This window comes from Streptomyces sp. A18, assembly GCF_059026065.1.
Genome location: NZ_JBWLKL010000012.1, coordinates 169,938 through 216,819, shown reverse-complemented (window position 1 = coordinate 216,819; position 46,882 = coordinate 169,938). Strand labels below are relative to the sequence as shown.

Below are 46,882 nucleotides of genomic sequence, written 5' to 3'. Positions count from 1 at the left end.
CACGTGAAGGTAGACAGCCCACCACCTCCCCGTCTCCAGAACAACGAGGAGACCTCCCGTAGTTCAGTCAACACGCCTGAGCCGGCGCTATGGATGCAGTTCGACTGGGGGCTGGGGGCCGAAAGTGCCTGGTCCGGGCGGTGGTGAGCCCCGCGAGACGCTGCTGTTCTGTGCGTGGCTGGCGTGGTCGAGGTTCCGGGTGGTGATCCCGACCTGGGACCGCACCCTGCCGACTGTGGTGTCCTGTCTGGACTCCACGTTGCGGGCGATCGGCGGGGTTCCGACCTATGTGCTGACCGACAACGAGAAGACCATGACCATCGACCGGGTCGCGGGCGTCGCGGTCCGCCACCCTCAAGTCGTCGCCGCGGGCAGGCATTACGGTCTGCAAGTCCATACGTGTGTCCCTTTCGACCCGGAGTCGAAGGGTGGGTCTGAAGCGACGGTCCGCATGGCGAAGGCCGATCTGGTGCCCACGGATGCGAACCTGCGCAGTGCGTACGACGGTTTCGCCGAACTCCGGGGCGCCTGCGCGGTCTTCTGCCAGCAGGTCAACAACCGGGTCCACCGCGAGACGGGCAAGATCCCCTCCTCCATGCTCGACATCGAAAGGGCGCGGCTGCATCCGCTGCCCACGGCTCCCCACACCCTCGCGCTAGGCGAATCGAGGCAGGTCCTGCGCGACCAGACGGTCCGTTTCGGCTCCGTGCGCTACTCGACCCCACCCGGCCTGGTCGGCCAGGAAGCCTGGGTCCGCGTGGACGGCGACGAGCTCGTCATCGTCGTCGACCTCTCCCACCTGGTCACCCGGCCCGAGTGGATGCAGGGCCCGGCGGGCCTGACCGAGGTCGCCCGCCATCAACTGTCCCTGCCCGGACGGCCGGTCATCGATCTGGCCCACTATCCCGACCACCCGCAGGACATGGACGGCGGCCCCCGCCAGCCCAGGCCGAAGCCGGCCAACGACGCGGAGAAAGCTTTCCTCGATCTCGGTCCCGGCGCGAAGTCCTGGCTGATCGAGGCCGCCGCGGCCGGCACCACCAGAATGCGGGTGAAGATGGCCGCCGCCGTCGAACTCGCCGCCCTGGTCGGGGCTGGCGAGGTCGACATCGCGCTCGGCCTCGCGGCGACCGCGGGCCGGTTCGCCGAGGACGACCTGATGTCGATCGTCCAGCACCGCCGCCATGGCGCCCGTCCCGCCGACCTGGTCGTCGCCGACGAGGCCCACTCCGTCAAGCCAGGCACCTCGGCCTGGGCCGACTTCGGCCGCAAGGCCACCTGATCTCCCGGTCCCGGGCCGCGAAGCGGCCCGGGACCGGACTCTCTGAACCGCAACCGGAAAGGAAGTTGATGATGACCGCACCCGTGATCGACCCCGCCGAAGTCGTTCCCGCCCCCGCGGCGACCCCGGTTCCCCCGCCGCCTGCGGCCCCGCCGATCCCGCCTGAGCTGGAGGCCGTGCTCAAGCGGATGCGGTTCCCGTACTTGCGCAAGGCCGCCCCCGACGTCCTCGCCACCGCACGCTCCCAGCGATGGGACCCCGCGGAAGTCGTACGGATCCTGCTGGAAGTAGAGATCAAGGGCCGCGACGACGCGACCCGCCGCAACCACCGCAAGCAGGCCCAACTCCCCTCCGGGAAAACCTTCGAGTCCTGGAGGGAGGGGGACTCCTCGATCCCCGCACCGACCCAGCAGGCCCTGATGACGCTGGAATGGATCTCCCGCGCGGAGAATCTTGCGGTCGCCGGCCCCAGCGGTACCGGGAAAAGCCACCTAGCGGAAGCCCTCGCGAACAAGGCGATCGACGAGGGAATGAAGGTCTCCTGGTTCACCCTGGAATCGCTCACCGCCCACCTCGGGCGGGCGACCGTCGACAACACCGTCTCCAAGGCCGTCGCGAAGATCACCCGCTCCGACCTCATCGTCGTCGACGACATCGGCTGCCCTCCGGACAGGCCGCCGCCGAAGCCTTCTACCGCGTGATCGACGCCGCCTATGAACGCCGGTCCATGATCGTGACCAGCAACCTTCATCCATCAGGCTTCGATTCGATCATGCCCAAGACCTTGGCCACCGCCGCCGTCGACCGGCTCCTGCACCACGCGCACATCGTCCTGACCGAAGGGTCCTCACTGCGCCTGACCCAGGCCACCAGCGGCGAAGGGGTCGTCCCGCTGAACCCCGGCTAATCCCGGCCACAGACCACCGGCCATCCGCCCACGCGGAGGAACGATTCCTCTGGCGTCACGTCGCCGGGCATCGGATGCCCGCATCTGGACGCACCACATGCAGTCGTCCGAGTCGTGAACGGGTGTGTCCAGCCAGTACGCGCCCACCAAAGCGGCGGTCGGGACAGGGAGCAGGCCGTGCTCGTCAGGAAGGTTATCCACGCCAACTCAACGGCCTACAACGGCCATCGGTAACGGCGTCAACTCAACACGCACCCCCACCCGAAGGATGAAAAGTCATACCGGACAAGGAGATCAACTGACCGCTCACTCGGACGGCCCGTCCGTGGACAGGCCCCCGGCCCCCTGTCCAGCGTGGTCGGCCCGACCTGCTCCCCGCGCACGAGGGGATGGACCTGGCGACATCCGCCCCAAGATCCTCGGCGTGCTTTGCTCCCTGCCCATGCGGGGATGGACCCTCGTCGCGAGAGCGTACTTGCGCAGGTACACCCTGCTCCCCGCAGCCGCGGGGATGGACCCGTCATGGTCTGCGCCACCGCGCCCCGGATGGTCTGCTCCCCGCACCCGGATGGACCCGAGGCGATGAACGAGACGCTGCGCGTGGGCCACTGCTCCCTGCGCCCGCGGGGATGGACCCGCGAAAGAGCTGGACGGAAGTATCTGGCCGCTCTGCTCCCCGCGCCCGCGGGGGTGGACCCAACTCGGCTGCCGCATTCCGGCGAGCATCGCCTTGCTCCCCGCACCCGCGAGGATGAACCCCAGGAGGACATGGACGACGAGGATTCCAGAACTGCTCCCCGCGCATACGGGGATGGGGCCACGTTCGGCATGAACATGCCGATTCTCGTCACTCGCTCCCCGCGCCCGCAGGAGGTGGTCTGTAACGTCCTCAACGTTCACAATGTTCGGAGCACTGTTCCCTGCGTGTGCAGGGATGATCCCGTCATTTCTGTCGGGAGTAACTGCTCCTCGCGTACGCGGGGCTTGCTTGTTGGGCCGGTCCGTGACCGGCCCAACAGCTCTTTTCAGGCCAGTTCTAGTTTTCGGTCCCCTACAGATATAACGTTCACTAATCTGCTTAGTAAGCGCGAGGCTATGCCGAGGAGCACTAGGTGGGACGCAAACGTCGCCAGACGGATCAACCAGACCTCGTTCTGCGTATCCGTGGCCTGCATCTGACGATCCAGCACTTACCGCGCAGAGGGCGCCGTGCCCTGATCGGCGGCATGGTATTCGCAGTGGTTGTGGCCGTGGCGGTGAGCTCGTTGGGCAGTTGGCTACCGACCCGCTGAAGGATACTCGTTCGAAGCGGCCTGGACGGACACCAGGAGCTGCTTCTCCCCGCGCCCGCGGGGATGGGCCCAAGTCAAATTTCGACGTGACCGGCACCGCCAACTGCTCCCCGCGCGCATGGGGATGGACCTCACGGGTCGAAGGCTGTCAGCTGGAAGCCGTACTGCTCCCCATTCATGCGGGGATGGACCCCTCTTCAGTGCTTCGTCAATCCGCTCCTTGGTCTGTTCCCCGTGCACACGGGGATGAGTCCACCATTCAGTCCGTGGTCCCGGCTGGGGCTGTCTGCTCGCTGCGCTCGCGGGGACGTTCCCACGGTCCCGTCGAGGTTGAAGAGGATGCCGGGCTGCTCCCCGCACCCGCGGGAATGTTCCCGCCGGACTCGGGGCGAAGCGGCTCCACGAGTGGTTGCTCCCGCGTACGCGGGGATGGACCCGACACCGGCAAACCGTTCCGAGATCGAGTACTGCTCCCCGCGCACGCGAGGATGTTCCCGTGCGCCGCCGTCAGGAGCTCGCGGACGCTGACTGCTCTCCGCACCCGCGGGGATGTTCCCGTGGCACAGGAGAGCAGACGTTCGGGCATGGCCTGTTCCTCCGCACCTGCGGGGATGTTCCCATCACGTACCACGTCGCCGACATGACCGGGGCCTGCTCCCCGCGCCACGCCACGGGGATGTTCCCGACGGCGGCATGATGCGCGAGTCACGGGCCATCTGCTCCCCGCACCCGCGAGGATGGCCCCCTCGCGGCGCTGTCCATCGTCCCCGTCCCCGCCTGCTCCCCGTACCTGCGGGGATGGCCCCTCGATCCGCAAGTCTCTGGACGAGGCACTCAACTGCTCCCTGCATCCACAGGGATGAACCCGAGCGCACACGGGGATGGAGAAGCCGTCATCGCCTGGGCCGCGCAAAAAGGTGCACAGTGATTAGACGGTCGTGGCGTGTGGCAGGCGGTTCATCGGGGGCGGTTTCATCGATCATCTGCGCTGCACGACGTTCGAGCGCAGTGACGTTGGCCGAGTTGTCGATGGTGGCGACACCGTTGATGGTGACCTTCAGCGGTTCGCCGAGGAGTGCGGCGTGCCGTTCGTGGAGTACTTCGAGTGCGACGGCCTTGGCGGATCGTAGGCGCTCGTAGCGGGCGGCTAGGTCGCTGGGGTCGGTATCGGGGCCGAGCTGAGCTTGGAGCCAGCGCAGTAGATTGCTGTTCACGCAAGTCCTCGAATGGGGCGGCGGGGAGGCGAGGTTTCGACTGCTCCCCGCCGCGCGGGTCGGCCCTAGGCGGGCTTCGCCCTCCGGGCGTACACACTGGCCGTTCCTTGCGCAGGCGGCTGACCGCCCTTCCAGCAACGCGAATTCGTGATCTGCTCGGCGACCGCCGGATCGGTGACCTCCTCACCGGCGAAGAGCACCATGGGCGTGCGCTCTGTCGGGTGGAGAACATGGACGGCAGCTGCGAGGACGCCGAGCGACTTCACCGTGGAGCTCACAGGACGGTCGCAGTGATGTGGCAATCCGGCGAGTACAGGACAGGCATCGCGGCCGCGGCTCCCTTGGTCCAGATCTGAACCGGGTCGTCCTGGACGTCACGGGTGATGACGATGCCCGGGGCGTCTTCGCGCTCGATCTGCGGGTTCGTGCCGCGGGACAGAGCGAGGGACTCGGTGGTGGTGCCGTACTGGGTCTGGCCCCACTTGGCTCGATCCGGCGGCAGCATGATCCATCGGTCATCCGGGAGTACCCGCTTCGACACGTCGTCCTGCCACACCTGCGCCTTGTAGAACGTGACAGGCGGCAGAGCGTACGTGCCCCGCACCGAGTTGATCTGCTGCGGGTTCAGTGTCGCGGTCGGAGTTTGACCACCGGCCGGAGTGCCGTAGTACGCCGCCCGGTAGGACTGATTGCTGGCCAGATGCGACCATGCCTTGCGGGAAGTGACGACCATCTCCGGTGCTGGGGCGCCGATGGAGTCGAGATAGTCGATCCACCGCAGCTCGTCTGCGATCGGATCGGCATCCGGCGCGGACCACGGCTTCGCCGCGATCGGCATGTTGGCCTGCGGCACGCCGTAGTCGACCTCGACGGTCAGGCCGTTCTCGCCGGCCAGGCTGAACTTGCCGTCCAGCAGCACATCACCAGCGGCGAGTTCGAGACGGGAGCGGATGGCTTCGACGTGGCGTTCCACGTCGTCGTATAGCAGCTCCACCAGGTGGTCCTCGTCCGCGCCGCGGGAAGCGTCGAGAAGTAGCTGCTCCATCTCTCCGACCAGGAGCTTCTGGCCCAGCGCCGGCAGAGTGCCCTCGGTCTGGGTGGACTCGGCCTGCCGCTTCGCGAACGGCACCGATGCGTCGTAGGCACGGTAGGAGGCGGTGTTGACGCGCCGCTTGGACTGCCGGACACGCCACTTCACATCCTTCACCTGAGTCTCGGCGAAGACATTCCGGGTGAGGAAGAAGTCGGACGGGTTGGGGATGGACCGGGCGTAGACCGTCAGGTCCGCGACCGAGACGCCTTTGAGGAGGTCTGCGACGCTCATGCGCTCACCGCCCCGATGAAGCGGATCTGTGCGGCCGCCGGGCTATAGGCGATCTTCGTGGTATCGATGCCGCCGGGGATCTTCGCGGGCTTCACCGTGCCGTGCCAGAACAGCGCCGCGGGGACCTTGGTCGTGCCAGGCGTGAACGGGGCCTCGGCGTACACCAGGCCGGCCAGCGTCTCGCGGCCGTCCTTAGCTGCCGGGTCGTACGGGCCGTACAGGTCCGAGGCGCTGAGGCGGCCGACTGGAACACCGGAGCGCACGTAGCCGTGCGGCTGGGCAGCGGTCGGCTCGACGTAGTGAACGTTCTTGGTGAGCTTGGTCAGGTCGAGGGTGATGGTCTCCGTGGAATCAGTGCCGTGCCGGGAGGCGAGCCAGTCCCGGTCACGGGTCATCGTCACGGAGGTGGTGTACGGCTGGATCAACGCCGCTTCTCCTGGGGATGCTGGGTACGGTCACGCACTCACCCGGTGGTGGCACGGTCCACGCAGACAAGAAAGCGGGGCGTGGTCCCCAATGCGGCCCAGGCTGTGGGCAGTCAGTGCCTACTCGGGGGTGGGAAGGATGCCTCGTCGGCGGGCCATCTCCAGCCCAGCCGAACCGGGCTTGTTGTCCACGCCTCCCGGCCTCGACGGGGGAACGGAGGCCGGGGCGCCGCCAGGTGCGGCAGGGAACTGCTGGGACGCTGCGCGGACGGTGGCGAACAGCTCGGGACGACGTGCCTTCAGCTCCAGAACGGCGTTGGCCAGCGCCTCGCCGTCGGCGTCGTCTGGGACGCGCAGGAGGGCCGCAGCATCGTCCAAGTCATGACCCGTCGCTCCCACACCGGAAAGCACGGCCCGCCGGGCAGCATCACGCTCGCGGGCGAGGGCCGAAGCCTCACGAGCTGCCGCTGCCTTCTCGCGCTCGGCGAGAGCCTGCTCACGGCGCTCTGCCTGGGACAGCTGTTCCTGCTCAGCCTGTCGTACCCCGGCGATGTGCTCCTCCAACGCCCCGGCATTCGCGAAGCCGAGCTTCTCAACGAGGGAACGGAGCGCGGCCCGGCCGCCCTGGTCCTTCTCCCGGGCCATCAGCGTGTTCAGCTGCTTCTGGCTAATGCTGACCATGACTTCGTCGTTCGACGGATCATCCGGAGAGGCCCCGAGCACAGGGTAGATCGGACGGCCATCACGGCGGTGGCCGAGCAGGGTACGCGGGGTGGGCAGACTGCGGGTCATCAAGTGGTGCTACTCCCACGACGGCCCCGCGCCACAGCCGAGTCTACGGAAGCCAAGATCAGACCAGCCGGACCGGACACCTGCCGTGCAGACGGGCTGTGCCTATGGACGTCCTAGGCCCTGCCGGTGGGGCACCGGCTGGTGCGCGCCGTCTCGTCTCTGGCAGGGGGGTACTTCAGGTCGTCCTTTGCCAGCTCCGATCCTCACGTGAGCCACGGTGCGTCCATCAGCCATGCATGAACCTGCAGGTAGGCTGCGCTCTGAGCAAGACCACAGCGGTGGCACAGCGGGCGCTCGGTTGCGAGCATCGGCGTTGTCCCACGGCCGGCCGAGGAGCGGGTGACGACCTGGTCGATCTCCTCTGCCAGGTCCCGCTCTGTGACGGCAAGGCCGGATGCCTGGTGGTCGCGGATGGTCCGCGGCAAGGCCCCCACACGGGTCGTCGTCCAATACGACGACAGCTTCATCGGGGCGCCTCTCAGCATTCACGATGGCGCGGGTAACCCGGAGGGCTTCAGACAAGAAATCCCGTGCATCTTGGGAATTTCTGCACTCTCGAAGACCATCAGCATCCGACGCCGCGCCGAGGGACTGCAGAACAGCGAGACCCGCTCCTCCTCTCAGCAGGAATGACCTACTCCGCGACGCCGATGGCCCGCAGGCACCTACGGGCCGCGTCCGCGACGTCACCTCCCCTACAATCCCAATCGGGCCGGATCTCCTAGCCCCTCGGCACGGGCATGTGGACAATGAAGAAGACCCCGCCATCGATCTGGCCGCCTGGATGCTTGGCCCGTTGACCATGCCAGAGAGCACGTTGTCGACCACACGCGGATCATGGATCTCCCGACGTCACCATGCCTCATCACCGGTCTTCGCCTTGTCCCGGATTCACGTTCGGCGTACTGCCGAAGGTCAGCCCGGAGAAGCTCCCGCCTTGGACAACCGGTCCGTTCTGTATGCCGCCACTAATGGAGTTGTGCACTTTGACGGTCGGGGTGGTGCGAGGCGCGTGTTCGTCGAGGATCCGGCGTAGCTCCAGCGCGGCACCGGGATCGTTATACAGCAGTGTGCGCAATCGCTCGCGCCAGTGTTCTTCAACGTCCGCGGTGGCGCCCTCGTCGGCTCCATCGTGGGCGGCGATCAACTCGGCTCGGGAGCGATCAAGTTGTGCCTCCATCTCCTGCGCCTCGGCACCGCGGGAGAAGAACCGGGAGAGCCGGCCTCGCGCCTGTGACCAGACATCCGAGACCATGAGCGTCACCATCGTTGTGGCGCCCGAGGCTGCCAAAGCCGCCAACTCAGGTTCCATCGATCCCCCTTGTTCCTCCACCACCCGGCGAATCCAGGCAGAGCACGAACGTAACCGTAGGGAGCGGATCGCAAGTACGCCAGTGAGTCTACTCGGCGCCCCGACGGACTCCGCGCGCCGGGAGACTCCCGCGCAAGAGCACTGGCAAGCCAACCAGCAAAAAACTGCGGGGTCCAACATACTTCAGCGATATGGATGAACAGACCTACATCAGCAATGGGTTGAGTGACAGCGCGGCTGAAGGACCTGTGCTTCAAGCCGGAACGGTCACCGGGGCCGTATCCCTCCACTCTGCGAAGCAGGTGATTCACCAAGGTCGTTCCCTGGCCATCGCAACGAACCTGTTCCGGTTCTCGGTTTCTCTCCTGGGCTGCACCGCCGTGTACGGCGCGGCGGAGCACATGCGTCCGCTCACCGCAGCAGCTTCCCTCGGCGACTTCCTCGCCCTGCCCACGGGCTGGACTACCGTCACCGCTCACTGGTTTGCCGACCGCGCCGAAGCACTGAGCATGCTGGGGGTCACGCTTACTACGCTCGGAATCCTGGCCATGCCCCACCCTCGGAACCTCGGCGGAGAACTCGGAAACATCGTGAAGTGGCGTGGCCCCTTCACTACGGTCCTCGGCCTCACGTTGGCCCTGCAGTGCGGAGCATCACTGAAGGATCTGATCGCTGCCGGAATATTCCTAGCCTTCGGGCTATGGACGGTTGGCCGCGGCCCAAGGCCCGAGAGCAGAAGCCAACGTGCAGGCATTGCCCTGGTCGGTATCGCGCTTGCCGCGCTCTACTTGCCGCTCTTGGCCTGTGCCTGGTTGTTCGCCAGGGACACCGAGCGCAGAGCGTGACTCCGCCAAAACCGCACACGTACTGGGCACGTCGAACCGGCTTCGGCTGCCTCGGCGCGATCTCCACCGATCCAGCCCTGGTTTGAGATAGCAACCGCGGTCGACGCCCCACGTATTACTCTGAGCTATCGAGTGGTGGCGATCGGAGGGTCCAGGTGAGTGAGCGCACCGTCGGCACGGACGCGGCAACGCACAATTCCGTGTCGGGCAACGCCGTGATTGCCGGTCCACTGGTCATGGCAGGCCGCGTCGAGTCTCTTGTGCTGCCGCCCTCAGGACCCACCATGGTCCCTCACCAAATCCCTTCGCCACAGCGCCTCTTCGTCAACCGAACCGACGAACTGGCACGTCTAAGGTCGCTGGCGACGACGCACGGTGCGGAACGCTCTCCCGGCCTGGTACTCATCACCGGACTCGGCGGTGTCGGCAAGACGCAGCTGGTCTCGCAGTGGGTCGATGACGCTGTTGACCGTCTGTACCCCGGCGGCCAGCTCTACGTAGACCTGGAAGCACTCCGCCGGGACGGAGCAGTCGACATGGCTGCGGTCCTGGACGCCTTCTTGCGGTCCCTCGGTGTCCACAAGGACTTCATCCCGGCGGGTCTGCAGCAGCGTTCTGCTCTGTTCCGCAGCATCACTGCCGTGCGGAAGGTCGTCGTGGTCGCGGACAGCGTTCGTCAAGCCCCGGAAGCACGTTGCCTGCTGCCGGCCCAAGGCCTGCTGGTAGCCACCAGCCGCACCGACCTGCCATCGCTGACTATCGACGGCGCCGTGCGGATCAAGGTCGACCCTCTCGACCAACGCACCGGCGTCCAGTTGGTATGTAGCTGGGAACCTGCTGCGGGCAAGGACACTGCAGCCGAGCTAGTCAGGCTATGCGGCGGTCTTCCGCTCGCGCTGCGCACAGCGGGCGAATGGCTGGCAAGCCGACCGCACCTCGGCCTGGATCAGGTCGTACGCATACTCGCCGCCAACGAACCACTGCACCCAGCGGAAGGTTCTCCCTCCGTGAACACCATCCTCGACACCGCGTACGAGAACTTCCCCGCTCACACCAAGGAGTTGTACTCCCTGCTCGGCTGCCTGCCCGGAGCCTCCGCCACCCAGGGCGTCGCGGCAGCAGCGGGTGTTGTCCGGTTCGACGACGCTCTGGGTGACCTGTTCACGGCTTATCTCACGGTCCCGGTCCAGTCGCCGGACCGGACGCGTCGTTTCCGCCTGCACGACGCCGTACGAGGACATGCCCGCGGGGTCGCCCAAGCACTGCCGGAAGACGTCCGCGTCCGCTACCGACGGGCAGTGGTCGACTACTACGTAGCCGCCGCGGCGCACGCGGATGTGCTGGTGCTCGGAGCCTCACGCATGCGGCTGCAGGGGCCTCCCGGTGGCTCGATCGAGGAGCTCTCGCCCCCAGAGGTGCCCTTCACCGACGGCCCCGAAGCACTGGAGTGGCTGGATGCCGAGCAAGCCAATCTGCTGTCCGTGCTGCGGCTGGCGGCAGAGCATCAGTGGTACGGCACGGTGTGGCGACTGTGCGAGTCCTTGTGGGCTCTCTACCACAGCCGCACGCTCCACGCCGACTCCATCGAAGCACATCGCCTGGGGATCGAAGCCGCCCAGTGGGAGGGGCGCAGAGATGCAGAGCTGCGCATGCGCAACCAACTGGCCCGAACACACTACGCATTGGGCGACCATGACCAGGCAGAACAGGAACTCGCAGCGGCTGAGGCGCTGTTCGGCCTGGTCGACGACCCGCGCCTAAGCGGTGTTGTTCGGGAGTCGCAGGGACTCATCGCGCTGGCCACTGGCCACCATGACAAGGCTCTGGGCCTGTTCTCTCAGGCATACGACGCCAACGCCCAGGTAGGGGATCAGCACGGCGCCGTCGTGCAGGGCTACAACATCGGGCAGGCCCTCACGGCTCTCGGCCACTGGGAACGAGCCCTCGACACACTCACAGAAGCCTTAGCTGCAGCCCAGGCGACACACGACGACGCCATGTGCCCACGTATCGGCATCGTTCAAGCCCGCGCGCTGCAAGGCCTCGGCAGGCTGGAGGAAGCCCTCGATACCGCAGCCGTCGCAGCCGAACGTGCGTCGGCGCTCAAGCTGTACGTCAAACTCGACCAGGCGCTGGCCCTGTTGGCCGACCTCAGCGAGCAAGCGGACGACCCGGGGTTGCGTGCTGCTTGTCGACGCCGTCTTCGTGAGCTGCACACGACGACCACGGGCGTGCTGCCTCGAAGCACGTGACGGTGCCGCTCCGCTCGCCGGACTCACATCGGCGATGGCGCCAAATGTGCTAGTTCAGCCCTGTCCAGTACCAACCAGCCCGTCGGCTGCCCACTCGGAGAGACCTTTGCCGATCCTGCGCAACCGCCGCACCTCGCGCGGCCTGCCCCGTTGGGACACCTACGCCCCTGAGAAGGCGAAAGTCCTGGGGGTGGCGCGCACTCTCACCTCCGCCACCAGGGTGCTCGACATCATGCGCCTGCTCCGCAGTGAGGACGGCATCGCCAAATTCTGTGCCGTTTGCCCCGGTTCGGCGTTCAGTGACGGACTCGCCGACTATCTCGACGAGTCCGAGGTCGAGTTGATCAGTTGGAAGGAGGCCAAGCGCCTCTCCTTTCAACTCGTGGTGACCTGCTCGGTCCACCCGACGATGCGGCAGATCGACGCCCCGCTGATGGTGCTGCCCCACGGCGCGGGCTACAACCGGCTGGTCACCGAGTCCACCGGCGACCGGACGTCACCCACCGGGCTCTCCCGCAGGGAGCTCGTCCATCGAGGCAAGGTGCTTCCGGCCGTCATCGGCCTGTCCCACATCGAGCAGCTCACCCGGTTGGCACAGACCTGCCCCGAAGCTGTCCCCCGCGCCCACGTCGTCGGCGACTGGTGCTTTCAGCGAACGTTGGAAAGCATGGATCAGCGTGACCACTACCGGGCTCGCCTCGGCGCCACCGACGGCCGGCGACTGGTCGTCATTCACTCCACCTGGAGCGAGCACTCGCTCCTCGGCCGCCACCCCGACCTTCCCCTCGATCTCGTCACGGCCCTGCCCGTCGACGAGTTCGCTGTCGCCGCGGTCCTACACCCCAATGTGTGGGCACGGCACCCGGTTTCCGAGCGGCTCGCCACAGCAATGGACGCCGGTTTGATGGTGATACCGCCGGAGGAAGGGTGGCGAGCCGCAATCGTGGCCAGCGACTGGGTCATCGGCGACCATGGAAGCACGTCGTTCTATTCGGCGGCCGCCGACCGCCTCGTCCTTCTCGCCGCCACCGGCCTCGCTGAACTCGACCCGGCCTCACCTACCGCCGCCTTCGCCCGCACGGCACCCCGCATCGACCCTGACAGTGATCTTCACGAGCAGCTACTCAACGCAGAACTCGTGCACGACCCAGGCCTGTTGAGACCGATCCTCGACGGGCAGCTCGCAGAGATCGGCAAGTCCGGCGAGCTGACCCAGACCCGCATGTACAGCTTCCTCGCCAAGCACGGTGTCCGCCCGCCCGATGCCCCGCCGGGGCCGGATCCTGTTCCCGTACCCGCGCCGGTCCGCATGTCACGCCCGTCGACCTACGACGTCACGGGAGCTGTCCAGGCGGATGGCTCTGTCTCGCTACGCCGCTGGCCGGTCGTCTCTTCACTACCCGAGGAAGCAAGAGGCTTTTACGCCGTCACGGACAAGGAGCGCCACGTCCTGTGGGCGCAGGCAGCGGAGGTGTTTGCGCGTACAGTCGCTCATGCCGAGGTGCCCGCGGTCGATTGGTGTCACCGTAAGGCCCGGGATTTGCTCGGTGTGAACGTCCTTGTGGCCCGGCTCGACGACGCGAGCTGTCTCATCCGTCTGGGGGCCGGCGGTCTGCTCCTGGAGGCCCACGCGGAACGCCCATGGGGCTCACCGCAGCCATCTCTGGACCCCGTCCTGCTCGGTAGCGCCGCCAACCTCTGGCTCACGAGCGGCAGGAGCAGCGACACCCTGGTGAACGGTCTGCGCATACGCACGGGGCATCGCGAGATCCGTGTGACCTTCATCCCACGCCCGTAGACCTGCCCCCTCCGGCCCGGCATGAACAATGGTGGCGCTTGAAAGCAACCAATATCGGTTTCAATTGGTTTGAGTAGTTCGCTGTAACCGAGCGACGATGGTCGTGCGTGTCTCGTGAGTGTCGAAGCCCTTACCGCAGTGATGTCTGTGATGCCCGCTGGGCGTTAGTCGAGCCTGTGTTCACGGCCCGGCGGGCCGACCCAGGAACCGCGGCACGAGTACACGACCTGCGGGAGATCGTGAACGCCATCCTCTACGTCAATCGGACGGGCATCCCGTAGGAGTACCTCCGCACGCCCCGAGGAAGCGGATCTGCGCCCCGGCCGGGCTATGGGTGATCTTGGTTGGCTCGATGCCTCCGGGGATCTTCGCCGTGGTCACGGTGCCGTGCCAGAACAGCGCGGCGGGCACCTTCGTGGCACCGGGGGTGAACGACGCCTCGGCATAGACGAGGCCGGCAGGATCTCGCGGCCGTCCTCGGCAGCAGGGTCGTAGGCGCCGTACAGGCCGGAGGCGGTCATGCGGCCGACAGGGACTCCGGAGCGGACGAAACCGTGGGGCTGCGCTGCGGTCGGCTCGACGTAGTGGACGTTCTTGGTGAGCGTGGTCAGGTCGAGGGTGATGGTCTCGGTGGAGTCGGTGCCGTGGCGGGAGGCGAGCCAGTCCCGGTCGGCGGTGACCGTCACGGTGGTGGTGTACGGCTGGATACTCAAGCCGCTTTCTCCTGGTGGTGCGGGCGCGGTCGCGCACTCACCGGGGCGGTGGAGCGGTCCACGGGGGAGAAGGGGCGTGGTCCCCAGGCGGGCAGCCGCCCGCAGGGGGTGGCTGCCGCGGTCTAGTTGGGTTCGGGCAGGAGGCCGCGGCGGCGGGCCATCTCCAGTCCGGCGGCGCCGGACTGCCGTTCTGCGCTGCCGGGCCGCGGCGGGGGCACCGATGCGGGGGCTCCACCGGGAGCGGGCGGAACCTGCTGGGCAGAGGTGTTGAACAGTTCGGGGCGGCGCCCGCTCAGCTCCTGCACCGCCTCCTCCAGGAGGGTGGCGTCGGCGTCGTCGGGGACACGGAGCAGCGCAACGGCGTCGTCGAGGTCGCGGTTGGTCACCCCTGCCGTGACCAGCACGGAACGGTGGAGTGCGTCTCGCTCTCTGGCGAGCGCGGACGGCTCCCGGGCGATCGCTGCCTTCTCCGGCTCGGTGACGACTTGTTCACGGCGTTCGGCCTCGGTCAGCTGATCCTGCTCAGCCTGCCGCACGCCCGTGAGGTGCTCTTCAAGGGCGGCCGCGCTGGCGAAGCCGAGCTTCTCGACCAGGGAGCGGACCGCTGCACGGCCGCCTTGGTCCTTCTCTCGGGCCATCATCGTGTTCAGCTGCTTCTGGCTGACGCTGACCGTGACTTCGCCGGCGACTGCATGTTCATCACGCATATCGATGGCGTTCCGGGCGGCGAAGGCACCTACGTCAGACAGTGGGGCGGTGGGACCAAGACCGAGCTGGGCGAGGACGAGCTGCGTATGTCGGTTGAGGAGCAGCGGCAGCGGTTCAAGCCGATGAAGAAGACGGACGGGATCTGTGCCGGGCTTGGCCTCGTGGATGTGTCGTCGGTCGTTGATCCGGGTGACTTCTTCGCGTGCGTATTCGAAGGGGCATCCGGAGTCTTGCAGCATGCGGATGCCGGTCTCCGGAGACAGCACTCCGGTACTGACACAGCGGATCACCTCGTGCAGGATCGAGGTGCGCTCGGGCGGGGTGTGAGGCGCGAACACGATCCGCGTCGACATGGGCGCCCCCCCAGCCTTCGGCGGCGGAGCAGACTGCTGGATTTTCTAGATCAACTCAGGTGGTGTAGCAGCCCACGGCGGCTATCATGCCCAGATGGCGCAGGGTAGCAGCAGAAACGGACGCGGGACTGTTTTCCCGATCGTTGAGGCATTTGGGCACGCCTACGACAGTGACTCCCCAAGTGCAGCGAAGGCCCGGAATGAGAAGGCTTGCCCCTTTGCTGGCGGCTTGTGCGAAAAGCATCGGCAGTACGGGTACGGGTACTGCTCGGTGACCTATTCTGCGGACTGGAATAACGGTAAACAAGCCACTTACGCGGTCTGCGATCACCGGCTTGATGGCTCTCCCGTCGAATGGGCAGTGGGAGATTACTTTCCGGACCAGCAGGCAACTCTGGTCCCCGAGGTTCAAGCCACGAGCAAGCCAGCGAAGCTCAACCTCGATTATGTCGCATTCTGTGACGACTCTGCCTACACAGACGGCACGCGAATCATCGCGATCGAAACTCAGGCGATTGACCTTCGAGGTGGCGGAGTAGGGCCCGCCTGGAAGGCATGGGAGGAAGGGGACGTGGCTAACTGGCGGCAATATTTCACGGAGGAGGCAAACCTTAAGGGTCGTCGCGATACCGTGGATTATGGCGTGAATACGAGTAACGTCAGTAAGCGTCTAGGGACGCAGGTAGCCACGAAAGGGGAGTATCTAAAGAACATAGATGTTCCCCTCTATGTCATCATGCAGCAGAGTGTATTGAAGCAACTTCGAGCCCGGATTGATTTCGCTCTAATTGGGGATGGAGAGCCGTGGGATATAACCTTCGCCGGGTTTGACTACGGTGGGCAGCCCGATTCCGAGGGAATGTTCCCGCTCGAACTGGTAGAGGTTGCACGCACCACGCTGGCCCACTATCTGCAGGCCATGACCTCAAGTACTGAGGGCACCGCCAGCCGCTCCGACTTTGTAGAGAAAGCACGGAAGAAGGCTAAGACGGCGCCCAGTCAGAACGGTCTTTTCTAGCCTTAGAACAATTGAGATTGCGGCTCGTCTGCCTTCTGTTCCGGCAGGTCTGCTTCGTCTTCCACGTCAGAGGCGAACGTCAAATCCGTAGCGTTAGAGCGGGCAGATTTCGAGAACTGTGAGGTGATTTCGAAGCCCAGCGCGCGGCGCCCGTTCTTGACTGCTACTGCCAGCGACCTGCCGGTCCCGCAGAATGGATCCAGCACAAGGCCGTTCGGTGGGCACGAACTGAGGATTCGCGGCTCAATCAGGTTCGTGGGGAAGGTCGCCGAGTGACCGTCTGACCCTGGTGCTGCGTTAACCCGAACGACGTCACGTGCGCCGTCTTCCACGGCAGACATGTCGTAGTAGTACTTCGCGCGCCCTTCCTTTGGGCGCTTCACGAAGTGGAAGAAGTGCTCGTGAGCGAGCCGTAGTCTATCCTTCTCCGGGCGCGGCGGGACATTGCGCTTCTCCCAGATGACATCATTGCGAAGAATCCATCGCTTGTCTTGCATGGCGATCGCGAAACGAGCAGGAATCAGCAGCATCTGCTTCTCCTGGCGAAACCCGCCCATTGGGGTCTTCCGGCGCATCCGCGGATTATCGCCGAGCCCTTGGCGGCCATCCATACGGATGCTTGACCAGCGAGCAAAGTAGGTGTCGCCAATGTTGATCCAGATGCTACCGCCCGGCTTGAGTGCCTTTGCGCCTCGCTGGAAAATCTCGACGAGGTTGCTCACGTACCACTCGGGCAGAGGTTCCAATCCGAGGCATCCACCGTGCAGCCGGTACCAGTCATACGACGGTGCCTGCTCCTTGCTGCCGCCCTCTGCCTCCCATTCCTTGAGGATGTCCTCGTTATGGTCAAGGCCGTAGGTGCGCAGGCCCCAGTACGGGGGTGATGTGATGATTAGGTCGACAGATTCTGCCGGAACCTTGTCCATGAGGTCATAGGCATCTCCCTCATGAACTTCGGCCGTCCTCTCTTGTGCGGGAGGAGTGATTCCGTCAATTTCTGTCATTTCAACCCCGGCAGCTTTGCAAGTAAGTGAATCGAGTAAGAGTGTATCCCATCCGCCTGGAAAAATTCCACTTTCCCGGCGCCCCCTCCTTTCGCCGGGATTATGGATTCCCCTTGAGGTTTCCATTGCCGGATTCCTCTTATTGTGTGTTTTGGGGTGCCTGGCCAGCTAATAGAATATGCAGTCGGGGATGCTGGTGTGCTCATTTTGCCAAGATTGGCTAGCGTTTCCTCATGGGGCACAGTGGGATGCTGCGCAGTCCGTCGTTCCGCCCGGGTGCGAGGGGGCCTTCGACCGACGCTCACCTGCCGGATAGTCGGATCGTCGCAGACTGGCGGGCGTTATCACCAACTTGAGCGCCCGGCCTCGAGGTGATCCGGCTGACCTCTTCACGGGCGTCTCCGATGGGGTAGCCAGCGTCCTGCAGCATGCGGATACCCGTCTCCAGAGAGAGGACGCCTGCAGTGACTCCCCGGATCACCTCGTCCAGGATCGCCGTGCGATCAGTCGGAGTATGCGGGCCGAACGCGATCCGCGCCGGAAGCGGCGTTCCATGGGTCCATCCGTCGGCATGGCCCGCTTGGTGGATGCGCTGCACCATCTTCAGCAGCAGCGCGTACTTGTGCGCGCGGGCCAGGCGCATGGCATCGACGAGTGAGTCCAGCGGGCCCAAGGACAGCTGGAGCGCATACCCGCTGGGCACGTCGGAAGGGTCGACGGTGCCCAAACTGACGGCAGGTAGGCGGGCGTTGACCGCCGCGCGGTCGCGCATCTCCTCGGCTCGGGCGCGGAGTTCGGCAAGCTGGTGAGAGGTGTCCAGGACGTCCATGCGGCCGCCGTCGCCGAGCGTGAAGACGGTGCCTGGCTCGATCGCGAGCGGCTTGGGCCTGCCGGACACCCGGTCGATCTCAGGGCGGGCGCCCGCGAGGCCGATGATTGGTGCACCGGTGGTCGCTGATGCGCGGGCGGAGTCGGTGTCTGTCTCGGCCAGTTCATCGAGGGCCTGCATCACCTTGGCCAGGGTCGACTGGCCGAAGTGCTCGCCGTCCGCGATGGTGTTGCTGACATGGACGAGCGGGAGGAAGTCCAGCCGTAGATCGAGCCGATCCAGTATCGTGCCGTCCGCGCGGGTGCGGAACCGGGCCTTGTCCAGCGGCAGGTCATCGAGCTGCTGACCGTGGCGGAGATCAGCAATCTCCCACTCCGCGTCGCTCAAGTAGCAGGTGGCAGCGGACGGCTGGTCGGGGGCCCATGGGTAGGTGCGCTCGAAGCGGTCGAGGGCCTTGTTGTACCCGTCTCCCATCTGCGGAATGGGTTCACTCTGCTCTACCGGTGAAATTCCGTCGTGCGGTGCAGGGTTCAACGGCTGGATCGGGCCAAGCTCGTAGGTGATACGCCGCAGTCGGGCCTTCTGCCCGCGCTTGGGGTCCTCCGGGATCTCCCATGCCAGATGCACGCGCCGCGGGTAGTCCCCGGGGTCGGCATCGTCCTCGAGGATGGGGAAGTAGAAGCCGGGATCCAGGGTCCGCAGCGTCACCCGCTGCTTGTCCGGGTCCCAGGCCAGGAGGTACAGACCGTCGCCGAGCAATACGGCATTGCGTTCTGCGGCCTGCACGCGCAGGGGCAGCAGCTCGGCCTCCGCCCAGTCCCGGAGACGTTGTTGGATGACAGCAGCGGTAGTCGCCTCCGGGCTAGCATCGTCATCCGCGGCGTGCTCGGCGCCAGGCACGATGATCTGCTGCGACCTCCCCAGCAGGTGGGCGAGCGTCGTGTCCACGAACGCGGACGCGTCCCCGAACTCCCGCCGCTCGCCCGCCGCGTCGTTGCCGGCGAGGCTGGCGAGTTCACCTGCCTGGTTGTTGTCGTAGGCGGCGAGGAGCTTGTACGCCGCCAGGCGGCGTACCGCATCATCAGGAAGCCAACTGGCCTTGAGCTCGGGGGCGAGAGAAGGATGGGGGCGCCCGTCGTGCGTGCTGGCCATGACGGGTTTGTAATTCAGCCACGACCAAGCGTCGGTGAGGAAGGTGCGCAGGCCCACGGGGACAGGTCCGTAACGTCGGCCCCGCGCCACCTTTTAGCGTAGGCGAGCCAACGTCCGGTCAGGGTTTCACGGCGACTGCGCCGAACTGTGGGAGTGCGGTTGCAGAGCCGGACTCAGCACGCCATCGCGAGCACGACACAAGGCCGGAGTGAGAAGATCCAGACCTTCGAAGAAGGCGCCGATCTCTGCACGGCTGCGGGCGGTGATCGGCGGGGTGGCGTTCTCGTTCCAGAACCTCATGGCTTCGACGTTGCCCTCGCCACCGAGATCGGCGTCGGTAGTCGGGTGAGTCAAGGCGAGATAGCTGCCGGAAGGGACCGAGTCCATGATCCGGCGCACGATGTCCAGTGCCTCGCCCGTGTCGAGGACGAAATTGAGGATGCCCAGCATCATGACCGCGACGGGCCGGTTGAGGTCGAGAGTTGCTGAGGCACCCTCGATGACGTCGTCCGGGCGGTGGACGTCGGCATCAATGTAATCGGTGGCTCCCTGGGGGGTGCCGACCAGCAGGCTGCGGGCGTGGACAAGCACGATGGGATCGTTGTCGACATAGACAATCCGGGACTCGGGCGCGATCCGTTGGGCGATCTCGTGGGTGTTGTCCAGGGTCGGCAATCCGGTGCCTATGTCGAGGAACTGGCGTACTGCGCGTTCGGCAGTCAGGACCTGGACCGCGCGGCCAAGAAAGGCGCGGTCCGCGCGGGCCACGTCTCTGATCACTGGGAACATTGTGGCGACTTGGTCACCGACCTGCTGGTCGACCTGGTAGTTGTCCTTCCCGCCGATCCAGTAGTTCCACACCCGTGCGTTGTGGGCGACCCTGGTGTTGAGCCTGCCCGACACATCTGACGGGTGCTGACTCTCATCCACGACTTCCCCTTTCCTCGCTCACCCAGAGATGTCGTGGGCGGGGCAGCAACCATGGCGACGATGGCCTGTGTTGCCATTGTCGCGTTCATGGATCACGGCGTCCGGAAATCCCGGTTTCCTGAGCCGGAACCTATGCGGCATCGATTGGCCACGGTCAACGGCGCCGTACCAGTCGGTCGTCCCGGTACGACGAGGGCGTGGCAACGACCTGTTGTTGGTCCGCCAGCTGCGTAAGCCCATGCACGGCAGCATCCATCCGGTCCGGGCTGTCCATCCCGGCGACCCAGGTCACCATTTGCTGTTCGAGGGTGGGCCACTCGCCGACGTGGTGCACGCGCCCCTGCTCGTAGAGCTGGGCGATCGGCTCGGCCCGCAGCCTTTTGCCGCTCTTGGCGGTCACGGGGAGGACAGCAGGCATGAGCATGTTCTCGGTGCGCTGCTCGCGTGCGAGTTCCTGCCATGCCTGGTGGAGGATCTGGCTGCTCATGTCGCCGCCGAAGTTCGACTCAACGACGATGGCGTCGGCGCGAAGTTCGATGGCAAGCAGGCACGCTTCGCGGCCCCAGGCGTCGGCGCCCCGGTTCCCGGAGCGGTCGTCCAGGACGTAGAGGTGACCGTCGCGGTCGCGTGCGGCAGCCACGATGCCGGTCTCGTCGCCCACGGCGGACTCGCCGCCCGCAGGGTCGACGGCGACAACGATGCGGGTCAGGTCGATGCCGCGGAACTGGGCCGCGCTGACACGGTTGTTGGTGATCCACGACCATTGCCACACGCCGCCGTCCTGCGGGCGCGGCTGCTGCATGTACAGCGACCACCACACCCTTTCGCCCACCGAGCGGCGGATCTCAGCGAGCGCGTTGCTGTCGTACCGCTCGGGCCACAGCGGCGCGCCGACGGAACGGCCGAGGGCGTCGTCGTCCGACAAGGCGAGGGCAGGCAGGTCGATCACGGTCCACCGGTCGCCCTCATCGGCCAGGACTCGGCCGGCGAGGTCGTCTTCGTCCCAGCGGGTCTGGATCAGGATGACCGAGCCGCCGGGCTCAATGCGGGTCAGCAGGACGGCCTGCCACCACTCCCACAGCCGTTTCCGCATCGTGGGGGAGGAGGCTTCGGCCGCGTCCTTGATTGGGTCATCGACCACCGCCAGGTGCGCGCCCTTGCCGGTGAGGCCGCCTCCGACACCAGCCATGACCGCGCCGCCCTCGGTGCCGGTGAGGTCGAAGCGGTTGGCGGCGGATGACCCGGGCCGCAGGCTGATGCCGAGCTGCTGGTGGTGGTTGAGGATCGCGTCGCGGATCCAGCGGCCGTGATCGTCGGCGAGATCGGACGAGTAGCTGGCGATCATCACCCGGTGCTCGGGGCGGCGCCGGAGGTACCAGAGAGGTGCCCAGCGGGCGGCGCGGCGGCTCTTACCATGTCGCGGTGGCATCGTCAGCAGCAGTCGTGTCGGCTTGCCCGCGGCGACCTGCTCGAAGGCGGCGTCGATCAGCCCCAGGTGCGGGGCCTGCATCTCCCGCCCGTCGGTGAGTACGGAGGCCATCGCGCCCGGCGAGCGGTCCATCGCCAACTCCCGCTCGATACGCACGAGCCGGGCGCGGAGTTCAGGGCTGGAGGCAGCGGCTATCTCACGGCGGCGCTGGGCGGGAAGCGTCCGGTAGAGGTCGAGGACCGCCGCCTCGTCAGCCCTTCCCACCCTCGCCGCCGGCCAGGTGGATCAGGCGCTCCAGCTCCTCTATGCCTGCGGTCTCGACCTGGACAGCGCCCCCGTCCGGGCCGGACAGCTCCGTGCGCACAGGCCGGTCCAGGCCGAGGAGGCGGCTGCTGCGCTCGATGATGCGTACCGCGCGGTCGACGGCCTGGTAGTCGCCGTTGCGGATCGCGGCCCGATATACGCCGAAGAACAGTCGTTCCAGGCGCTCCACCATGAGCTGCCGCAGCTCGTCGGTGCGGTCGTCGAGAGCAGTGGTGCGCTCGGCGAGGGCCTTGGAGACGTCCTTGCAGGCGAGTTCGATGAGCCGTTTGCCGGTGGGCGGGTCCTGCTGTCGTTTGTACTTGTCGATGCCGTACCCCTGCGGGTAGGCGACACCGTCCGAGTTGATGGCAGGGTCGGCGGCGAGCTTGCGGCCGATGGTCAGCCAGTCGACTCCGGCGAGTTTGAGGTCGATCGCGTCGGCGCGGCGCTGGGTGATGGCAGCCCGGGTGGCCCGGTTGGGGCGGCCCATGACACAACTCCCTGGACCCGCACCCACTCTCCATGATCCCTTAGTGAAGGAGGCGCGGCCGGTTCATCCAGTGGAGGGCTCTTTAACCGGACAGTCGGACGGGCACTTCGGAGCCCCGTCACCACGGGCCGGGCAATTTTTCCGGGGGCCTTGTCTGTCCGTACGGCCGTGAGCGCAGCCCCTGGGCTGCAGGAACGCGCGAGCGGAGCCGAGAGAGGGGACCTCCTCGATCGCGCTCTTCCCGAGGCTTGCCGCAAGGAGAATGATCGGCCTGACTGATCTGGCTAGAGTTATGGAGCAGAGTGCATGACCGAGCGGACTGTTCACCTTGTCCCTGATCCGAGCAGCCGGGACACCCGGAAGGTTCGCGTCCGGGCTTCTCGCTGGTTCGCCACTGTCCAGCTCGACCGCGATAGCTACGTCGATGCCCAATCTACGCGGGGTCACGAACCAGACCTACCCGCGGACTACGCAGAGGCAGTCGGCAGGGCACGCGATGCGGCAATGGACCGCGTGCGGTACGACGGCTATCGGGGCGCCTTTTACTTCGGGGACGGCCCTCGCTGGATCGATTTGTGCGCCCGGTTTCGAGATGTTGAGGCTACGGTCGAAGCGTTGAGGGCAGCTGAGCTCGAACACGACTACAGCGGACTGCACGCACTCGCCGATCGGCTTGCTTTACCCGTTGATGAGTGGCTCGCTCCCGGTGAGCGAGAGCTGATCCGCGGAGTGGACTTCGATTCACCCCCTGGGGTGTTCCTGAAGTTCCTGCGTGCCAAAGCAACGAGGCGCGGTTTGCGCCTCAACGGACGGGCAACAGCTGGCAGCGTGTGGGTTCGCCCCACACTGCCCGCGGTTCAGAAGCAGATTCGAGAGATGCTCCCCGAGCGGTATCCGGGGTGGGTAGACCGCTGGACTGGATACGTTGAGTCGGAGGATGCATCCTTCCGGCCTTGGGTGGGAGGCAGCAACGAGGACCTTAGCCGCGGCGCGATACCAGTCCAATTCCAGCAGTTGGAAACAGAGAGTAGCCATGGGTGCCCCTGCGGAATGCGTCTTCGGGATGCGGGCGACGACGACAACGTCCATCGCGCACATCATGCCTCTTGGGCGCTAGGCATTTGTGTTCCGAAGAGCCTTGACTGGTGGGGTGATCTGGCAGTTGTCACGACGCAGTCACCCATTTCATGGCGAAAGTTGGCCTACCGGGTGGCCCGTATGCCGCAGAGGGAGGACAACTACGACTTCCCGTCGTGGTCCCACGTGGGTGAGCCTGAGGCGACTGCGGACAATTATCGCGCGTATTTGTTGCAAGTGGACGAGCGCGTCATAGGCTACGTGGCTGCGCACGACACAAACGAGCACCGCCGTTGGGATCTGCTCGACGGATCACAGTACGATGAGGGGGATGCCACCCTGCGTCCCCGAATCATTCTGATTTGGGTAGCAGACGCCTACCGGCACCGCGGCATAGGTGCCAAGCTCGTGCAGGCACTCGCTACCGACTTCGGGTGCAAGGTTGCCGATGTGTCCTGGTCGACCCCAGTAAGTGATGCGGGCCGGCGGCTCGCTCTCCGACTCTCACCCGACGGCATCTGGGTCAGCTGAAGAGCCCGGCGGTGGCGTACCGGCGCGCCATGTTGCCGTTGGAGCGCACCGCGACGGCAGCACTCGCGCGCTGCGCATTCCTCTCCGACGTTGATCGCTGTGCGCTCCTTCGGTGGGCGGCAAACTCGCGTAGGGATGCCTTCGACACACGCGTCGATGAGGCAGAGGCCCATTTCGAGACGGTCAGGGAAGACTTCATCTCGGCGATATCCGAGTATCTAAACTCTGAGTGGCGATCTCACTGAGGTTGTTGCGGCTGGGTGGAACGTTGGTGTAGGGCTCAGTGCAGGGTCAGTTGCTCCGCTCCTCCGGGGTATTCTTTGGTAGGTGGCGGCACCTGCGGAGTGTCACGGTTCTGACGTAGCCACCATGCGAACTGCCAGTTGCGGCAGGTTCGATACAGTCGCGAACTTCTCTTGGACGTATCGGGTGGGACGGAGTGCTCCCCCCACCCGGTGATCGGGATGGCGTTGGTGAGCCTGACGCCGAGTCCGTCGACGAGCGCGTCGCCTTCCCAGGTTCTTCCGGGCGCGTACTCGAAGGCCAGATGTGAGTTGCGGGACCAGTTCCAGGGGATCGGCAGTGCGCACAAGTACCAGGCAGCGGGTGGGTTCTCGTGCGGAAGGTGCAGCGTCTGGTATCGCAGTTTGGTGCTGATGCGAGGACGGTCACAGTCGGCGAACGTCTTCAGGCAGTGCTGGGTCAGGTCGAGTTCGCGTATGCCGGCGAGCCACATGATGCTGTATCTGTCGTGGGCTTCGATGTCTACGCGAACGCGGCCTGATTCCGCCCCCTTTTTCATTTTCTCACTCCTCTAGTGTGGAATTCCTTTCCTTGATCAATTCTATCAAAATTGACGATATTCCGTCATGTTTGTTGTGTCGGAATTCGTTGGGGTAGGGCATATTGAATTCTTTGGAAAAAGCCTTCTTGTATTCCGCGTCGCGGAGGGGGCGCGGCTTGCGACAGGTCGCCTTCACGGTGGCTCGGGTGGTGTCGCTGATCTCCACGTCCTCGAAGTAGCGGGACAGGAGTCCGCGTAGTGACTCGGGGGTGTGGTAGCGGATGCGCTGCCACTTGCCGCGCACGAATCTCATATCCACGTTCTCGCTGTCGAGGAACGACAGGCGGGTGGAGTCGCGGCTGATGGAGTGCTCGGAGTTCTCGTACGCCAACTCCCGCTCCAAGTTGCGTGTCCCGATGCAGACTTGCCCGTCTGCCGCGCAGAGCGCGTTGACGGTGGTTAGCACCCAGTGCTGGTAGTCGAGGCTCGTGGTCGCGTTGATCACGGAGTCTAGGACCACGACTTCGTAGAGACCGTTCTCCTTCAGCTCGCGTTCGATGCTGCGGATCTGGCCGACGATGGTGCGGATGTCGACGGCGTACTTGCCCTTCAGAGTGCGGTACGGCTCGTAGTCGTGGATCTTGTAGCCCTTGCCGCGAAGGTGCCGGGCGTAGTCGCCGTGCCCGGCCCCGAAGTCCACCACCCGGTGCGAGGTGGTCAGCCATGGCAGGACGAGGCGCTCCCATACCTCGGACTTGTAGCGAACCTTGTCGGCCTTGGCCTTCGAGGAGTGCTCGCGTAGCCGGTTGGGCTGCACGATGTGCTGATTCCATACGGGGGCTTGTTCTTCGAGGCCGGTCCAGTCGTAGACGCCGTACTCGCCGGTGAGGTCCTCGATGAGCTGGCCAGCGTCGAAGGAGGCGCAGGTCCAGGCGAGGATGTCGAAGCGTTGGGCCTTGGCGACGGCCGCGTACTCGGCGTTGAGGACGATGCGGCCCTGGTCGTCGATCACCACGGATCCCCAGGGGCCGTGGGCGGCGGTCATGAAGCCGATTGCCTGCTGGAATGGCAGGTTCTTCGACTCCTCAACTTCGATGGTCTGCCACGGAATCCACGACCACTGTCCGATCGGGCCCGGGTCCGCGTAGACCACGGACGATTCGGTTTCGACGCGGTTGTGGAGGAGGTTGAACTTGATCTCGTCCTGCAGGCGCACCTTCTGCGGCAGGATCATCGCCGCCGTGGTCGTCTGCCCGATCGCCTTCAACCCCTTGGTCCTCTGGTGGCCGGCGACCAGCGTGCCGTCCGCGTTCAAGATGACCGGCTTCACCACGCCGTGCCTCTTCAGAGACGCCTGAAGCCGCACGAATGACTCAGGGGACAGGTGCCGCGGGTTGTAGTCCGCGGGCCGCAGCTTCTCCAGCGGGTAGGCGGGGTCGAAGCGTACGTCGAGAGGGTTCACGCGACCGCTCCCTCTGTGGCGCGGTGCTCGTCGTTGAGGACGTGCCAGCCGAAGCCGAGGTCGGAGTCGTGGTCGCCGACGAACTGCCTGTACAGCGCGTCAAGGAGTTCGACCTCGGCCTGCGTGATCCGTACACGGGTGGAGGACCACTGCATGTAGCCCCACTGCAGGTAGTCCACCGTCGCGGCCGCGCCGGTGTCTGCCCCGTCGGAGGGCAGTTCGATCGGCTCGGGAAGCGCGGTCTCGTCCAGGAGCTGGTCGAGCTGCTCTTGGTCGTATCCCGTGCCCTGGAGGTCAGGGAGTTCGGTGAGGATGTCTGCCAGGAGCACGCTGTCGTACCCGGCGAGATCGCTCGTACGGTTGTCGACGATCACTATCTTCGCTGCCGCATCGTCGTCTACGTCGAGCCAGGTGACCGCAATCTCGTCCCAGTCAAGCTGCTTGGCCGCCTTGAAGGTGTGATTGCCGGCGAGGATCTCGTTGGGGCGCCCCGTCAGGGTGCCGAGGTTGACGACGATCGGCCGGTACTGGCCGTGCGTCGACAGCGACTCGGTAATGGAGTCAAGATCGCCATTGCGCGGGTTGCGGTGGTACGGGTTCAGGTCGCCGATCGGAGCCGCTAGCTCAGCGAGCGAGGCCGGTATGCGAGTAGACGAGGACATGAGGCTCCAGCCCCGCGCCCTGGCCACGAGCCTAGGCGATCAAGCGGCCTTCCTCCACGGTGGAATCCCCCTGCACGGCCTCGACTGAGAGCCCGGAAGTCCGGTGTGCCGTGCCCCGGCCGTGACTTAAGAGAGATCGCCGACAATTCCGCGGCTGGTGTCGCGCGGACTTTGTGGCAGGATGCCGCTGACAGCGGCTCGCCGCGGATGCAGTGCCCGGTCGATCAAGTCGAACCAGTCGGTTCCGGCTAGCCAGTGCTTGCTGCTCAGGTGCACGCTCCAATCCAGCAGCGCGGTCCAGGAACGCACTCGGTCGACCGTGATCGTGCAGACGAATGAAGGGGCTTTGCCGCAGCTGTGGTGGCGTACCGCCCACTTGACGGGGCGGGTGCCGGCTGACGCGTGGAACACGGCGTAGTCCGCGCTGTCGGTTTCCCTCCAGGCACGGAGTGCCCGGTCTGCCGTGTCGGTATCAACCTCCGGTACGCCGTCACCGTCCTGAACGAGTTCCAGACAGTGATCGCATACCGCTACGAGCTCGTGCGTCATGCCCCCGGTATACATCAGGTCGGTGCACCTGGGCTCGTCCCGAGAAGATGCGGCAGCGCAAAGCTGTCGGCGTGCTGTGCTCCATGCCACTTGGGTCGCGCAGTAGCGGCCGGAATCAGGGCGGTCTTCGCCGAAGCGAGCGACAGAAGCAGGATGCCTCCGGGGCGCGGGTTCGGGCAGTGAATCGCTGTTCTATTTATGTCGGGGGCGTTGTCAGAGGCTGCTGCTACACCAACGGCGAGACGACCGTTGTGGTCGCAGTCGAGAGGAGCATGATGCCCACCCCCACCTCCGAGCAGTGCGTCGCCGTGGACACCTTCAACCGTGGTGATCACCTGGTCCTGCAAGCGGGCGCCGGAACAGGCAAGACAACGACCCTCACCATGCTTGCGGAAAGCACGAAGAAGCGAGGGAGGTACATCGCCTTCGGCAAGTCCATCGCTATGGAGGCGGCGGCTAAGCTCCCGAGCAACGTGCAGTGCAAGACCGCTCATTCGCTGGCGTTCGCTGCTGTGGGCTATCACTACGCAGCTCGCATCAACGCGCCCCGTGTTCCTGGCTGGAAGACCGGAGCGTCCCTCGGTATCGGCCTCAACATGCGCATCCGGATCGGGGAACGCAACGTCACCAACAAGGCGCTCTCCTACACGGTGTTGCGGACTGTTACACGGTTCTGTCAGTCCGCAGACCCGACGATCCAGCGGTACCACGTCCCGCGACTTCGAGGTATTGAGATGGAGGACCTGCATGCCCAACTCGTCGATGTCGTCCTGCCGTACGCGCACAAGGCGTGGGAGGACCTTCAGAATCCCGATCATGGCTATGTGCGTTTCGATCATGACCACTACTTGAAGATCTGGGCGCTCACTGAACCCCGGATCGAAGCGGACTTCCTGCTCCTGGACGAAGCGCAGGACACCAACCCGGTTGTAGAGAAGGTCTTCAACGCGCAGCGCAGCCGGACCCAATTGGTGATGGTCGGTGACTCCGCGCAGGCCATCTACGGGTGGCGTGGCGCCCGCGACGTCATGAGCGACTTCGACGGCACCGAGCTTGCGCTGTCCCAGTCCTTCCGGTTCGGACCCGATCTGGCCGACGAGGCGAACCGGTGGCTGCGTATCGTCGATTCCCCGATCCGGCTGGCCGGCACCACCGCCATCTCGACCAGGCTCGAACGAGTCGAGCACCCGGACGCCATCCTGTGCCGGTCCAACGTGGGCGCCATGCTCGAGGTCATGAACCAGCTCGAACGAGGCCGTCGCGTGGCCCTCGTCGGCGGAGGGAAAGCCCTGCGCGCCCTTGCTGAGGCGGCCAGGGACCTGAAGGCTGGCAAGCGAAGCAGTCACCCCGAGCTGATCCTCTTCGATACGTGGGGCGAGCTGCAGGAGTACGCGGAATACGACCCCTCGGGCAGGGACCTGCTGCCCCTGGTTGACCTTGTTGACGAACACGGCGTTGACGTCATCCTCGCTGCCGTCGACAAGCTCGCCGTCGAGCATGGCGCCGACATCGTCGTCTCCACCGCCCACAAGGCCAAAGGCCGAGAATGGGCATCTGTACGCATCGGCGACGACTTCACCGAGCCCGTCGATGCAGAAGAGACCGACGAGGACGGCAACCCACTGCCCGGCGACATCGACGATGGGGAAGCACGACTCGCCTATGTCGCGGTCACCCGTGCCCGGAACCAGCTGGATCTCGGCGGCCTGTCCTGGATCAACCAGCACCCGGATGGCAACCCCAGCGGAGCCATCCCGCAGCAATCATCTATGCCCTCCAACCCTTGGGATCGGCTCGGCCCGCTGTAGCAAGGCGGCAATGTCAGTGACTGCTGCCACAGTGAGTTCGGAAGGGAGACAAGAAGGGGGAGCACCTGGTGCCGATGACGGCGATGCATGCCGAGAAGGGCCGGATTGATGCCACGGCCGCGGACCTCGGTTGTGGTTGGGCGTGGCAGGCCGTTCACCGTGTCCGTCCTCGGGCCGCCTTGTCGTGTCCCGAGTGCGGGTACGGCGTACACGCCAAGGCGTCGTACCTTGGGCTGCGCTTCTTCGCTCACGATCCTGGGGCGCCGAAGTGCGGCTTGGCCGGTGAGTCGATGGAGCATCGCCTGCTCAAAGTGGAGTTGGTGACCGCGGCACGCGATGCCGGGTGGCACGGAGCTCTGGAGGTGGTGGGTCCCGAGGGGAGGTGGCGGGCCGATGTCCTGGCCACCTCGCCCGACGGGACGTTACGCATGGCGTGGGAAGCGCAGCTCTCGTCCATCACCGAAGGCGACGTCCGGGAGCGCACCGACCGGTACAGCGCCGACGATGTTCAAGTTTGCTGGGTGACGACGCGGCCTCGCCGCTGGCGCGGAAGCGTGCCCACCGTTCTTGCCCGGCCTCCGGTGGAGGGGCAGCGCGCAGTGTGGGAGGTCACCGAGGGGCTCGCTCGGTTCGTCACCGAGCCTTGCCTGCACCGGCCGCCGCGCCTGCCGTGCCCCGGTGGTCACGGGCAATGGGAGTTGGTGCACGCTCCCTTACGGGAGATGGTGAGCTGGGCCCTTAGTCGGCGAGTGGTGATCCACCGCTTCGACGATCCTGAGCAGGTCGGCGAGCACTGGTGGCAGCACGTGTGGACCGCTCCCCAATACGTGTCTCTAGCAGCGGACTTCGCCGAGGCAAGGCGGCGAGCCCGCAGGAGCCCGGTTGAGGGAACGGTCCAACTTTCATCCTTCGGCCGATCGGATCCCGCGACTATGGCCCGCGAAGTCGCATTCCATATGACCGGCATGTGGCCCTCCAGGGCGTGTGCATTGCCGCGCCCTGGCCGACGCCTGCCACAGGAAGCCTTCGGCACGGTGCCCTCGCAGATGTTGAAGGGGCGGATTGACGAGCGGCTTGTCGCCGCTGCGGATACCTGGGTGCGAAGGGAGACAGGTGTCCAGCCGACTGTGAAGGCCGATGAGACCCTGGCCGGTGGGACGCCGCTCTATGCGAACGGTTCCGTGTACGGAATCGTCTGCCCTGATCCGGATCAACTGGACTGGCAGCGGTGGCCTGGACGCAGAGCCTGGGTGCTTTTCACCACGAGTCTGGCTGAGCTCAAGCGCATAGCTGTCGCCGCGCCCGATGGGGTTCGCATCGTGGTGCTGGAGTAGAGGAAGCAACGTCGAGCTTCACCAAGCCGTTGAAAGGGAGCGGCAAACCGTGGATGGAGCACGACGGCCCGAGGGCCAAGTGATCTCACGGCTGCCAGGTGTGGGCGGGCAGCTCGTCAGCGAGGGTGGAGAAGAACCGCTGATCGCGCCATGAGCCGAGGTTCCCGATGACGAACAGGCGGCGCTTGGCGCGGCTGACTGCGACGTTGAGGAGGTTGGGCCGGCAGGCCGCCCATGAGCGGGCGCCGGGACGCCGTGGGTCGCTGCCGAGTACGACGATGATGACGTCGGCCTCCTTGCCCTGTGTGGTGTGGATCGTGCCGACCCGTGAATTGGGCAGCAGTCCACGGCAGGCGCGCTCTGCGCCGCGCACGACCTGACGGAACGGGCTGATGACGTAGACGTCTTGGGTGAGGTCGACACCGGCGTCGTCGCGGAGCTTCTCCAGTACGCGGCGCAGAGCACGGCCCTCTTCGGGGATCCAGTGTCCGTCTGCTTCGGTGGCCTCTACGTTCACCCAGCAGCTTCGGGGCCGGTAGCGGTAGTCGCCCCGATCAGGGGTTCCGAAGACCATAAGGTTGTCGTATGCGATCGCGTTGCTGATGGCGAACATGGGGTTGTCGCAGCGTCGGTGAACTCGCAGAGGGCTGCCCACCCACACTTCCTGGGACCCGTCGGGCAGTTCGGCAGGCAGCAGTGTGCCGTAGCGGTTAGTGCGGTCGGCGAGCTGTTGGACCGAGGTGCGGCTGGGGGCCCATTCCGCGTCGACGCCCAGCTCGTCGCCCAGGGCCCGCTGCGCGGTCCAGGGCAAGACCACGACCGGTTCGAGCTGCAGGGGGTCACCCACGACGACGGTGCGGGCGGCGCGCCACATGCCGCCGACGGCCATCTGCCCGGTCGCCTGTCCGGCTTCGTCGATGAACAACCAGCCCAGCGCCTCCGACCCGAGGCGTCCAAAGACCCGGTCCAGAGAGGCGAACGTGGTTGAGACGACGGGAACCAGCAGGAAGAGGCTCTGCCAGGCGGCTTTCACATGCTCCGCGGAGACGGTCTTGGGGATCGCGCCGGCCACGGCGTCCATAGCCGCCATCAGGTTGGCGTACATGGTGCGGGCCGTGCACCGCAGGAACGCCTCGTGCAGCCCCATCGCTGCGAGGAACAGTTCGGCGCGGGCCCGGGCGATCTCTTCGTCCCCCCAAGGTGCAGCAAGTTCGCGGGTCGTGTCGTCGTGAAGCCACGCCTCCTGCGGGACGTGCTCGCCCCAATCAGCACGGGCCTGGGCAACGGTCTCCTGTAGCGCCTGAAGCTGAGCGGCTGCCGAAGCTTGCTGCTGACGGTACGCGTCCAGAGTGTGCTCGGCCTGAGTCGTTGCCTGCTGGGCACTGAACAGCGATGCTGCTGCGGGGTCACGAACGCTGCGAGCTGTGTCCACGTGGCCAGCGAGTTCTTGGTCGCGCTGATGCCACTCCCGTGCCGCACGGCCCAGCGTGCTGATGCTCACGACAAAACCGGGACGCCGGCGAGCATGGGCATCGAGCACTTGTTGCGCCTCGTGGAGAGCCGCCTCAGCGTGCTGCAGTACGGCTGTCTCGCTCGCTACTTGCGCGCGAGCCTCATGTACGCGGGTGTCGCTGTCCGCGACCGCCCGCTCGGCTGCCCGCAAGGCGGCGCCTGCGGACGGCACCCGTCCAAGGGCTGCCGCGGCGGCCGTACGCTCGGCCTGCAACTGCTCTACCTGGGCATAAGCCTGGCGGAACCGTTCCCTGGCCTCCCGCCACACACCACTGTGCGGCTGCCGACTCCATTCACGCAGCAGGTGCGCGACGCCCTGCTCGCTGTCGATCCAGGCATCCCGACTGCGCGGACGGCGGCCCTTTGGCGGGGGCGGCGCCTGCTCGTCATCCATCTTGTACTTGCCATGCCAGAACCGGTTGATGAACTCCATCCGGTTCTTCTTGTTTCCCAGCCTGGCCGCGACTGCACCCCAAGCCGGCGCGCCCTTGAGGAGCCGGGTTGCCTGTTCGGAGAAGTAGCCGGCGTCCCCACTCCACAAATCGCCGAGGGCCGCGCGGGCCGGGATCTCGGTGGAGATGTTCTCCACGGCCCCGTTGTTGGCCGAGGCGACCACCATCTCGAAACCCGTGAACTCCGGCTTCAACGCGGTGACCGTACGCGTGTAGTCGCCGCTCTGCCACCGGTACGGCTCCTTATCGACGAATGCCATTGAGGGCATGCGCAGCGACGCAAGACGTTGAGCACGCTCCACGATCACAGCGGCGAAGCAGTCGCGGAGCATCGTCGTCTTACCTGTGCCGGGCGGTCCGTTGACAGCGAACAGCCCACTCGATTCAGCCAGTTCACTCCAGATGGTGTTCACCGCGAACTGCTGGCTGAGAGCCAAAGGATGCTTCGGGTTCGCCGGCCAACGACCCATCGGAGTGTGTCCGGGCACTACCGCGTCCAAGGCTGCCTGCGGCTGCTCTCGCAGGTCGATGCGCCACGCGGCGTTCACCTGCGTTCCCGGCGTCAGATAGGCCGCCAGGCCTGCCCCAGGCTCCCGCGTCTGCAGGGCGCGTGAGACCAGGTCGAGATCGGCAACATAGAAGCTGTTGAGGAAGTCCTGCTGATCGGCGTCATCGGCCTGCTTCTGCCGCACCGCAACGCTCCGGACCCGAATCTCCTCAGGCTGTAGAGCATCCGTCACGTTCCAGGCTTGGGCAAGATCGTGCACGAAGCCCAGCAGATCCTTCGCGGACAACCGGTACAAGCCGACCTTGTCCTCGTCCTCCTCGCCGTCGGGGTCTGAGTCAGCCGCGTCGAAGTCGGGCAGTTCATCGGCCAGTTCCTCGCCGAGGTCTGCGGCGCGGGCGAGCCATGCCGCTTCTTCCTCGTCGAAGCCGTCCAGCCAACCTGGCCGGGCGGGCCCTGGGTGCAACGCCCGACCTGTGGCCCAAGCACAGGTAGACAGCACTGGAGAGTCGAGAAGCAGACGCCCCTCGTCGTTGACGGTCAGCGCGAACATGGCGCTCTCGCCGTCGAGCCGCCCATCGTGGTCTTCCTCGTTCTCGCCGAAGACCTGCAGGACCTCGTCACGCACAGTCCGCAGCGCGTACGTACCGCCGTACACCACGTGCTGCCACACGAACCCCGGCTCCAGCTGCACCGACCGCAGCGGGTGGTCGTCCTCCCAAGGCAGAGGCTCGTCCTCCGCAACGGCGTACACCCGCTCACGTGCCGATACCGAGGGGATCTTCTGCGGACTGAACAGCTCCACCGCACGCCAGAAGCCCACGATCCGAGACCGCCGCTGCTGCTCAGCTCCCACAATGCCCCCAGACCCCGCACAACCGCTTGACGTCACCTTACGTACCCCATCGGTGCCGCTGTCCTGAAGGCTTGGATGGGATTCGGATGAGCGCCAAGATCCGCAGCCCGCCGACCGTGATCACTGAATGGGAAACACTGTGCCCAGCAGCGATCTACACTCGGGCTACGCGATGGGCATGGAGGAGGGAGCGCCGGGTGAGGGACCTGGAAGAAGGACTCGGCCGCGTTTGGAATCCCGACATCCGGCCCATGGTGATCGAGGCACACCGCAGCTATGCGACGGGAGCCGCGCGTGCCAGCATCCTTCTCACCTGGGGTGCAGTGTGCGCCGACCTGATCGAAAAGATCAGTCGTCTCGCCGAGGACGGTGAGAAGTCGGCAGAAGACATCGCGAAGAAGATCGAACGGGCCCGCACACAAAACGACGCCCAAGCTGTGAAGACGATGCAGGACGTCGAGCGGAACCTGCTGGATTCAGCCGAACAGCTTGAGCTCATCGACTTCGTGGAGAAGCGTGACCTGGAGCGGCTGAAGGAAGATCGGCACCTGTGTGCCCATCCTTCGCTCAGGCCACACGGTGAACTCTTCACCCCGTCTCCGGAGTACGCCCGGGCGCATCTGGTTGCCGCGCTGGACGCTCTATTGATTCATCCTCCTGTGCAGGGCCGGCAGGTCCTCCAACGCTTCCGGGACTACGTGGCCGACCCAGACTTCGCGGCCAGTAGCGAGTACCTCACCCACGCGTTCTTCGACCGGGTCAAACCGGCAGCCCGCAAGCGCCTTGTGGATCTGGCCGCCAAGCATGCGGTCCTCGAACTTGACGCCCCGGAGCCGCTGGATCCCGGCCTACTTGCCGATCGGATGGCCCCCTGCCTGCGCGCATTCGCAGACCGCGACCGGACCCTCGTCCAGGAGGGCGTCGCGAAGGCCGTCGAGAGGCTGAGCACCCAGAGCGCAGACGTCCAGATTCGTGCCGTCTCCCGACTCGGGGACCTGGATGTGTTCTGGAGCGCGCTCGACGAACCGACCAGAAGCCATCTGGCCACGCGGATCGCAGGACTGGCAGGCCTTGACCGCCCGTTCGCTGAAGACGAGCACAGGGTGTTGTCGCTGGTCGCCGTCGACGCCATTCGTCACGAGATGCCCGTTCTCAAGACATCCTTCGACGAGCTGGGCAGCGTCGACATAGCGAAGGTGATCGAGCAACGTCCGTCGGCGTACTTCACCAAGTACCTGGCGGACCTGCTCAACAAGACACGCAGTTTCAGGACTGCTGAATGGCTGGCACAAACCGCGCTCCTGCCTTGCGCGAAGTTCCTGTCACGCGAGGAGCTAGCGGAGATTCTGGACACCTGGTCCGGTAACAACCAGTGTCGGGAAGCTGGCGACATGGTTCTGCATGCGGTGACGCTGTACAACGGAACGGGTCACCTGCGGGCTGATGACCGAGAGTTGTGGACTGGTTTCATCGACACAGTGCAGGAGCACGAGCCGCCTCCTGGGTACTACTCGTACGAGAAACTGGCCAAACTCGTAGCCTCATAGAGGTGATTCCGTCGCGGGCCGCGCTGATGCGATAGGCATAGCCTCGGGTCACTGAACTGGCGAGTCCCCGCAGACGGGGGATGCTGCGGGGACTCGTGACGGTTAACGGGCAGGGGACTTGGGGGAGTTCCCAGGTGCTCGAAGCGAGAGACGACGTCCATGGAGGAGCTGTACTCGTGAACTTCGATGGAGAGACGATCCGCCTGACCCCGCTGGATTCCCGTCTTCATCTGACCGATCGCGGTCCTCTCGTACTCGGCGACATGAAGGTCGAGCTGGCGACCGAGCCTGATTCTCGGCAGCGCGTCTTCGAGCAGTACGCAATCGAGGTCGCGGACGGGTGTCCGGAGGGTTGGAACTCGAAGTAGAGCTCAGCGAACTGGGGGCGACTGCTCCGGCATCGCAGACGATCAGCGATCTGGTGGTGGCCGCGACGCGCACGTCTCACGCCGGGATCGAGGTATGGGGTCCTGCCGGGCCCAAGGGGATATGGCCGTACCTGGCGGTCCCATGGGTGGACTTCGAGACCATGGGCGCCTGCGTGGCGTCCGGCAAGGACCGGGTCAGCTTCGGGGGGCGTCTCTTCGACAGGGATTGGGGATGGCACTTCGACCCGCCCACTGGATCCAATGGGCTCCAGGTGCCGTTCGTGCCACTCCTCGAAGCCGAAGGAGGCGCCCTGTGGACCACGGGTTTCACCGACGTTCCCCCGCCGGCGGTCACACCGCCCGGCGAATGGCCTGCGATCGTTGAGCAGTCGGAATGGAAGGGCTACATCCCGGGTCGACCGCCGGTCGGGACGGCCTGACCCAACGCTGGCCGGTGGGGGCCCATATGTCGTTCTGTGTGAGTCTCAGGGGCCATCCCTCGTCGGGTCATGCCACGTGACCGCGTCCTGCTGCAGACATCGGACTGCTGGTCGGTGATCCTTGGTGGCATGGTGCACGAACCCGACACTCTCCCCGACGGACCTATCAAGGCGCCCTCGGCTTCGCCCTTATCCGGTGAGGAGGCGTTCAAAGGCATAGATGCCGCGGTCATGGACTTCTGGCGCTTCGCGATGTCCGACCTTCGGACAAACACCTTGCGTGGCTACCTGGCAGAATTCTTGGTCGCCCGGGCTGTGGGCGCGACCGCGAACCGCGTGGAGTGGGACGCTTACGACGTTCTGACTCCCGACGGCATCAAGATCGAGGTTAAGGCAGGCGGTTACGTTCAGGCGTGGACACAACCTCAGGCCAGCAAGGACCCCCGGTGGGACGTCCCTCAGATAGTGCCCGTTGACCCAGACACCGGAAAGTACCTTCCGCCAGAGGCGCGCGGCTTCCAGGCCGACGTCTACGTCTTCGCTGTCCACAGCGTCCGCACACACGACGAGTACGACGCCCTGGATCTCAGGCAGTGGACCTTTCATGTACTCAGCCGGACCCAGCTCATGGCTCTGCCCCGAGGCAGCAAGGGCCACGCCCTGGCTACGCTGCGACGTGTCCGTGAGGCCTCCGTGCCCGTGGGGTATACGACACTCGCTGAACACATCCGCAAGGCCGCCGAGGCCGGAACGGATCCGTCGGTCTGACACGCCACGCGCGTCACAAGCCAGAGCACCTCACTCTCGCTGTGCAGATCAACAGCCCCGGAACCCCGCGGCCGTGTCCTCGGTGGCGCTTGTGGCGATTACCACTGCCCGGGGGTGATCGGGTACTCGACCGTGGCCTTGCGTTTCGTGGCGTCGAGGTCGAAGAGCACCGAAAGTTCGTCCAAGGCGCCGCGGCGCCTCTGGCACTTGGACGTTAGATGCCGGTGTCAGCGGCCGGGCCGGGCCGTTCACCGCATCTGTGGCGGAGCCAGTGCTGCGCGGCGAAGAGTTACCGCTGTGCGGTGCTGATGAAGCAGGCGTAGACGCTGGCGGTGCCGTCGTCGGTGAGGCGGGCGGTGGCGTTGAATGCGCCGGCCGGACGGAAGGCGCTGTGGCGGCCGGTCCGGATGCGGTATGCGAGGTTGGTTGCCCGGTTCAGGTTCCCGAGGTCTTCGATGTGCGCCCATTCGCCCGGGTGTTCGCGGAGGGCCTGGGCGGTGTCGTGCGCCTCCTGGCTGCGGGTGGGGGCAGGCAGGGGTTCGAAGCGGGCGTGCATTCAGCGGTCTCCGGCGTTGTGCAGAGTTTCGGCGAGGTCCCTGATCCGGGCGGCTGCGTGCCACTGGCCGTCGGCGAGGTGCTCGCAGAGTTCGTTGGCCAGGCGGGCGATCTTGGTGAGGGCTTGCTCACTGCTGACGCCTGTGATCGGGGTGCTCTGCCCGCGGTCCGGTTCAGTGCCGGAGGGCGCTGTGGTGTGGCCGGTGATGTGAGCAGAGCTGGTCATGGCGGTCTTCCCGGGGGTGGTCAGCGGTTGTTGCAGCGGCAGGTGTTGGTGATGGGGTTGAACCAACTGTCGCAGGAGCTGCACCAGACTGCTCCGGGCATCGGCGGGATCTCGGAGTGCTGCTTGGTGCGGTCGTGCACGGGGCTTGTTTCCCTTGTCAGAAATTGTCGGGGAGTTGGGCGCGCGGGCCGTCGGGGGCGAGGACGCCCACGATGTGGTCGAGATCCTTGGGCCGCCACAGCGTGGTTTCGAGGCCGCAGGCGGCGAGGTGCTTGAGCCAGTCGCGCTGAGCGGGGCGTATGCGCCCGGTGTCGGACTTGAACTCGGCGAAGATGATGCGCTTGGTCTTCGGGTGCCCGTAGACCTCGTCGGGCCATCCGGCGTCACTGCGCTGCGAGTTGTGGGTGTGGTAGCTGAGGGTCCAGCCGCGGAGCGCGGCGAGCTGGCGTACGTGCCGGCGGAACTGCTCCTCGGTCACGCGGTCCTCCGGCGCGGCCTGGGGGCGATTGCCTCTTCGAGGAGGGCCCTGTGCTCGGCGGCTTCGGGGTCCGGTGCCAGTGGCACGCCTGCTCGCCAAGGGGGCGTGGGTGCGGGGCGACGGTGCCGTTCCTTGAGGAGTTCCGGCAGCGGGCGCCGGGTCTCTTCCTGGAGGAGTTCGCTCATCGGCCGTCCGTATCGCTCGGCGATGAGGGCTTCGTAGAGGTCGTCGTCGCATCCGGTTGTTCCAGCAGGCATCTGGGTCTCCATGGGTGGGCCGGGACTCGCAGTGGGGTGCGGGTCCCGACCCATGGGGTGGCTCGTATCTGACGAGCCGTTCCGGGCGGGCGGGGCGCGGGGGGTCGCTGCCCGTCCGGAAGTTCGGGTGGTTGATCGGGCCGTGCCTGGGCTCGACTACGATCACGAACCTAACACGACTTTTTATCGCGACCTATTTGGGGTGGGTTCTGTGCTCAGTCGACGATGGCCAGTTCGTCGTCGTAGTACGGGAGGGCCTTCGGTGCGCCGTCCCAGCGGACCATGTTGAGCTCCTCGCCGGTGATCGGGTCGGCGGCATGGTTGACCACCTGCCCGAACAGTCGGAGCTTGCCCTCGGGTGCGGGCTTGACCGGTGTGACGGCGGTGCGCATTGCGAGGCTCATCAGGGTGTCTCCTTGCTGTTCAGCGGATGCTTGCGGAGGTGAGAGCGTCGAGGCCGCGGCCCCATTCGGCGGTGACGGGCTCATTGAACGAGCAGCCTGCCCCGGTGTCCTCGAAGTCGGTGGCGCGCCAGTCTTCTGGGGTGCCGGCGAGGGGCCGCTGGAAGTGCTGGATACTGCCGCTGGGCAGGGTGATGGCCAGCCGGGTCGCCCCGGGCGGTGCCGCTGACCGAGTGGCGCGGGTTCCTGTGGTCAGCGCCTCGTGGGCGAGGGCGTCTCCAAGATTCATGGTCGATCTCCTTATTAGTTGGGACCTATCTCGGGTTAATGGAGCGAGGCGTACCCGTCGCAGGTCGGGCAGGTGTCGCCTGTTCCGGGCTGCGTGCCGTCGGTGCAGTGCGGGCAGGGGAGGCGGCGGCCGAAGCCGTGGCAGTGATCGCATTCCCGCTCCCGCTCGTACGGGCCGTGGCAATAGGTCACCAGTCCCGAGCCCTCGCACTCGTCGCACTCGGGGGCAGCGACGCCGAGGGTTTCATGGGCGTCCACGGCGATCGGGGAGGCGAACACGGTGCTCCTTGCTGATTCGCGGCCGGGGCGTCCGCCCCTCTTTCTTATGGTCTAATTCTACTCTCTAAGGTGGGGGTGTCCAGCTCCCCTATGTGACCTCGGGCACGACAACAGCGGGTCAGGTAAGCCGAGTTGAGATCGGAGCGAAGAGGCTCACCTGTTCTGGCTCGGGACCGGGAGCGGGGCCGTCCGCCTCACGATGCGCCAGGTGCTCGGCCATACTCCAGCCGAGCCACCGCCACTGCGGCAACAGCGGCCACGGCCGCGGGCCGGTCTTATCGACCAGTGTGGTGATCCCCGCTGCACGGGCATCGCTGATGCTCTTCGTGCATTCCAGGATCAGCAGCTGCGACTTGACCCGGTGGACGGTGGTGTCGTCCAGCCACACTTCACAGACCGGGGCGTCGAGGTAGTTGAGCATCGCCAGACGGTGTATGTCGCCTCAGGCGGAGTGGAGTCCACCAGGTTTGACCCACAGCCACGTTCCGGGCCGGATGTCGCCGGGCCCGCTCGGCGTGTGCGCGTACGGCGGCCGCTGGCGGCGCCTGCGCCGAGGCGGATCGGGGCGTGGGGGAGGGTAATGGGGATGAGCCTGGTGGTACTGGTGCAGCTCCTCGGCGAGCGCGGCCATCCGGTCGGCATCGTTGTAGCAGGTGGGGCCGCAGTGCCAGTGGGCGCGGCCCGTTCCTCTCCCAGTACGTCCGGGAACCGCACTGGCAGCTGCCCGGCGTGAGGTACGTGCTGGCGGTCTCGCACGGCCAGGCGCTGGCGCAAGAGCGGCATGTCCAGGGCGTCGTTGCCGTGTTGGGCAGATACGTGTCCGGCAGGAAGAACGGGCGCGGCGGGGTGTAGGTGGCCACAGCGTCAGCCCTCGGTAAGCGAGAGTAGAGCGGCGGCCGCTCCGTGGATCTGCTCTGGTGTCCACGCAGACCCGCTGAACGACAGCCGTGCGAGGGTTTGCCGGCCCGCCATCAAAGTGACGCTGCAGGCACCCCAGTTCGCCCCGATCACCAGGTGGCGGCCACGGCTGGTGTCGCTCGGGAGGTTGAGCTGCCACGAGTGCAGCGGTAGGACATCGTCGTTCGCCTTCTCGGGGGTGTGGTGCCCGATCACGTTCAGCAACTGCCCGTCGTCGTGTCGGCATTGGCCGTAGCAGGTGAGCAAGGCAGCTCTGGTCTGGTCTACGAAGAATGCGTGCCGGGTGGACGTCCCGCGGACCTTGGTGCGGACGTCGACCTGTGGCGCGGCCGCATGAGCGGTGCGGTGTAGCCAGAAGCCCTCACCGATCTCGTCACGGCACCGGCGGCCGAGCTCCCAACTCTCCAGGCGCCGGATCCGCTGCCAGGTCCATTTTTGCCCGTTGCGGCGGTAGTCCGGATCGTCGGGCTGGTCGGTCATCCAGAGAGTGGTGAGTAGCGCGGCGTTGAACGTCGAGTCCGGGCCGATGGTGGTCTCGATGCGCACCAGTACCCGCGGGCTGTTGAAGGTGACCTGCTCGGTAGAGGTGTCCAGATCGGTGAGGACCGGGCAGGTCTCACAGTCTGGTTCCTGCTGGATGCAGTGCCCGAAGCCGCCCCACTGGGCGCGGCGGGTGTCGTAGCTCTCGAACAGCGTCGCCCACGACTTCGGCCTGAGGGCGCACTGCGCACCGCCCGCCCCCATGTGTGCGTTCAAGGTGAGCCGGTTGAAGCCTTTTCCGTCGGCTGGCCGTGTCGGTGACGGTTCGGGCAGATGGGTCGGCATGGAATGTCCTTCCGTACAGGAGATTTGAGAGTCAGTGGCCGGTCTGCCCGTCTCCGGGATGGAAGATGACGAGAGCGATGAGGGCGCGGCCAGGCCGGATATGGGGACGCTCCTCGATGAGCCGCCCCACGATGAACTCCTTCTCCAGATGCCGCTCCAACTGGACGAGCCATCCTGCGGCCACCGCTCCGGCACTGAGCTCGGCCATGTGAGCGTGGTAGGCAGGGATCTTCACGCCGCGCCACGTCAGGGTCACAGCGGGGAGGCCTTCGACCACGGTGGGCTGGGCATGCCAGCCGGCGCGCTTCTTGTCCGGTGCGTGTGACCAGATGCGCTGTCGGTGCAGGGCGGTTCGGACATCGCTGAGCAGGGTCTCGATGCTGTTGCTCACGGCAGTTCCTCCGGGAAGGCAATGCGTTAGAAGAGTTCGTCTTGGCCGTCGACATCGCCCGGCGCGACCGGCCGCCCTGGGCGAGGCCGCGGCCCGGGCGTCGGCTCGCCGAACAGGGCCTCGGTGCCGAACCGGTCGGGCGTGGCGGGGATCCGCGCGGGGCCTGCGGATACCGGCAGATGGTTGGGGGCCGCTTCGTCGAAGTCGGCAGGGCCCATGACCGTCCAGTTCTTCCCGGCCTCGGTACTCACTGCGTCGCCTCGGTGGCCGTAGAGGCCGACACCGTGTCCGACTGCCGCGTTTGGCTGGCTTCGAGGACGGCGTCTGCCCAGTCGAGGATGAGAGCGGTACCCGCCCGGCCTGCGGCCTCTCCGGGTATGTGTCCTTCCTCGAGGGCCTTCAAGTAGCGGGCTGCGGTGACGTCCAGAGCGTTCGAGGACGTGAAGGCGTTCATGAGGAGGCCGATGTCTGTGCCGTGCATGTGGTTGAGAGCTTGGGCGGTGAAGGCGACGATCACGCCGACGTCCTTGCCGAGCTGCTCGGCTTGGGCAGGGGTGAGGGGTGCGGTGTAGCGCATGACGGACCTGTCTCCTGAAGGTGGCGAAGGGGAGGTAGGGGCGGCCGGTGTGTACGGCCCTTTGCAAGCTGGGCGCGCTGGAGGGCTCGCCCGCGCACCCAGCAGTCGCGGCGGTCAGACCGCTACGGGCTCGCGCTCCGCGTCGTCCGCCTGCTCGGCGTTGCTGTCCGCCTCGGCCTCCGGGTTGACCGTGACCAGCGACTTGGCCTCGGCGTGCGCCTTGGCCTGCTTGAGCTGGAAGCGCGCCTTGGTCAGGGATTCCGCGACCCGGTCGAGCTGCTCCAGGCGTGCCCCGACCTGCGTGTCGAGCATCTCGGCGAGCTTCATCGGCTCGGTGCGCGCGATCTCGTCGAGCAGCCCGCGCACCTGCTCAATCTTGTCGAGCGTGGTGCGGGTCTTCGTCTGCGCGGCGGCACGCTCGGTGCGCTGCTCCTCCGTCATCTCCTCGACGATCATCAGCACAGCCTGGTCCTGCTGCTGCTTCATCGCGAAGGCGAAGTGCACGATCTCGTTGTCGCCGCTGAACTCGCCGCGCACGAACTTGCTCAGCACGGAGCCCTGGTTGGCGAAGTTGAGCGCGGCTATCTGCACAGCCGCCTGCGTGCCGATCTTCCCGTCCTGCACAAGCTCCTGAACCTCTATGCGCAGGTCCAGCAGTGCCAGGCGCAGCTTGACGTACGTGGTGGTCTTGGCGAAGTCGGCGGCCACGGACTCGATGGTCGCGCCCTCTTCCTCGTCGAGGATCCGCTGGTAGCCGTGGGCCTCCTCGAACGGCGTCATGTCCTCGCGGGTCACGTTCTCCGACATGGACCGCTTGAACCGCTGGAGTTCGTTCTTCTCCGAGGTGATCGTGACACGGATCTTGGTGCGGCCGAGGATCTGATGGGCGCGCCAGCGGCGCTCACCTGCGACGATCTCGTAGCCGCCCTGCTCGTTGTCGGCGCGGACCTCTATGGCCTGCATGAGGCCGTACGTGTCGATCGACTGGGCCAGCTCGTTCAGCGCGTCCTGGTCGAAGTACTCGCGCGGCTGACGCGGGTTGCGGTGGACCTGGGACATCTTCACGACGCGCTGCACTGGGACTCCAAGAGGTAGTTGGTGTGGTTTCCTGCCCTCACCTTGTAATCCAATTCTACTCTTTATTAAGGGGGTGTCCATTCCCGGCATGCCCCCGGAAGTGACCTCAACCACACTCAATGCGCGGGCCTGACCTGCGAAAACACCTGTAGGCGCCGGGAGTTACCCGGCGCCTACAGGTCTATCCGTCGCCTACTGCGTGGGCGGCTCGGCGCCCTGGTTCGCCCGCTCACGCCACCGCCGGACGTCAACCGGCGCACCCGCCACGACCGTCGTATGGCAGTCCTGACGGATCGGGCAGACGCCGCACACACGCACGGCATCCTCGGCCGCGATCAACTCCCCGCCCTCGCCCGCTTCCAGCGGCTGAACCGCACACAAGCCACTGCTCCACAAGATTGGCCGAGCGGCCAGGTCCGGCTCGCGGTGCAGATGGCTGAGTGCCCGGGCGATCTCCGCGCTGTTGTCCCGGCCTGTGCCCGTTCCTTTTGGACTGGGGAGTTTCGCGAGCGCCACGATGCGCTGCGCATCAATCACTTCCGCCCCCTTACAACGTCAGGACCGGCCCCATGCCCGGCCCTGCGCAATGGCGGCTGCCCTGCACTGCGCAGCCGCCAGCCCCAGAAGTCCGGAGCCCCCTCGTCCGTATCCGACGGCTCGCTCTCCGGGCTTGTGGGGTCGGCTGGGCTCAGTGCCCCATAGCCACTCCACCGTCGACGGGCAGGACGGCGCCGGTGATGTACGACGCCTCGTCGCTGGCGAGGAAGCGCACAGCGGCGGCGATGTCTTCGGGGCGGGCGGCCTTCCCGAGCGGGATCTGGGCCAGCAGGGCCTCCATGCGCTCCGCGGGCAGTACCGCGGTCATGTCGGTGGAGGTGAGGCCCGGTGCGACGACGTTGGAGGTGATGCCGCGCGAGCCGAGTTCACGCGCCAGGGATCGGGAGAAGCCGATCAAACCGGCCTTGGACGCGGCGTAGTTGGACTGTCCTGCCTCGCCGAGCATCGCGACGGCGGAGGAGACGAAGATCAGGCGGCCGGAGCGGGCGCGCAGCATGCTGCGGCTGGCGCGCTTGGCGACCCGGAACGCAGCAGTGAGGTTGGTGTCGATGACGTCGGTGAAGTCCTCTTCCGACATGCGCAGCAGCAGCGCGTCCCGGGTGATGCCCGCGTTTGCCACCAGGACCTCGACCGGCCCGTGCTCGGCCTCGATCTGCTTGAACGCGAGGTCGACCTGCTCTGGGTCGGTGATATCGCACTGCACTGCCAACAGGCCGTGGCTGGCAGGAGGTTCTCCCGACCGGTAGGTGATCGCGACTCTGTCCCCGGCTTCCGCCATGGCCTTGGCTATCTCGAAACCGATGCCTCGGTTGCCACCGGTGATGAAGACGCTGCGGCTCATAGGGGATGTCACCTCTGGGGACTCGTCGGAGCAGGGCCGCCCGGATGTGGCGGGTTACGCCGAACCTGTGGACGGTTTGTCTATAAGATTCCGTTAGGAACGCGTTAAGACCCTTCTACTTTGCACTGGTTGGTCAGTTTTCTCGGCCACCCCGGCATGGCCCGAACCGGCCGCAACCCCCAGTTGCGCCACCCACACTGATGCCGCACTTCCCGATCCGACCGCATATGTCTGCATATGCACGTCTTTCATGTGGGGTAGGTGACAGGTGGCGAAGTTCGCGATCTATTACGGAAGCGTTAGGGTCCGCTAAGTCTTTCCTATGCCTTTACCTGTAAAAAATTGAGGAATGTGCGGATGTCGGTAGCTCTGCCCCCGCTCGGTCAGCTTCTGAAGATGTGGCGCGCCCAGCGCGACCCCAACCAGGTAGCGGGCTTCACTGCAAGGTTCGGCCCCAGGGTCAAACCCGGGATCAAGCAGGTCGAGCTCGCCCAGCTCACCGGAGTCTCCACGACCTGGGTCCGCGACCTCGAACACGGCAGGGCCACAAACCCCTCAGCGGAGTGGCTGCAACGCATCGCTCGCATACTCGACCTCGATCCCGCCCAGCGTCACACCCTCTTCGTGTACGCCACAAGCCAGGAACCCCCGCTGTTCTACCGTCCGGACGCCTCGAACCTGGACCCCTCCACGGCCGCCCTCATCCGCATCCAGCCCTGGTCGGCCTACATATCCGACTTTGCCTGGGACGTCCTCCTCTACAACGCGGCAAGCGCACGCGACTGGCCGTGGATGAAGCACGGCGTCAACGTCATGATCTGGGCCCTCACCTTCCCTGAAGCCCGCCTCCAGCTCATCAACTGGGAAGAAGACTGGGCCAAACCGATGGCCTCACAACTGCGTCTACGGTCCCGTGCGCATCCGGACCACAAGCGGCTGGCCGAAGTCATCACCGAGATCAAGGAACGCGACAAGGTTGCGCGCAGGATCCTCGAAGAAGACCTGACCACCGTCACCCACCCCGACGGCGACCGACGCTGGGTCTACCTGCCCGGCCACGGCGACGAAGAGTTCGAAGTCGTCTTCCGCGCCTACGCGCCGCTTAGCGACTACAGCCAGCGGTTCATGTGCGTCGTCCCCGCAGACAAGGCCCACGCCCTGGCGACCTGACCGGAGCATCCGAGGGTCTGGCCGAAACACCCAAGGCCGAGCCAGCGGCACCCCGCACACGATCGAGGGCCTTCGCAGCGACGCTGCGAAGGCCCTCGATCGTGGTCAGTTCGGTCCTACACAGGCTGGCGCCAGTCGATCTGAATCCGCTCACTCGGATCACGGTGCTTGCCACGACCCACCGGCAGTACCCGCACCTTGACGATCTCCACGCACACCGTCGCGCGCTGCGATGACCGCGGAGCCGAATTCCACCACTCCACCAGGTTCGTGACTCCCTCGATCGGGAGATCCGTCATCTGTTCCAGGTACCGCAGCCGGATACGGGACTGACGTAGATCATCCTTTGTGGCCTTCTCCGCAGCGGCGTACGCAGCCGGCACCAGCACGTCACGCATGCCGCCCAACTCCTTGAACCGTGCCTCGGCTCCGGCAATGTGGTCCTTGAGGCGGGCAGCTTCGGCCCGGATGTCCGCCAACAGCCGCGCCAGACGCTCCTGCGCTCCGGGCCGCAGCAGTTCAGCAAGTACCTCCTCGGCCACCGAATCTTCGAGCCGGTCGGCATTCATCCTGACCCGCCCACACGACGGCTGCCGCACCCGCGGCGGCGGGCAACGGTAGGACGGATCGGCATCGCCGGTCACCCGTGTCCCCGTCATCGCGTGCTGACAACTGCCGCACTCCGCCCCGCCCTCGCTCAGCAGGTACTCAAAAGCCTCCCGCGCTTCAGGCCGTTGGCCCTTCTGCTCAACGAACAGCGCGAGCAGGCGCCGGTATTCATCCGGCGTAAGGACCGTCGAGCCGAAGTCCTCGATCTCATTTCCGTCCTTGTCCAGACCGGCCATGTGCGGGTGGCTCAGCACCCGGACCAGGACTTCGGGAGCCCACTCGTTGCCACGCGTTGTACGAGAGCCCCCGCGGTTCAGCCAGCGGCACGTCTCCGCCCGGTTCTGTCCGGCGAGCAGCCGGGAGGCGGCCTGGCGTAGGGCGGCTGTCTCCCCGAGGTTCAGCACT

General features: G+C 65.9%; 47 protein-coding genes and 3 pseudogenes (1 of these 50 running past the window's edge). 15 read left to right on the top strand and 35 right to left on the bottom strand.

What is annotated here, in order from left to right; all coding sequences use genetic code 11:
* Positions 1-202 precede the first annotated feature (202 nt).
* Entirely contained in the window at positions 203-1,282 is a 1,080-nt protein-coding gene (locus AC5P1C_RS21400) for a Mu transposase domain-containing protein (protein WP_493867481.1), read from the top strand.
* A 68-nt stretch (positions 1,283-1,350) separates the two neighbouring features.
* A pseudogene (istB, locus tag AC5P1C_RS21395) lies at positions 1,351-2,189 on the top strand (IS21-like element helper ATPase IstB).
* A gap of 2,185 nt (positions 2,190-4,374) precedes the next feature.
* On the opposite strand, the gene AC5P1C_RS21390 reads toward istB, so the two are convergent.
* From AC5P1C_RS21390 to AC5P1C_RS21360, 7 genes are all read right to left on the bottom strand, one after another.
* Complete coding sequence (locus tag AC5P1C_RS21390; RefSeq protein ID WP_493867480.1) at positions 4,375-4,695, bottom strand: hypothetical protein; 321 nt, start codon at positions 4,693-4,695, stop codon at positions 4,375-4,377.
* Between the two features lie 65 nt (positions 4,696-4,760).
* Positions 4,761-4,973, bottom strand: coding sequence for a hypothetical protein (locus AC5P1C_RS21385; protein ID WP_493867479.1), 213 nt, complete (start codon positions 4,971-4,973; stop codon positions 4,761-4,763).
* Entirely contained in the window at positions 4,970-6,019 is a 1,050-nt protein-coding gene (locus AC5P1C_RS21380; RefSeq protein WP_493867478.1) for a major capsid protein, read from the bottom strand. The genes AC5P1C_RS21385 and AC5P1C_RS21380 overlap by 4 nt, the downstream gene beginning before the upstream one ends.
* Complete coding sequence (locus tag AC5P1C_RS21375) at positions 6,016-6,444, bottom strand: head decoration protein (protein ID WP_493867477.1); 429 nt, start codon at positions 6,442-6,444, stop codon at positions 6,016-6,018. Before AC5P1C_RS21375 ends, AC5P1C_RS21380 begins: the two co-directional genes overlap by 4 nt.
* A gap of 120 nt (positions 6,445-6,564) precedes the next feature.
* On the bottom strand, positions 6,565-7,236 hold the full coding sequence (locus AC5P1C_RS21370) for a hypothetical protein (protein ID WP_493867476.1): 672 nt from the start codon (positions 7,234-7,236) through the stop codon (positions 6,565-6,567).
* Positions 7,237-7,439: 203 nt separating this feature from the next.
* Positions 7,440-7,703: a hypothetical protein gene (locus AC5P1C_RS21365; protein WP_493867475.1), complete on the bottom strand. Its 264-nt coding sequence runs from the start codon at positions 7,701-7,703 to the stop codon at positions 7,440-7,442.
* Between the two features lie 398 nt (positions 7,704-8,101).
* On the bottom strand, positions 8,102-8,548 hold the full coding sequence (locus tag AC5P1C_RS21360; protein WP_493867474.1) for a hypothetical protein: 447 nt from the start codon (positions 8,546-8,548) through the stop codon (positions 8,102-8,104).
* Positions 8,549-8,739: 191 nt separating this feature from the next.
* On the opposite strand from AC5P1C_RS21360, the gene AC5P1C_RS21355 reads away from it, so the two are divergent.
* The 4 genes and pseudogenes from AC5P1C_RS21355 to AC5P1C_RS21340 form a co-directional block, all read left to right on the top strand.
* A complete protein-coding gene (locus AC5P1C_RS21355) occupies positions 8,740-9,393 on the top strand; it encodes a hypothetical protein (protein WP_493867473.1) in 654 nt (217 codons plus the stop codon).
* Positions 9,394-9,548: 155 nt separating this feature from the next.
* The gene (locus AC5P1C_RS21350) at positions 9,549-11,645 is read left to right on the top strand and encodes a hypothetical protein (RefSeq protein ID WP_493867472.1); all 2,097 of its coding nucleotides are present in this window, start codon (positions 9,549-9,551) and stop codon (positions 11,643-11,645) included.
* 34 nt (positions 11,646-11,679) lie between these two features.
* Positions 11,680-13,443 carry a hypothetical protein gene (locus AC5P1C_RS21345; protein ID WP_493867471.1) on the top strand — a complete coding sequence of 588 codons (1,764 nt, stop codon included), beginning with the start codon at positions 11,680-11,682 and terminating at the stop codon, positions 13,441-13,443.
* Positions 13,444-13,550: 107 nt separating this feature from the next.
* Positions 13,551-13,721, top strand: a pseudogene (locus tag AC5P1C_RS21340) (transposase); the annotation flags it as partial.
* A 99-nt stretch (positions 13,722-13,820) separates the two neighbouring features.
* Here the strand turns inward: AC5P1C_RS21340 and AC5P1C_RS21335 are convergent.
* Positions 13,821-14,156, bottom strand: a complete 336-nt coding sequence (locus tag AC5P1C_RS21335) for a head decoration protein (RefSeq protein ID WP_493867470.1) — start codon at positions 14,154-14,156, stop codon at positions 13,821-13,823.
* A 122-nt stretch (positions 14,157-14,278) separates the two neighbouring features.
* Positions 14,279-15,217, bottom strand: coding sequence for a hypothetical protein (locus AC5P1C_RS21330; RefSeq protein WP_493867469.1), 939 nt, complete (start codon positions 15,215-15,217; stop codon positions 14,279-14,281).
* Positions 15,218-15,311: 94 nt separating this feature from the next.
* Here AC5P1C_RS21330 and AC5P1C_RS21325 point away from each other — a divergent pair, with 94 nt between their 5' ends.
* Positions 15,312-16,235 carry a hypothetical protein gene (locus AC5P1C_RS21325; RefSeq protein WP_493867468.1) on the top strand — a complete coding sequence of 308 codons (924 nt, stop codon included), beginning with the start codon at positions 15,312-15,314 and terminating at the stop codon, positions 16,233-16,235.
* Between the two features lie 2 nt (positions 16,236-16,237).
* Here the strand turns inward: AC5P1C_RS21325 and AC5P1C_RS21320 are convergent, their stop codons facing one another.
* From AC5P1C_RS21320 to AC5P1C_RS21300, 5 genes and pseudogenes are all read right to left on the bottom strand, one after another.
* Positions 16,238-17,239, bottom strand: a complete 1,002-nt coding sequence (locus tag AC5P1C_RS21320) for a DNA methyltransferase (protein ID WP_493867467.1) — start codon at positions 17,237-17,239, stop codon at positions 16,238-16,240.
* Between the two features lie 301 nt (positions 17,240-17,540).
* Positions 17,541-19,277 carry a hypothetical protein gene (locus AC5P1C_RS21315; RefSeq protein WP_493867466.1) on the bottom strand — a complete coding sequence of 579 codons (1,737 nt, stop codon included), beginning with the start codon at positions 19,275-19,277 and terminating at the stop codon, positions 17,541-17,543.
* 61 nt (positions 19,278-19,338) lie between these two features.
* Positions 19,339-20,150: pseudogene (locus tag AC5P1C_RS21310) on the bottom strand (SAM-dependent methyltransferase).
* A 154-nt stretch (positions 20,151-20,304) separates the two neighbouring features.
* On the bottom strand, positions 20,305-21,843 hold the full coding sequence (locus tag AC5P1C_RS21305; RefSeq protein WP_493867465.1) for a terminase large subunit domain-containing protein: 1,539 nt from the start codon (positions 21,841-21,843) through the stop codon (positions 20,305-20,307).
* Positions 21,830-22,372: a hypothetical protein gene (locus AC5P1C_RS21300; RefSeq protein WP_493867464.1), complete on the bottom strand. Its 543-nt coding sequence runs from the start codon at positions 22,370-22,372 to the stop codon at positions 21,830-21,832. The genes AC5P1C_RS21305 and AC5P1C_RS21300 overlap by 14 nt, the downstream gene beginning before the upstream one ends.
* 306 nt (positions 22,373-22,678) lie before the next feature.
* On the opposite strand from AC5P1C_RS21300, the gene AC5P1C_RS21295 reads away from it, so the two are divergent.
* Complete coding sequence (locus tag AC5P1C_RS21295; protein WP_493867463.1) at positions 22,679-23,980, top strand: GNAT family N-acetyltransferase; 1,302 nt, start codon at positions 22,679-22,681, stop codon at positions 23,978-23,980.
* Between the two features lie 280 nt (positions 23,981-24,260).
* On the opposite strand, the gene AC5P1C_RS21290 is transcribed toward AC5P1C_RS21295, so the two are convergent.
* The 4 genes from AC5P1C_RS21290 to AC5P1C_RS21275 all read right to left on the bottom strand — a co-directional run bounded on the left by AC5P1C_RS21290 (position 24,261) and on the right by AC5P1C_RS21275 (position 27,437).
* Positions 24,261-24,782 carry a hypothetical protein gene (locus AC5P1C_RS21290; RefSeq protein WP_493867462.1) on the bottom strand — a complete coding sequence of 174 codons (522 nt, stop codon included), beginning with the start codon at positions 24,780-24,782 and terminating at the stop codon, positions 24,261-24,263.
* Positions 24,783-24,786: 4 nt separating this feature from the next.
* Complete coding sequence (locus AC5P1C_RS21285) at positions 24,787-26,226, bottom strand: methyltransferase domain-containing protein (RefSeq protein ID WP_493867461.1); 1,440 nt, start codon at positions 26,224-26,226, stop codon at positions 24,787-24,789.
* Positions 26,223-26,888 (bottom strand): ParB N-terminal domain-containing protein, encoded by a 666-nt coding sequence (locus tag AC5P1C_RS21280; RefSeq protein WP_493867460.1) that lies wholly within the window; start codon positions 26,886-26,888, stop codon positions 26,223-26,225. Before AC5P1C_RS21280 ends, AC5P1C_RS21285 begins: the two co-directional genes overlap by 4 nt.
* Before the next feature lie 126 nt (positions 26,889-27,014).
* Positions 27,015-27,437: a hypothetical protein gene (locus AC5P1C_RS21275; RefSeq protein ID WP_493867459.1), complete on the bottom strand. Its 423-nt coding sequence runs from the start codon at positions 27,435-27,437 to the stop codon at positions 27,015-27,017.
* A 275-nt stretch (positions 27,438-27,712) separates the two neighbouring features.
* Here AC5P1C_RS21275 and AC5P1C_RS21270 point away from each other — a divergent pair, with 275 nt between their 5' ends.
* Positions 27,713-29,245 (top strand): UvrD-helicase domain-containing protein, encoded by a 1,533-nt coding sequence (locus AC5P1C_RS21270; RefSeq protein WP_493867490.1) that lies wholly within the window; start codon positions 27,713-27,715, stop codon positions 29,243-29,245.
* 74 nt (positions 29,246-29,319) lie between these two features.
* The gene (locus AC5P1C_RS21265; protein ID WP_493867489.1) at positions 29,320-30,579 is read left to right on the top strand and encodes a competence protein CoiA; all 1,260 of its coding nucleotides are present in this window, start codon (positions 29,320-29,322) and stop codon (positions 30,577-30,579) included.
* 85 nt (positions 30,580-30,664) lie between these two features.
* On the opposite strand, the gene AC5P1C_RS21260 is transcribed toward AC5P1C_RS21265, so the two are convergent.
* The gene (locus tag AC5P1C_RS21260) at positions 30,665-33,871 is read right to left on the bottom strand and encodes a DEAD/DEAH box helicase (protein ID WP_493867458.1); all 3,207 of its coding nucleotides are present in this window, start codon (positions 33,869-33,871) and stop codon (positions 30,665-30,667) included.
* Positions 33,872-34,101: 230 nt separating this feature from the next.
* Between AC5P1C_RS21260 and AC5P1C_RS21255 the strand changes: the two genes are divergently transcribed.
* The 4 genes from AC5P1C_RS21255 to AC5P1C_RS21240 all read left to right on the top strand — a co-directional run bounded on the left by AC5P1C_RS21255 (position 34,102) and on the right by AC5P1C_RS21240 (position 37,027).
* Positions 34,102-35,451 carry a hypothetical protein gene (locus AC5P1C_RS21255; protein WP_493867457.1) on the top strand — a complete coding sequence of 450 codons (1,350 nt, stop codon included), beginning with the start codon at positions 34,102-34,104 and terminating at the stop codon, positions 35,449-35,451.
* A gap of 176 nt (positions 35,452-35,627) precedes the next feature.
* Positions 35,628-35,819: a hypothetical protein gene (locus AC5P1C_RS21250; protein WP_493867456.1), complete on the top strand. Its 192-nt coding sequence runs from the start codon at positions 35,628-35,630 to the stop codon at positions 35,817-35,819.
* Positions 35,804-36,259: a hypothetical protein gene (locus tag AC5P1C_RS21245; RefSeq protein WP_493867455.1), complete on the top strand. Its 456-nt coding sequence runs from the start codon at positions 35,804-35,806 to the stop codon at positions 36,257-36,259. Before AC5P1C_RS21250 ends, AC5P1C_RS21245 begins: the two co-directional genes overlap by 16 nt.
* 129 nt (positions 36,260-36,388) lie before the next feature.
* Complete coding sequence (locus AC5P1C_RS21240) at positions 36,389-37,027, top strand: hypothetical protein (protein WP_493867454.1); 639 nt, start codon at positions 36,389-36,391, stop codon at positions 37,025-37,027.
* 289 nt (positions 37,028-37,316) lie between these two features.
* Here the strand turns inward: AC5P1C_RS21240 and AC5P1C_RS21235 are convergent, their stop codons facing one another.
* The 15 genes from AC5P1C_RS21235 to AC5P1C_RS21165 all read right to left on the bottom strand — a co-directional run bounded on the left by AC5P1C_RS21235 (position 37,317) and on the right by AC5P1C_RS21165 (position 44,698).
* Positions 37,317-37,583 carry a hypothetical protein gene (locus tag AC5P1C_RS21235; protein ID WP_493867453.1) on the bottom strand — a complete coding sequence of 89 codons (267 nt, stop codon included), beginning with the start codon at positions 37,581-37,583 and terminating at the stop codon, positions 37,317-37,319.
* Entirely contained in the window at positions 37,584-37,808 is a 225-nt protein-coding gene (locus AC5P1C_RS21230) for a hypothetical protein (RefSeq protein WP_493867452.1), read from the bottom strand. It abuts the gene before it with no gap.
* Between the two features lie 157 nt (positions 37,809-37,965).
* Entirely contained in the window at positions 37,966-38,286 is a 321-nt protein-coding gene (locus tag AC5P1C_RS21225) for a VRR-NUC domain-containing protein (protein ID WP_493867451.1), read from the bottom strand.
* Entirely contained in the window at positions 38,283-38,543 is a 261-nt protein-coding gene (locus AC5P1C_RS21220; RefSeq protein ID WP_493867450.1) for a hypothetical protein, read from the bottom strand. Before AC5P1C_RS21220 ends, AC5P1C_RS21225 begins: the two co-directional genes overlap by 4 nt.
* Positions 38,544-38,758: 215 nt before the next feature.
* On the bottom strand, positions 38,759-38,947 hold the full coding sequence (locus AC5P1C_RS21215) for a hypothetical protein (RefSeq protein WP_493867449.1): 189 nt from the start codon (positions 38,945-38,947) through the stop codon (positions 38,759-38,761).
* 19 nt (positions 38,948-38,966) lie between these two features.
* Complete coding sequence (locus AC5P1C_RS21210; RefSeq protein ID WP_493867448.1) at positions 38,967-39,233, bottom strand: hypothetical protein; 267 nt, start codon at positions 39,231-39,233, stop codon at positions 38,967-38,969.
* Positions 39,234-39,268: 35 nt separating this feature from the next.
* Positions 39,269-39,511, bottom strand: a complete 243-nt coding sequence (locus AC5P1C_RS21205) for a hypothetical protein (RefSeq protein ID WP_493867447.1) — start codon at positions 39,509-39,511, stop codon at positions 39,269-39,271.
* A 118-nt stretch (positions 39,512-39,629) separates the two neighbouring features.
* A complete protein-coding gene (locus AC5P1C_RS21200; protein WP_493867446.1) occupies positions 39,630-39,932 on the bottom strand; it encodes a hypothetical protein in 303 nt (100 codons plus the stop codon).
* Positions 39,933-40,375: 443 nt separating this feature from the next.
* Positions 40,376-41,254 carry a hypothetical protein gene (locus AC5P1C_RS21195; protein WP_493867445.1) on the bottom strand — a complete coding sequence of 293 codons (879 nt, stop codon included), beginning with the start codon at positions 41,252-41,254 and terminating at the stop codon, positions 40,376-40,378.
* A 31-nt stretch (positions 41,255-41,285) separates the two neighbouring features.
* A complete protein-coding gene (locus AC5P1C_RS21190; RefSeq protein ID WP_493867444.1) occupies positions 41,286-41,645 on the bottom strand; it encodes a hypothetical protein in 360 nt (119 codons plus the stop codon).
* 26 nt (positions 41,646-41,671) lie between these two features.
* Positions 41,672-41,896 (bottom strand): hypothetical protein, encoded by a 225-nt coding sequence (locus AC5P1C_RS21185; RefSeq protein ID WP_493867443.1) that lies wholly within the window; start codon positions 41,894-41,896, stop codon positions 41,672-41,674.
* The gene (locus AC5P1C_RS21180) at positions 41,893-42,222 is read right to left on the bottom strand and encodes a hypothetical protein (protein ID WP_493867442.1); all 330 of its coding nucleotides are present in this window, start codon (positions 42,220-42,222) and stop codon (positions 41,893-41,895) included. Before AC5P1C_RS21180 ends, AC5P1C_RS21185 begins: the two co-directional genes overlap by 4 nt.
* A gap of 114 nt (positions 42,223-42,336) precedes the next feature.
* The gene (locus AC5P1C_RS21175) at positions 42,337-43,299 is read right to left on the bottom strand and encodes a ParB/RepB/Spo0J family partition protein (protein ID WP_493867441.1); all 963 of its coding nucleotides are present in this window, start codon (positions 43,297-43,299) and stop codon (positions 42,337-42,339) included.
* 192 nt (positions 43,300-43,491) lie between these two features.
* Entirely contained in the window at positions 43,492-43,836 is a 345-nt protein-coding gene (locus tag AC5P1C_RS21170) for a hypothetical protein (RefSeq protein WP_493867440.1), read from the bottom strand.
* Between the two features lie 151 nt (positions 43,837-43,987).
* Complete coding sequence (locus tag AC5P1C_RS21165) at positions 43,988-44,698, bottom strand: beta-ketoacyl-ACP reductase (protein WP_493867439.1); 711 nt, start codon at positions 44,696-44,698, stop codon at positions 43,988-43,990.
* 357 nt (positions 44,699-45,055) lie between these two features.
* On the opposite strand from AC5P1C_RS21165, the gene AC5P1C_RS21160 reads away from it, so the two are divergent.
* Entirely contained in the window at positions 45,056-45,868 is an 813-nt protein-coding gene (locus tag AC5P1C_RS21160; RefSeq protein ID WP_493867438.1) for a helix-turn-helix domain-containing protein, read from the top strand.
* Positions 45,869-45,984: 116 nt separating this feature from the next.
* Here AC5P1C_RS21160 and AC5P1C_RS21155 read toward each other — a convergent pair whose 3' ends face one another.
* Positions 45,985-46,882, bottom strand: the 3' portion of a protein-coding gene (locus tag AC5P1C_RS21155; protein WP_493867437.1) for a recombinase zinc beta ribbon domain-containing protein. Its footprint extends 32 nt past the window's final position; the window shows 898 of its 930 coding nt (coding positions 33-930); its start codon lies off the right edge, out of view — the gene reads right to left on this strand; it ends in the stop codon at positions 45,985-45,987.

Coding starts and splice junctions, on each gene's coding strand:
- AC5P1C_RS21165 (WP_493867439.1), bottom strand. CDS start 44,698: ATGAGCCGCAGCGTCTTCATCACCGGTGGCAACCGAGGCATCGGTTTC.
- AC5P1C_RS21180 (WP_493867442.1), bottom strand. CDS start 42,222: ATGCGCTACACCGCACCCCTCACCCCTGCCCAAGCCGAGCAGCTCGGC.
- AC5P1C_RS21200 (WP_493867446.1), bottom strand. CDS start 39,932: ATGCTCAACTACCTCGACGCCCCGGTCTGTGAAGTGTGGCTGGACGAC.
- AC5P1C_RS21330 (WP_493867469.1), bottom strand. CDS start 15,217: ATGTCGACGCGGATCGTGTTCGCGCCTCACACCCCGCCCGAGCGCACC.
- AC5P1C_RS21345 (WP_493867471.1), top strand. CDS start 11,680: ATGGCGCCAAATGTGCTAGTTCAGCCCTGTCCAGTACCAACCAGCCCG.
- AC5P1C_RS21290 (WP_493867462.1), bottom strand. CDS start 24,782: ATGAAAAAGGGGGCGGAATCAGGCCGCGTTCGCGTAGACATCGAAGCC.
- AC5P1C_RS21365 (WP_493867475.1), bottom strand. CDS start 7,703: ATGAAGCTGTCGTCGTATTGGACGACGACCCGTGTGGGGGCCTTGCCG.
- AC5P1C_RS21370 (WP_493867476.1), bottom strand. CDS start 7,236: ATGACCCGCAGTCTGCCCACCCCGCGTACCCTGCTCGGCCACCGCCGT.
- AC5P1C_RS21325 (WP_493867468.1), top strand. CDS start 15,312: ATGGCGCAGGGTAGCAGCAGAAACGGACGCGGGACTGTTTTCCCGATC.
- AC5P1C_RS21320 (WP_493867467.1), bottom strand. CDS start 17,239: ATGACAGAAATTGACGGAATCACTCCTCCCGCACAAGAGAGGACGGCC.
- AC5P1C_RS21300 (WP_493867464.1), bottom strand. CDS start 22,372: ATGGGCCGCCCCAACCGGGCCACCCGGGCTGCCATCACCCAGCGCCGC.
- AC5P1C_RS21220 (WP_493867450.1), bottom strand. CDS start 38,543: ATGCCTGCTGGAACAACCGGATGCGACGACGACCTCTACGAAGCCCTC.
- AC5P1C_RS21240 (WP_493867454.1), top strand. CDS start 36,389: ATGGTGCACGAACCCGACACTCTCCCCGACGGACCTATCAAGGCGCCC.
- AC5P1C_RS21280 (WP_493867460.1), bottom strand. CDS start 26,888: ATGTCCTCGTCTACTCGCATACCGGCCTCGCTCGCTGAGCTAGCGGCT.
- AC5P1C_RS21215 (WP_493867449.1), bottom strand. CDS start 38,947: ATGAGCCTCGCAATGCGCACCGCCGTCACACCGGTCAAGCCCGCACCC.
- AC5P1C_RS21195 (WP_493867445.1), bottom strand. CDS start 41,254: ATGCCGACCCATCTGCCCGAACCGTCACCGACACGGCCAGCCGACGGA.
- AC5P1C_RS21230 (WP_493867452.1), bottom strand. CDS start 37,808: ATGACCAGCTCTGCTCACATCACCGGCCACACCACAGCGCCCTCCGGC.
- AC5P1C_RS21360 (WP_493867474.1), bottom strand. CDS start 8,548: ATGGAACCTGAGTTGGCGGCTTTGGCAGCCTCGGGCGCCACAACGATG.
- AC5P1C_RS21160 (WP_493867438.1), top strand. CDS start 45,056: ATGTCGGTAGCTCTGCCCCCGCTCGGTCAGCTTCTGAAGATGTGGCGC.
- AC5P1C_RS21380 (WP_493867478.1), bottom strand. CDS start 6,019: ATGAGCGTCGCAGACCTCCTCAAAGGCGTCTCGGTCGCGGACCTGACG.
- AC5P1C_RS21270 (WP_493867490.1), top strand. CDS start 27,713: ATGCCCACCCCCACCTCCGAGCAGTGCGTCGCCGTGGACACCTTCAAC.
- AC5P1C_RS21210 (WP_493867448.1), bottom strand. CDS start 39,233: ATGAATCTTGGAGACGCCCTCGCCCACGAGGCGCTGACCACAGGAACC.
- AC5P1C_RS21235 (WP_493867453.1), bottom strand. CDS start 37,583: ATGCACGCCCGCTTCGAACCCCTGCCTGCCCCCACCCGCAGCCAGGAG.
- AC5P1C_RS21295 (WP_493867463.1), top strand. CDS start 22,679: ATGACCGAGCGGACTGTTCACCTTGTCCCTGATCCGAGCAGCCGGGAC.
- AC5P1C_RS21355 (WP_493867473.1), top strand. CDS start 8,740: ATGGATGAACAGACCTACATCAGCAATGGGTTGAGTGACAGCGCGGCT.
- AC5P1C_RS21275 (WP_493867459.1), bottom strand. CDS start 27,437: ATGACGCACGAGCTCGTAGCGGTATGCGATCACTGTCTGGAACTCGTT.
- AC5P1C_RS21265 (WP_493867489.1), top strand. CDS start 29,320: ATGACGGCGATGCATGCCGAGAAGGGCCGGATTGATGCCACGGCCGCG.